A 56,657-nucleotide genomic window follows, 5' to 3' on the forward strand; every position below is an offset into this window, starting at 1 on the left:
AACCGAGGTTTCATCGGGCTGAGCGGCTCGTAACTCGACGCATTGAATCTGGTAGGGGGTCGCAGCAGCGGTCAATTGCTCGACTGCGGCGCGAGCGGCAGCGGGGTCGCCCTGCTTCAGGGGCTCGGTCTGGGCCAATAGCTGAAGATTTGTCTCGACCGCCTGCACCCCGCTGACCAACTCATCGGCCTTGCGAGCAGCGCTGCTAGAGAGATTTTGGCGAGCCGTATCGAGCAGACTCGTGCGGGCTTTGCGCAGCGTCATCGCCTGCCCAATCAGCAGAATGGGAATGCTGAGCAGCAAGATGCGCAGCATTAGGACACGACGAAACGAGCGGGGTCGATTGATCATATCGGTCGTCAGTGAATGGCAGCAGGGTGGGGAGCTGCCGGGTGGATGGGATTGGGCTGGCTAACACCCCTCGGCCAGATATGGATAAACTGAATCCCAATGTAAAAATGATACAGGGTGCTGCTGATAGTACAGAACCAGTCTAGCGAGCCTCTCTCTCAAGTCTAAATAGCGTCTGGAAAAATTAAGTCCACAATCATATAGATAAAGCTACGTTCTGTTGGCCTGACATGGTCTATATACCGGCCTGATATGACCCATACCACTGTTGTACTGGCCATGAGCGCAGATGGCAAGATTGCCGATGAGCGCCGCTCGGCCGCTCGATTTGCCTCTGATGCCGACCGATATCACCTGGAACAGCAAATTGCTCAGGCCGATGCAACGCTGTTTGGCGCGGGTACGCTGCGAGCCTATGAAACCACGCTAGCGGTTTCTCAACCCGACCTTCAATCAGCCCGGCAGCAGCGGGGTCTGCCACCTCAGCCGGTTCAAATCGTCTGCTCGATTTCCGGCGACCTCAATCGCAACTGGCGTTTCTTTCAGCAGCCGGTACCTCGCTGGCTGCTAACTGGCGCGACCGGGGCGCAGCGTTGGACCGTTGGAGCAGCGTTTGAGCGGATTCTGACCGTCCCGGTAATTGAGTCCGGGTTGGACTGGTCAACTGTCTTTAAGCAGCTTTCCACAATCGGTATCGAACGGCTGCTGGTGATGGGCGGAGCGGAGCTGGTGGCCACGCTATTGGCGGTCGATCGGATAGATGAGCTATATCTGACTGTCTGCCCCCTGCTTCTGGGCGGGCGGACGGCCCCAACCCCGGTAGACGGCTGCGGCTTTGCAGCTGAGCAGGCGCCTCGGCTAGCGCTCTGTTCTGTAAAAGCCGTGGGGCATGAGGTATTTCTGCACTATCGTCGCTGGACCGTTGGGGCTGCGCCAACGCCTGCGGCGGCCGATTAGGCTGACTGGGGCGATGGCAACTTTAGCCGTCGTCTTGGCCTCATCTTTTAAAAACTTCATCTACCCTATAAAAGGCCTATAAAAGGATCTTGCGGCAAACGCCAGCAGCAGCGGTATGGTGCAAAACTTACAGTCTCAGTATCAGTATAGGACCCAGTGGATCAGTCGTCTCTCAGAGGTCCCACAGCCTGCCTGGGACGCGATGGCGCTGCCAATGGCAACGCCGTTTTTTGAATGGGAATGGTTGCGCAACCTGGAAACGTCTGGCAGCGCCGTGGTCCGAGCGGGCTGGCTACCCCAGCACCTGACCCTGTGGCGCAACCACGAGCTGATTGCAGCGGCGCCGCTGTACCTGAAGGGGCACAGCCGCGGCGAATTTGTCTTTGACTATCAGTGGGCAGAGCTGGCGGAGCGGCTCGGCATCAGCTACTACCCCAAGCTACTGGGGATGTCGCCCTTTACCCCGGCGGAAGGCTACCGTTTTTTAATTGCCCCTGGCGAAGACGAGGCGGCCCTAAGCCAGATGATGGTCTACGAAATTGACGCCTTCTGCCAGCAGAACGGCATTTCCGGCTGCCATTTTCTGTACGTCGATCCGGCCTGGCAGTCACAAATGGAGGGCCTGGGCTTTCGCCCCTGGATGCACCACAACTATGTCTGGCAAAATCAGGACTATGGAGACTTTAACGACTACCTGGCCCGCTTCAATGCCAACCAGCGACGCAACATCAAGCGCGAGCGCAAGTCAGTGCAGAAGGCCGGGCTGCGGTTTCAGGTACATACTGGGGAAATCCTAACGGCAGACCTATGCTCACGGGTATACGACTTTTACAGCGACACCTGCGACAAGTTTGGCTGGTGGGGCAGCAAATATCTGACGCCTAAGTTTTTTCAGCAGCTCTATCCGCAGTACCGCGATCGCGTCGTCATTTTTGCCGCCTATACCGAAGCTTCCTCAAGCCCGGTGGGCCTGTCCTTCTGTTTAACTAAGAGAGACCGGCTCTATGGCCGCTACTGGGGAGCATTTGAGGACTACAATCACCTGCACTTCAACGCCTGCTACTACGAGCCGATCGACTGGGCCATCCAGCAGGGAATCCAGGTCTTTGACCCCGGTGCCGGTGGCCGTCACAAACAGCGGCGCGGCTTTCCGGCGACACCCAACCACAGCCTGCACCGCTTCTATGAGCCGACTCTAAGCCAGGTTCTAGAGCAGCACATTGAGCGGATTAACGCTGCCGAACGAGCAGAAATTGCCCTGATTAACCAGGGCTTGCCGGTCAAGGGAGACAGCTGCGCCACAGAGCCTGAACCGGGCGGCGAAAAGGGCTAGAATAGGAAACCCCAACTGTAACCTGATAAAACCGCTATGGCGATCGCACCCCATCCCGCCGTCGATGCCGCCGCGCTCACTGCCCTTGACAACCAGCTGTCTAAACGCTTCATTCAGCTCGACCCGGCCGGATATTTTTTAATCTATTTAGACCGGGAAGCGGGGCTGATCTGCGCCAAGCACTTCACCAACATCATTAATGACAAAGGCCTAGCCTGCGACCCGGTAACGGGTAAGCCCCTACCCACCCGGGGTAAGTCGGCCCGGCCAGAAACCCAGGTGTACAGTGGACGCACCGCCAAAGAGCTCTGCATCAAAATTTTTGAGAACCCAGATGGCGACTGTCCGATTAGCTACCTGGATCATGCCGCCTACCTGGGACGCGAATTCACGCGGGCAGAAATCGCCTTGGTCAACGGCTCCGACTACGTCCAGGATTGAGATGATCATCGACCCGGCCCTGCTCCCCGACCAAAGCGTTACTAACTATCCCGACCCTTTCCGGGCCGCCGTTGCGGGCCGCTCTCGCAAGCGCTTAGGAACCGCCGCCGGGCTCAAAAACTTTGGCGTCAACCTGACCACGCTCAGCCCGGGCAGCCAGTCCGCCCTGCGCCACTGGCACAGTCGTCAGGACGAATTTATCTACGTCGTCCAGGGCCAGCTGGTGCTGGTGACCGAAGCCGGCGAGCACCCCATGACCGCCGGCATGATGGCCGCCTTTCCCGCCGGCGAGGCCAACGGCCATCATTTGGTCAACCGCTCAGCTGCCCCGGCGGTCTATCTCGAAATCGGTGATCGCACTGCCCAGGACCGAGTTGACTATCCCGACCATGACCTAGTCGCGCAAAGCGGTCCCAACGGCGGCTGGCAGTTTACCCACCGCAACGGCGCCCCCTATTCATCAGACTGACCCTGGTTGACTGCAAACACCCCTAATGCCTAGCTTCGGAAAAACCCACCCACTCTCTACCCTTCCCTCTTCCCATAGCTCACCCTCGCCCCGGCCCACTTCAGCTTCTGCCGCAGCGTCCGATAGTAGGAATAAGCCTCCCGCAAAATGATAAACTTCGCCTCATGCTCAGCCATGTGGATATCAACCCGCTGGTTGGGTAAGACTGCCGCCGCCAGCACGCCGTCTGTCCAAAGCTTCGTGTTCATACTGGAGTCGGCTAGGGGCGAGACGCTGACCACACAGCCAGGCGGCAGGACGATGGGGCGGCTGGAAAGGCTAAGCGGGCAGATTGGCGTAACTGCCAGGGCATGCATGCCGGGGTGCATAATCGGGCCGTTGGCCGCGACAGTATAGCCGGTAGAGCCCGTCGGCGTGCTGATTAGCAGACCATCCCCCTGGTACTGATCGACCATTTCGCCGTCAATTGCCATCTCTAAAATTGATGTAATCATACGGTCGGGAGAGGCTGGCTTGACACACATTTCATTTAAGGCCAGGACGCGATCGCCAACTGGTGACATGTTGCCACGCCCTCCCTGATGCACCTGCGCCTGAAGCATCATCCGCTGCTGCACCGCGAATTTGTCATCCAGCAGCCGCTGCCAAACCTGTTCCAGGTCTTCAAACACTTTTGCTGATTCGGTGAGAAAGCCCAGATGCCCGCCTACGTTGACGGCTAAAACCGGCACATCGTTAGTCGCCAGGTGACGCGCCGCCGCCAAGGCCGTACCGTCTCCTCCAAGCACAACAGCCAGGTCGATGGGTCTTGTCGCCGAAGCTAAAAAGACCGGATAGGGATTATCCTGCGGGCCGCTGGGTCCCATCAGCACCCTAGCTCCCAGTGCCTCTAGCTGTCGAGCACAGCGCTCGGCCCAGGTTTGACTCAGCGCATTGTGAGCTTTGTGGACGATGATCACCTGCTTGAGCTGCACGGCTACCTCGAATCTTCTGAACAAAAAAGGGACGCAGTCCCTGCGCCCCTCTAACTAGATCAACCTAGGTCAATCGGTTGCCATATTGGCCCAAGCCAGGGGAAAAGCCTACCATTTGAGCAGATTAAACTGCTCCATATCGACCGTATCGCGGTTGCGATAAATCGACAGGACAATCGCTAGCCCAACCGCCGCTTCCGCCGCTGCGATCGTAATCACAAACACCGCAAACACCTGGCCCTTAATTCCCTGTGGGTCGAGATAGTTCGAAAAGGCCATCAGGTTGATGTTCACCGCGTTGAGCATGAGCTCAATCGACATCAGGACGCGAATCGCGTTGCGGCTGGTGACCAGGCCAAAAACGCCAATGCAAAACAGCGCTGCCGCCAGTAGTAAATAATATTCAAGCTGCATGAGGTCTTACTCCGAGATCATTCCGAATCGCTTTCGTTAACGCCAGCTGCAACTAGCTCGCGGGGTCGTTCTGGCAGCGTCAGAACCTGCTCCTCTGCGGCTGCATCTAGGTCAGGGATAAACTCGCGGCGGGCCAGAATAATCGCCCCTACCAGCGCAATCAGCAGCAGTACTGAAGCCAGCTCAAAGGGGAGGAGAAAGTCGCTGAAGAAATGCATACCGATGGCCTCGATGGCGCGATCGCCAATCGCTACCTCGCTAGAAATCGCCCAGGGTGTAGATACCACCGTCGTTCCCAGCAGCGCAAAGAGCCCTGCGCAGACCGCGCCAGTCGCCAGTTTTCCCAACAGCGCATGGGGCAAAGGCCGGAAATCTTCCTGTTTATTGACCAGCATAATCCCAAATAGAATCAGCACGTTGACCGCACCGACGTAGACCAGCACCTGGGCTGCTGCCACAAACCCCGCATTGAGCAAAATATAGAACCCGGCAATGCTGAGAAACACCAGCCCTAGCAAGAAAGCCGAGTAGACAATGCTGCTCAGTAAGACGACGCCTAAAGCGGCGGCCAGCATGAGTGCAGCCAGTATCCCAAAAGAGACCAGTTGCACGCCTTCAGCTAAATTCAAAACGAACTCTCCCTATTCAAATCAAACGGTGGACCGGCGCGGGCCGACTGAGCGAATAATAGCCCAATATCAGCCCCGATATAGCTCCAAGCTACTGCGCCTCTTCCTCGGAGTCAGTCGACTTGGTTGCCGCCGACTCTGCTTCCATCTCAGCCCGGATTTCTTCCGGTCGTTGACCCGCTCGGCGTGAACCCGCTGGCAGCCCATGGGGGTTCATCACGCCCTTAGGCAGATAGGCCAGCTCTCGCAGCGGCGTTACCATCGGGTCGTCGGTCACCTTGTAGGGCAGCCGCCCCAGCGCCACGCTGTCGTAGTTCAGGTCGTGCCGGTCGTAGCTGGCCAGCTCATATTCCTCAGTCATGGATAGGCAGTTGGTCGGGCAGTACTCAACGCAGTTGCCGCAGAAAATGCACACCCCAAAATCAATACTGTAGTGGCTGAGTTTTTTCTTTTTACTCTCTTTGTCAAATTCCCAATCGACTACCGGTAGGTTGATCGGGCAGACGCGCACACAGACCTCACAGGAAATGCATTTGTCAAATTCAAAGTGAATCCGACCGCGGTAGCGCTCTGAGGGCACTAGCTTTTCGTAGGGATACTGTACCGTCACCGGCCGCCGCTTCATATGGTCAAAGGTGACTGAAAGCCCCTGGCCAATGAACTTGGCCGCCTGACGCGTTTCCTTGGCGTAGTCAGCGACTTGTTTGAAAAAGTTCGGCATAGATCTAGATTCCTGACAGGGTGAGCAAACGAATCGTAAAGGGTAATCAGATTGGCAACGGCTAGCCGCCAAAGGCAAAGGGCAGCGTCAGCTTTAGCGCCGCAGTCGCCAGCAGATTGACCAGCGATACCGGCAGCAAAAATTTCCAGCCCAGATCGAGCAGCTGGTCAATTCGGACTCGGGGGACTGTCCAGCGCAGCAGAATCGCGATAAACACCAGCAGGTAGGCTTTGATCAGAGTCATGACAATTCCCAGACCCGCCGCAACGACTTGCAGCCAGGGCGTCGTTTCGCTAACCCCCAGCCAGCCCGCAATCGACTCAATCGGCACCGGCAGGCTCCAGCCCCCCAGGTAGAGAATCGCCACAATCAGCGCCGACAGCACCAGGTTGACGTAGGAGCCGACGTAGAATAGCCCAAACTTCATCCCGGTGTATTCGGTCTGGTAGCCCGCCACCAGCTCTTCTTCAGCTTCGGGTAGGTCAAAGGGCAAGCGCTCGCATTCGGCCAGAGCCGCAATCCAAAATATTAAAAATCCCACCGGCTGCCGCCAGATATTCCAGCCTAGAATGCCGTAGCCCGACTGCTGGCCGACAATATCGATGGTGCTGAGGCTATTGGTCATCATCACCACCGCCAGCACCGCCAGCGCCAGGGGAATTTCATAGCTAATAGACTGGGCCGCAGCCCGCAGTCCACCTAGTAGGGAATACTTGTTATTCGAGGAATAGCCTGCCATCAGCAGCCCGATCGGGGTAATGCTGGAAAGCGAAATCCATAGGAAGATGCCGATCCCGATGTCGGTGATCACCATGTTTTGGCCAAAGGGCACAATCAAAAAAGATAGAAATACGGGAATGACGACAATTGCTGGCCCCAAGGTAAAGAGCCAGGGGTCGGCCTTAGCCGGGGTAATGTCTTCTTTGAAGATCAGCTTTACGCCATCGGCAGCGGCCTGTAGCACGCCTAGCGGTCCGACATATTCCGGTCCAATTCGCTGCTGGGCTGCGGCTGAAATCTTTCGCTCTAGCCACACCGAGACAAAGATACTCACCGTGGCGGCAATCAGCATCAGCGCCATGGGGAGGGGAATCCACAAAAGCTTGGCTAGTCCTAGGGGCAGGCCCAGGTCGGTGAGGGTACTGACGAACGTATGTTGGAGGTCAATGCCGGGGTTCATGCTTACCTAGTCGCCTCGATGTCCAGAAATATTACGGATCTTTACCGATTCTAGCGCCTAATCATGCGCTGGTCGGTGCAAAGCCATCTTAGATGCTGATCGGATTATTTAGGAAATCGATTGAAAGTTAAGCGGGTGATCTGTAAATGGGGAAATTAGGGTCGCCAAAATAAAACCCCCTCAGCTAGCGCCAAGGGGGCTGGAGTTCCTGAAAATCGTCACTGGACTCTATATTGTCGGCAGTTTCAAGTCTTGGGAAGGGGGGTGAGGCCCTCCATTGCGCTCTGCCCTGGATGGCAACGGTCTCTCAACCCGACGGTTAAAGCCGGGAGCCAACCAGCTGCTTATCCCAGATTTGAGGCCGTTCGCTGACCGGAATATAGGGCTGCTCATGGGGACCTTGGTAAATCTGGGTGGGTCGGAAAATCCGATTTTCCCCAATTTGCTCTTTCCAGTGGGCCAGCCAGCCCGCCACCCGGGCGATCGCAAAAATGGGCGTAAATAAATCCGTCGGAATGCCCAGCTTGCGGTAAACCAGTCCCGAATAAAAGTCCACATTGGGATAGACGCCCTTATGCCCCAGCTTTTCGTTGATCACCTCTTCTAGCTCCAGGGCAATGTCGTAGTAGGCATCGCGGCCAAACTTGGCAAACAGCTGCTCGGCCAGCCCCTGCAAAATTTGGGCGCGCGGATCCTTGACCTTATAGACCCGATGGCCAAAGCCCATAATCCGGGCCTTGCGCTGCACACAGTCCTCAACGTAGGGGCGAACGTTTTCCACCGAGCCAATTTCTTCTAGCATGGCGATCACTTCCTCATTGGCGCCGCCATGTAGGGGGCCAGCCAGGGTGCCCACGGCCGACGCAACCACGGCGTAGGGATCGGTCAGCGTGGAGGCCGTCACCATGGCGGAAAAAGTCGAGGCGTTGATCGTGTGCTCGGCATGGAGCGTCAGACAGATATCAAAAATGCGCGCGGCCAGCATATCGGGTTCGCGCTCGTTGAGCATATAGAGAAAATTAGCCGCATAGTCGAGGTCGTCGCGGGGCTGTACCGGGTCGTTCCCTTTACGCATTAGCTTGAAAGCAGCCACCATCGTCGGGATTTTGGCCAGCAGCCGCACCACCGCATCTTGGATGTAGGTGGGGTCGTCCAGCGCCCGCTTGGAGTAAAACAGGCCCAGCGCCGCCGCGCAGGACTGTAGCGCATCCATCGGATGGCCGCTTTCAGGGAAGCATTTCATCATGTCGCGGATGCGATATTTCAGCCGCCGGTGATAGCGAATCTCGTGCTGGAAGTCGTTGAGCTCCTGCTTCGATGGTAGCCCGCCCCAAATGAGTAGATAGGCGGTTTCGAGGAAGGTACTTTTCTGGGCTAGCTCATCAATCCGAATGCCGCGATATTCGAGGATGCCCTGGTGCCCATCGACGTAGCTAATGCTGGACTGAGTTGCCGGAATCCCCTCTAGCCCGGGGCGATATTCGCAGGCTGTCATACTTTGCTACTCCCATTGTTTCGATTCACGATCTGGCCCTGGGGGCTAGGTAAGCTGGCTCAGCAGCCGGGCGTCCCTGCTAGATCTGAGAGCATTATCTAACGTTTTAAGCCAGGCTGGCGTTCGTCCAGAGCAAAACCGGTGGCAAAACCCAGCCCAAAGCTCACAGCACAAACCGCGGCGGGGCTAGCCAGAATAGCTGGCTATTGGCGATCGCGCTTTCCCCTACCGGCAGCTGCAGCCCGATAATACCCGCTTTTTTCAATACCCAGCGCTCGTTTGTCTCACCGTTTACCAGCCGCTCACCCCAGCTGCTGAGGTCGGGCTCATGCCCGACTAAGGCCAGCGACCTGAGGTCATCGGGCTGCACCGCCAGCCAGTCGAGCCAGGTCTGAAGCTGGCCGCCGGGCACTAGCGGTTCAAAGCGTTCGGCCCGATTCGCGAGCCCTGCTGCCTGCAAGATTTCGGCGGTCTGCCGGGCGCGGACGAGAGGGCTGGTCAGCATCCGGTCGAACCGGAGGCCCCACTGTTTGAGCCGCTGCGCGATCGCGACGGTTTTCACCCGTCCCCGCTGGGTGAGCGGCCGCTGGGTATCGTCGGCATAGGTGCCGCGCTCGGCAGCGATGCCGTGGCGAATCAGGTAAACCTCAGTCGGTGTTGATGACGCCATTTTCGGGGTTGATCAGCCGCAGCAGCTTTTGTTTAATTTGGATGTCAAAGACTTCCCACTTCTGGCGGTTGTAGTCGCTGTTTTCGTAGAAGCCCGAGAGGAATCCCACCGGAATTTCGAACCCGCCCGCCGTCAGGCGACCGCCGCCAAAGAAACGGCCCTGGCTGTCCTGGCCGAACGCCTCTTTGATAAATTCATCTGGGTCGAGGGTAATTTTATTCGTGCGCAGAGAGCCTACGACCAGCTCAATTTCTTCATCCTCATCGTGGACAATCCCGTAGATCACCGCCGTATGGATATTTTCTTCGGTCAGTAAAAAGTCGGCGGCCTGAGGAATGGCGTCTCGGTCTTCATAACGGATATAGCCTACGCCGGCCATTGAAACATTATTCTGCATTTTGCGGTTGCGCAGCGATCGCTCAATCACGTCCATCACCCGCTTGGAGCGGGACGCTTGCAGCACGGCGCTCAGCAGCTGCGCGTCATAGTACTGACTGAGGTAGGCGGCCGCCAGAAACTCAGACTCGGCCGCCTGCATCAGGTGGCCTGTATCTGAACGCAGGCCGTGCATCAGCGCCGTCGCGCATTTCACATGCCGCCCGTTGCTGCGGTCGAGCTGGAGGATGTCGGCCTGGAGATACTCTGTCAGAATCGTCGCCGTGGCCCTCACCTCAGGCCGGATGTCGGCCAGCTCGGCTTTCAGGTTGCCCTGTAGGGCGTGGTGGTCAACCACAAACACCAGTGGCAGCTGAGCTGCCCGCACCAGGTCAGTTAGATGGCTGGTAGTGCCCTGATTATCGACGAGGACATAGCCCTGATACTGGGACAGATCTGGCGCATCGCTGCTCTGCTGTGGCCAGCGCTTGGCCGGTAAGCTTGTGAGCTTGACCAAGGCCACGTTCTCCTGATGGCTGAGCATCCCAGAATAGTAGATATCGCACTGGATGTCGTAGCCATCGGCCATCAGCTGATAGGCCCAGGCCGAAGATAGGGCATCGGGGTCGGGGAAATCCTGGAGCAAAATCAGGTGGCGATTGCCCGCCTGGGCCTTGAGCAGCTGTCTAAACTTTTCAGCTGGTTTAGTCCCGCCTGTTTTGACCGGTTGAGCATCTTCGGCTGGGGCAGGCGCTAGTTCCTCAGCCTTCATGGGTGAGGCAGCCTGCGACTGTTCCTTTGAGTCCTTTGAGTCCTTTGAGTAACTATGGGACTGTTCCTTAGCGTAACTATGGGAATCCTTGCGGACAGCGTCTTGAGTAGGCATGGGCAGAGCCTGTTGTCTAGACACCTAGCTGAGATCACTCTGCTGATTTTCTAGAGTCAGGGGGTGTGAGGTCTATCTTGATTATGCGTAGGGGCAGCCAGAATTGCTACTCGCAATAGCCGAACTCTATCGATAGGCAGCCGCAGGACGGCGCCCTGACTGGATTTAATTCAGCCCAATGACGTATTTGCGCCACTCCTGATGCACCCCACCGCGAACATGGCGGGCAATCTCGAAATAGAGACTGCTGTGGGGTTTGCGGGGCGGATTGCGCAGGGGCATACTGGCCTCTTTGGGCGTGCGGCTGCCTTTTTTGACATTGCAGCGAACACAGGCGGTGACGATATTTTCCCAAGAATCGCCGCCGCCGCGCGATCGCGGTACGACATGATCCAGCGTTAGCCCTTCGCTACCGGTGCCGCAGTACTGGCAGGTGTGATTGTCGCGATGCAGCAGATTGCGCCGGGTTAGCGGAATTTCTTTATAGGGAACTCGTACATAGTGGCGCAGGCGAATCACCGTCGGGAAAGGGAAGTCGGCATAAATGACCCGACCATTATGTTCGACCTGCTCAGCCTTTCCCTTGATCACTAAGACCACCGCCCGCCGCCAGCTGGTAATGTTTAGTGGCTCGTAGGAGGCGTTGAGGACCAAAACCTTGCTCATGCAGCTACCCACATCTTCCACCGATAGTAGCACAGTCGCCTGCACTGCTGGCTTTTGACAGCTATATTGCTGCCAGATTGGGCTAGAATCGGCCCGAAACGGTGTAGCGGGATTAAGGAGAACGACGACCATGCTGAGCTGGGAGCATACGCCAGACCTTTTGCCCATGCGCGGCTGCCGGGCCTGGATTGAAATTAATCTGACCGCTCTGGCCCACAATGTGCAGCAGTTCAAGACGCGACTCTCCCCTCAAACCGACCTGATGGCAGTGGTCAAGGCCGATGCCTACGGCCATGGTGCAGTGACCGTGGCGCAGACGGCCCTCCAGGCCGGGGCCACCTGGCTGGGCGTGGCGACCGTCCCCGAGGGGATAGAGCTACGTCAGGCGGGAATCGCCGCGCCGATTTTAGTCATGGGTGCCGTCAACCACCCCGAGGAGGTGCGGGCGATCGCGCTTTGGCAGCTCCAGCCTACCCTGGTCACCCCCAAGCAGGCCCTGGTCTTCGCTGAAACCCTAGCGACAGCAGCGCCGACGGTGCCCTTACCGGTTCACCTAAAGCTCGACACCGGCATGGCGCGGCTGGGCTTTGACTGGCAGCGGGCCGGTGAATTCATCAGCCTGGTGCGGCGACTGCCTCAGCTTGACCCGGTCAGCCTCTATTCCCATCTAGCGACCGCTGATAGCCCCGAGCCGGCAGTCATGCGGCTTCAGCAGCAGCGATTTGAACAGGCGATCGCCGATCTCAGGGCTCAGGGCCTCTGCCCGCCGCGGCTGCATCTGGCCAACTCTGCTGGGACGCTGGCCGCCCCTGACCTGCACTACGATTTGGTGCGGGTGGGGATCGGTCTCTACGGCTTCTATCCGGCTCCCCATCTCCGCGCCGCTGTGGATTTACAGCCGGTGATGGAGGTGAAAGCGCGGGTAACTCACCTAAACGCGATCGCGGCGGGGACCGGCGTCAGCTACGGCCATCAGTTCATCGCCCCGCAGCCACTCAACCTTGCCGTCGTTGGGGTGGGCTATGCCGACGGCGTGCCGCGCATCCTGTCGAACCGGATGGCGGTACTGGTACGGGGGCAGCGGCTGCCGCAGGTGGGCGCGATCACGATGGATCAGATGATGATTGACGTCACTAGTCTGCCCGACCTGCAGGTGGGCGAGCCGGTGACCCTGCTGGGCCAGTCAGGCCCAGACCAAATTAGCGCCGAAGATTGGGCCGCCCTATCGGGAACCATTTCCTGGGAAATTCTCTGCGGGTTCAAACACCGGCTGCCGCGGATTACCGTTGAGACAGCAGTGCGTCTATCCACTACCGATCCGGCCGCTGGCCTGAGAAAATAACCCCAAAAAATAGATACCCAGCTCGGTAGAGCTTTAACCCAGTTCTTGCTATGATGATCATCCCATTGGAAAATTCCAATGGTTTTCCCTTGGAGAGGTGGCTGAGTGGTTGAAAGCGGCTCCCTGCTAAGGAGTTATGGGGTGTAAACCTCATCGAGGGTTCGAATCCCTCCCTCTCCGTTGATTTCGGTCCGTTTCAATCAGGCTTCTTCAGCTCCCGGTTCTTATAGATTGCGAACGGCCCACAGCAGCCGCTCCGGTGTCGCATTGTGGTGCAGAAAGGAAAACAGGTGCTGAAACCGCAGCCGACCGTCGGTATCTAGCACAAACTGAGCCGGTAGGGGCGCTCCCAGCGCCTGTCCGGTGCCGTACTGCCGGAAAACTGTGCAGGCCGAGTCGCTTAGCAGCGGCATTGATAGCCCCAGGTCGCGCTGCACTGCCTGGCTCTGTCGCCTATCTGTACTGGTAATCAGCAGCAGTTCTGCTCCAGCCCCGATGAACTGATCGTAGGCCCGATTGAGGCTGACAAGGTGGGGCAGGCAAAGAGGGCAGTACTGCTTCTCGGTAAAAATCCGGGTGAAAGCAACGACGACCGGTCGCTGGCCGCGATAGCAAGACAGCTGTAGGCTATCCTCAGCGCCGACGCGGGGCAGCGTGAAGTCCGGCGCCAGCCGATTTAGCCCCAGGACAGGGGTAGCGGGAATCGGCAGCAGATTTTTCGCAAATCGGCGATTGATCAACCCTCGAAAATCAGTCGAACTCAGCTGCATATTCATTCCGGCTCTGGAGCACAGAGCGCTAGCATCGCCTCTATTTTATATTTTCAGCATTTTCAGCGACGTCAGGCTGCCGGACCGGGCGTCAGGGCCGTCGCGATCGCGCCGATGAGCTCGGCTTGATCAGCGCGGGGCTCGACCAGGCGGGAATCCAGCGGACATTCAGCCAGCATAGCCTGCTGCTGGCGCAGCTCGTCGGGTTTGGCAGCACCAATCAGCACCAGCGGCACCAGCTGGCGTGAGCGGTAGACGCTGATCGAGGCGATCGCGAGCTCAAACGGGCCGGGTTCAAAGTGGGGATTCAGCGCCTTGTCGTATTCAAACTTGCTCAGCATCACTTGGAGGGAGTGAATCTGGGCCGGGTCCAGCGGCGGCGCGTTGGGCACCGATCGGGCGCGAAAGGTAGGGACGGTCTCTTGAAACGGCACATTGATGCTGAGCCACTGCTCCGCCTGCGTGTCAAAGGAATAGATATAGGCCGGACTGTCCCAGCCCGGATCGTTGCGCAGGATGAACTTGTACCGCTGGCCGTCGCCCCGGACCCGCAGCCGCAGCCCCTGCCAGTCGGAAAAAATGAAGGGGGGTTCAAAGTTGCGCGTCCGCACCGAGGTAAAGCCGCCCGAGTTGTCGGTCGAGACCCGTCCGGTAAACACAGCGGCGCGATCGCGCCAGACCAGGCGGCTCTGGCTGACGCCGCCCATGACCACATCGTCGAGGCTGCCCCAGGCGTCAGACGGGTTACTTTCACTAAAGTCAAATACCGGCTGCTGGACAACCCCCGCATTTTCTCCCAGGGCATCGGCCAGGCGACTCACTAAGCTGGAAAGCGCCTCGGGGCTGAAATCGGCGCTGTTCACAATCAGGCCGTCTGCGGATAGCAGCGGCTCCAGCGGCAGGTCGGCAGTCGCCGCCGGGTCGATCGCGCGTGATCGCAGGCCGATATCTTGGGCTGCCAGCTGTTTTTCTAGGTTGCGGCTGAGGGCTGTGGCCGACTCAGGGGCTAAAAACAGAGCTTGCTTAGGCATCGGCGGAATCATGGCACCGCTGGGGTTAGTTGACTGGCCCAGCAGCTGCTGAACCCAGCGAAAGCTTCCTATAAATGGAATCTCCCCATAGTAGTTGAGGGTTTCCAAGAAGCGCCCCAGGTTCCATGAAGAACGACTCTCTGATGTCATCGTACTGCTCCTAACTAGGCTGCTTTCGACTGGCCAATCCATTTTGTGGCCCAGGTTATCCAATCCCAGTTTACAAAGCCTATGAAAATATTAGCTAGTTTTCAGCTTGATACCCGGCATGGCCGATTCAGCCTTTCTAGGCTCAAACCGGCCGGCCGGGAATCCGGACGCCTCAGGGCTCTGCTCCCTATAGACTTGATGAAAGAAGTTTGCCTATCTCTAAAGTTTCGCTGAAGCTAGCCCCGGTTGGCTACTGACTCCAAGCCTCCGTGGCTACGCTGAACTTGGGTTGTGAATTTGCCGATATTTCGCCGATTTTGGCACCCGGTTTCCTAAGTTGACTGAAGTCTCATCTCTAAAGTTTCCTCGCTTCCCCGCCATCGTTTCTACGTTCAAATAGCCTGCCCTCTATGCGTATTCTAATCTACTCGTATAACTACCATCCCGAGCCCATTGGCATTGCCCCACTGATGACCGAACTGGCTGAGGGATTAGCCGCCAGGGGCCATGAGGTGCGGGTGATTACGGCCATGCCCAACTATCCCGAACGGCAGATCTATCCTGAATATCGCGGCCAGCTCTACAGGACGGAAGTTCGCAACCGGGTCAAAATTCAGCGATGCTACGTCGCGATCCGTCCAAATCCAGGGCTGCTCACGCGCATTCTCTTAGACGGCAGCTTTTCAGCTTTGAGCTTCATCCAGGCGCTGGGCGGCTGGCGTCCGGACGTGATCCTCTCTACCAGCCCCTCACTGCCAGCCTGCGTACCGGTGGCCCTGCTGAAGCTGATCTACGGCTGTCCCACCGTGCTCAGCCTGCAAGATATCTTACCCGAAGCCGCAGTGCAGACAGGGCTGCTCACCAGCCGTCTGGCCATCCGGGCCTTTGAGCTGCTCGAAAAATTTGCCTACGCCAGCGCGACTAAAATTGCCGTTATCACCGATTCGTTTGGCAATAATCTGATCGGCAAGGGGGTGCCTAAGCGCAAGCTGCAATGCATTTCAAACTGGGTCGATGTCAACTTTATCCGCCCCCTGCCGAGGCAGGGTAATGAGTTCCGTCGCGACCTCCAGCTTGAAGATAAGTTTGTCGTCCTCTACTCGGGCAACATTGCCCGCACCCAGGGCGTTCGCACCATCATTCGCGCTGCTAAGCAGCTTCAGCAGTTTCCTCAGATTCACTTTGTGATTGCTGGCGAAGAAAGCCAGCTGACCGAGCTGGCTCAGCTGGCTCTGGAACTGGGCGTCGAAAATGTCACCCTGCGCCCCTTTGCGCCCCGACATAAGCTACCCAAGCTGCTCGCAGCAGCCGATGTTTCGCTGATCATGCAAAAGCGCAACGTGGTGGGCTTTAACATGCCTTCAAAAACTCAGGTGCTAATGGCCAGCGGTCGCCCGATCATTGCCTCCGTACCCAGCTATGGATCGGCTGCTGACGCGATTGTTCAGAGCCAGGGCGGCCTCGTCGTAGAGCCTGAAAGCCCTACTGAGCTGGCCAAAGCAATTGTTCAGCTCTACCAGAACCCGGTACAGGCCGAGGCATTTGGCCAGGCAGGTCGGCAGTTTGCCCTTGAGAACTATTCCTTTGAGCAGGCCTTGAATGCCTATGAAGCGCTGCTCAAGCAGGTCGTCGCTCCCGCTGGCGAACCTCAAAAAAATTCGGTTTCACCCATCGCAGGCGTGAGCCCAGAGCTCGGAGAGGCGCCGGGACTGTATCGGTAGTCGCTGCTGCCTAAGGAGACTGAGTTGGAGACTGAGACCGGGGCGAGGTTTGGGCAGCCTGAAGCTGCTCTAGCAGCTGACCCAGCTGCTTCTGAGCCTGACCATAGGCCGTCCAATCGCCCGCTTGCAGAGCAGTCTGACCCTGCTGATAGGCTTCCAGGGCGGCGGCGACCGTCTCTGCCTGTTCAGGGGTGATTGGCCGGCTGGGAGTCGCTGAACCTGCGGTAGAATCACCCGATGATTCTGCTGCGGCCGACTCGACTGGCGCACTTTCTGAAGCACCGCTGAAAATAGCCTGGAGCGCTTCTGGTAACGCCTGCCGCATCACAATCGTATTTTCGTAGGCGACAATCACCCGCTTCAGCTCGGGCAGAGCGCCCTGATCGGCCTTCAGGTAAACCGGCTCAAAATAGAGCAGCGACTGCTCCACCGGAATCACCAGCAGGTCTCCTCGAATCACGCTAGAGCCCTGCTGATTCCAAAGGGTGAGCTGCTGAGAGATTTCGGGATTCTGGTCGATCCGGGCCTCGATCTGCTTGGGGCCATAGACTAGCTCCTGCTTGGGAAATTCATACAGCACTAGGCTGCCGTAGTTTTCGCCATCGCAGCGGGCCGCCATCCAGGCCACCATGTTGTCTTTAGTCGATGGGGTAAAGGGCAGAATTTGCAGGAATTCTTCTCCATCGGCGTTGGGTAGGCGCATGATCACATAGTAGGGTTCCATCCGCTGGAGCTGGTCATCTTCCCCGACCTGGAGAGGAAACTGCCAGAGGTCTTCCTGGTTGTAAAAGACGTCAGGATCTTCCATGTGGTAAGCCCGGTAGAGCTGGGCCTGGATCTGGAAGAGGTTGAGCGGATAGCGATAGTGGGCCCGCAGGTCTGCCGACGCCACTTCGGCGGGCTGAAACAGAGAAGGAAAAATCTTCTGGTAGGTCGCCAGAATCGGATCGGCGGCATCGACTACGTAGAACTGAAGCGTTCCATCATAGGCATCGACCACGACCTTGACGGCGTCGCGAATGTAGTTGGTATCGCTGCGGGCAATCCGCTCAATTTCGCGGTTTTGCAACAGCTCCGCCGCGTCGGGGGTGCTGCTGATCGGTTCGGAGTAGGGGTAGCGATCGCTAATGGTATAGCCATCGACAATCCACTTCATCCGACCGTCGATCAGCGAGAGGTAGGGATCGCTGTCGAGGGAAAGGAAGGGAGCAATCTGCTGCACCCGCTGGCGGACGTTGCGGTAGTAGTGAATCCGCGACTGGGGGGTGAAATAGTTGGAGATCAAAATCTTCAGGCTGCCCTGGTCAGCGGCATAGGCCAGCCGTCGCCAGAACGACCCCATTGGCACGCCGCCTTCGCCGTCGTAGTTATTCAGCGCGTTTTGGTCGCCCTGGGGATAGTCAAACTCCTGGGTGGTAGTGCCAGTAAAAATATAGTGATCGGTTTCTTCGCCATAGTAGAGGCGGGGCTGGTCTACCGAGAGGTCAACGGTCGAGGCGGGAGGAATATCCTGAATAAAAAATTCGGGTAGCCCTTCAACCGTTACCTGGTTGACTGGGCTCATGGCCAGGCCGTAGCCATGGGTGTATTTCAGCCGCTGGTTCACCCAGGTTTGGGCCTGGTCGGGCACGGCATTGTAGTCAAGCTCGCGGGGGGCCAGCATCACCTGCCGGTAGTCGCCATTGAGGGTGTAGCGATCGATATCGACGTCGTGGAAGCGGTAATACAGCCGCAGGCTCTGGAGCTCTTGATAGGTGCTTAGCAGCGTCGCATAGTCCCACAGCCGAATGTTCTCTACGGTGGCGGCGTTCTGGTCAATGGCGGGGCGGTCGAGCTGGCCTTCCACAGCAAAGGGTTCCTGCTGGATTTGCGTCAGGCTGTAGGCCTGGCGGGTGAGCTCAATATTGTGCTGGATGAAGGGCCGCTCCTTATCCAGCTCGTTGGGCTCGACTACAAACTTTTGCTGCGCCCAGGGATAGAGCCCGTTCACCAGCAGAAAGATCACGGCGTAGACGGCAATCCCTGCAACCGGTAGGGAAAAACCGCTGCGCCAGAGGGAAGCCACAAACAGCCCCCCCACCACTAAGGTAATGACGCCCATAATCCCGTAGGCATGCATCCGAGCGTTGACGTCGGTATAGCCCGCCCCAAACACGACGCCGGTGGGCGAGTAGAGCAGGTCGTAGCGGGCCAGCCAGAACCCGGCAGCGATCGCGACGGCCAGCAGCGCCAGCAAAACGCACAGGTGGGCCTTGACCTCACCGGTCAGAAAATATTTCCACCCCCGCTCGGGCCGCACTTCGCCCCGGATGGCGTAGATCGCGATCGCTAAGATAATGCTCCAGACAATCAGCTCCGAGGCCGCCTGCTGGAGCCCCTGGTAAAACGGCAGCCGGAAGACATAAAAGCCAATATCCTGCCCGTAGATTGGCTCGCTGACGCCGAATTCGCTGGGGTTGAGAAACTTGAGGATCGTTTCCCAGGCGGCTGCCGCACCCAGCGCCCAGCTGAGCGAGAGCAGCAGGATCAGGATCAGGGCGGCGTAGCGGGTCAGGGCCGGAATGTAGGGAGCCCATTCGCTATTGGCCGGGCGGTAGTAGTCGCGATCGCGGGTTTGCCACAGGGCCAGCCGATAGTTGCCCCACAGGACCAGCGCCGAGAGGACAAACGCACCCAGCGCCGTCACCAGCTGCCAGGTGACCCGGATCCGAAAGACATCGCTGTAGCCCACCGCCTCAAACCACCAGGACTCGGTCAGAAGATGGAGCAGCGAGCCGGAGAACACCAGTAGCGCTAGGACAGCCAGCAGGCCGAAAACGAAATAAGGGCGAATTTTGAAATTTGCAGCCACGGCGTTAAAGAAATGTTGATAACTCCATTCTAGCCACGGCAGGTCTAGCCCATCCAAACGGGCGTGAGCGAAATATAAAGTAGGCTTATGAAGCGAGAGAAAAGCCGTACCAGCCCAGCATCCGCCTACTCCTGAGTTTCAGGGAGCTGATTGACGCAGCCCTCAGCGTCGTAATCCACGTCGATTTTGACCTGATAGGGCACCGGGCCATCTGACTCAGGAAAACTGTAATTGCGGGCAGCCGTCAGAGCCTGGCTGTTGAGAATGTCATAGCCTGTGCTTCCTAGCATACTCACCTCCTGAGGCCTGCCTTCGGGACCGACCAGGACGCCGACTAAACCGTCTGTCGGAGGCGTATCGAGGCAGACGCTAAGGACATTCGCATCGAGCCCGAGATCGGCTTCACCAGGCTGCAGCTCAGCCGAGCCGACTTTCTCTCGGGCGGCAGTGAGCCACGTCTCAGCGGCGGCACTGACGTCGGCCTCGGCGGTTCCTGCCGGGTCATATTGATAGGCTGCCAGCAGGCTACGGCTGCGCGACCCCGAATCGCCTTCGGCCGGCGCTGCAGCAGCAGTTAATTCGTCGCCGGTTTGCTCCGGTGCTGTCTCGCCCAATGCCGTCTCGTCCGGTGTCGTCTCACCTGGAGCTGCCGTCGCGGCATCGGTACCGGTGAGGGCATCGGCCAGCGCCGTCCGCGATTCGCTAGAGGCCGACCCATTCTGAGGTGCGGCGAGGAGCTCGTCTAATGTCCGAGTCTCACCGCTGGGCAGCTCAGGCAGTGAGCCCGGCTCTGCTGCTGTCGCGTCGGCGCTGGTCTCTGGCGCTGCTTGGGTCTCTGGCGCTGTTTGAGCGGGCGGCTGTCCCGGTGGGTTAGGAATCGCCCCAATCCGAACTCCAGCGGGCGGACGGCTGACCTGAGGAGCGTTGCGAACGCTAAACCGGGTAATGGAAGGCGGAGCGCTGAACGGAGAACGAGAAACAGCAGGTGGCTGGGGTAAAAAGGTCGAAGGTGCCTGTTGTAACCCTGGCGAAGCAGGGTTGGGAAAGCTGCCAAAGCTGCCCGGAGTCGGCAGGGTTAAAGCAGATGGGGGCTTAAAGCCGCCCGGCGGATTGTTGAGACGGTCGAGCCCTAAAGGAAAGGGAGTTTGGGAGAAGTTGGGCAGGCGACTTTGCTCGGCGGGCGTCAGCTGCACTAGGGGCACGTTTCTCGGCTCCGCCGCTGTCGCGTCTCCGTCTACCCAGGCGGCAAAGGAAACGTCTGAGTATCGTGGGCCAAAGGCAAAGAATAGGCCATGCACGCCAACGGACGCCAGCACCGCGATCGAATAGGGATTGAGCAGCGACTGAGGGAAAAATCGGGTTTTGGGAGCAGTTGAAGCCATAGGGTTAGGGGCTAATTCGCCTTGGGAGAGGGCGCGATCGCGCATTCCTTAAGGTCTACGATGGGGAACGCGAATAATCAGCAGCGAAAAATAGGGCAGCTTTAAATCGGGCCAATCCTTTAGACCAGCATAGATCATCTGGTCGGGCCTTGTGGCATGTTTGACCACATAGCTATGCTCTAACAGCTGCTGCTGCTGGAGCATAGACCAGACCTGAGCATAGACCGAGCTCACCTTGAGCAAAACCACGGCTTCGGCCCAGGCCAGGGCCGCTTCCAGCGTCGCCATCTGATACAGGGCTGGCAACACCGCCAGCCGCTGCGATCGCACCGTCAGTGGAATGCCTAACGCCGCTGCTGCTGCTAGGGGGGAGCAAATGCCTGGAACGGCTTCAACCTGCGCTTCGGGATGCTGCTGGAGCAGGCTCTGGGCCAGGTAGGTAAAGGTGCTGTAAAAGCTGATATCGCCCTCCGAGGCGAAGACCACATCCCCGTTCTGCATCGCCTGCCAAACCTGGTCGGCGGCAGTTTTCCAAGCAGCCTTCAGAATAGCCTCGTCCTGAACGTAGGGAAAGGTCAGCGGTAGCTGCTGCTGGTGGGGCTGGAGCCAGGTCGAGATCGCGCTTTGGGCGACCCCAGGCTCTCCCCTAAGCCCGGCGGGGAAAGCCACGATGGGGGCCGCTTGGAGGCGGCGTAGCGCTTTGACCGTAATCAGCTCAGGGTCGCCAGGACCGACCCCGATGCCGCAGAGCCTGCCGGGTCGATGCTGGGATAAGCTGGCCTCTAGGCTAGCCTCTAAGGCAGGTGATTTCAAGGGTCTATCTGGGGGTCAGCCGCCACCGCCGATGGATTTTGCGATGGATTTTGGTCCGCGCCATTTTGGTCTGAGCCCTGTCCGGTTTCATTCGGTTCGCTGCCGTCGGCGTCTGTTCCCGCTTCAGCTGGGGAGTCTACCGCTGCTGCCGTTGCCGCTGCCGCGCCGGCCATTGTTTTCACAGTCGTACTGGCCGCAGTTTCGGCGGTTGCCGCCGCTTTGTCTGCTTTAGTCAGCGGTTCTACCGCCAGCCGCGAAGGCGACCGGCCGCCCGAGAGCCGCTTCAGCAGCTGCGGGGTAGGGTCGTGTAGCAGATAGGTGAGGCGGTCGCCCGCCCGCCAGTCGCTGTTGACCAGCGCCAGGTCCAGCTTTTCATCCCGCTGGAGGGCCAGGGGAATCATATCGCCGTTGCGAATGAGCTTGTTTAAGCGATCTCGCTGGGCTTCGAGCTGAGACTGGGTGAGCTGAATTTCACCACGTTCATAGCGATTATCTTTGATATAGCTGTTCCAGGTCTTGACCGACAGCCGCGGCAGCAGCAGCGCATCGCGGCTGGTGGGCTTATTATTGGTATCGGTCTCCCGGGGCAGCACCGCAAATACCCGAGGCGGTTGAAACTCCGCCGCCGCCCGGTCGGCCACGACTGAGTTGACTTCGCCGTTATTCGTAATCGCGAGAAAAGTGCCGATGGAACTGAGCCCAGCGTCTTCCAGCACATTGGCATCGAGGGCGCTGCTGATGTAGACCCGAAAGCCCTCCGCCTCGGCGCTGCGGCAGGCTTCTTCGTCCGTATCGATGATCACCACCGACTCGCCCCGGTCTTTAAACAGCCGGCCAATCATCAGACCCAGGGGATTGCAGCCGACAATCACCACGCCGGTGGCGCTATCCGACGTCAGCCCCAGCAGCTGCGCCAGCCAGCGGGCCGTCAGCCCCTGGATCAGCACGGTCATCATAATCGTCAGAAAGACCAGCGCCTTAATCGAATCGCCACCGGTGATCCCCCGCTCGGTCAGCAGGATAGCAAACAGGGACGCCACCGATGCCGAGACAATTCCCCGGGGCGAAATCCAGCTGAGAAAGGTTTTTTGCTTCCAGGTCAGGTCGCTATCCCAGGTGCAGAGCCAGACGTTCAGCGGTCGGATTAGCAGCATCAGGGCCAGCACCGTCAGCAGCGAACCGCGACCCAGCTCAAACACACTGGCAATGGAGAGGTCGGCGGCCAGCAGCACAAACAGCACTGAGACCGAAAAAATCGTCAGCTGTCCCTTAAATCGTCGCAGCAGTCGTTCGTCAGGAATCGATAGCGATCGCACCACAATCCCCGCCGTCACCGCCGCCATCAGTCCGGACTCGCCCCGGACGCTCTGAGCCAGTCCAAACAGTCCCCAAAGGCCCGCCAGCACGACTAGGTTACGCAGTTCCTCCGATAAAAACTGAGCTCGTTTGAGAAAGAAGCCCAGCAGGACACCGCCCAGTCCACCAATGGCAGCCCCGACGCTGAGCCGCAGCAGCAGCCCCGGCACAATAAACGTCAGCCCCGTATCGCCGCTGAGGATAATGTCGAGCACCACTACCGCCAGAATTGCGCCCACCGGATCGATGAGGACGCCCTCACCTTCCAGCAGCGTGCCCACCTTGCGCTCGACCTTTACCTGCCGCAGCAGCGGCGTCACGACGGTTGGCCCAGTGACCACCACCAGCGACGCGTAGAGAAAGGCAATTGGCCAGGGAAACTCGCCCAGCCAGTGCGCCGCCATGCCGCCACCCAGCAGCGTAATAAAGGTGCCCAGGGTAATCAGATTGCGCAGGCTGCCCGAAACTTTACCCACTTCCCGCAGCTCCAAGCTCAGGCCTCCTTCAAATAGAATTAGGGCGACGCAGAGCGAGACAATCACTTCCAGGCCAACGCCCAGCATTTTGGGATTGAGCAAACCGATGCCGTCTGGCCCGAGGGAAACGCCAAATATTAGCAGCAGAATAATGCTGGGCAGCTTCAGATAGGCCGCCAGTACCTGGGCTGAGATGCCAGCTAGTACCGTCAGCACGATTTGCAAAGTAAGGTCGAAGGAGGTGTTCATAGGCGATGCGGCTACGGCAGAACCGCTGCGCTCGCTCCTTTGAACTGGCGCAAGACCAGCCACTGCCGTTCCGGGGCTAGGGATCGGGCTGTGGATAAGGTTGAACAAACCATGCAAAGACTCAGCAAATCGTAGATATCTTCAGACTAGTTCGCCATAGGCGAGGACTGGGTCAGGCGTTTTACTCAAGCTACGGCTCTGAGCTGATAGTAGACGGGCTGATAGTCGATGGTTCCCGATGACCCCGTTTAGACCACGTTTTCAAAGCATAGCATTCTCGGCAAACGGGGCTAATCTTGACCAGATTGCTCACCACAGGGGTACGGGGCTGCGTTCAATCGTAATCCTGGCTATTGAAATAACCTCTACCTATGGGCTGTGACTGCTGGCCAATAGGCTCAAATTATTGGCCATCGTATCAAAGCGCAATCTCGGCTACGGTCTCAGGTGTCAGCTGGCAAGCGGCTTGAAAGGTGAGGTCGAGCGGCTGATCGAGCCGATCGCAGCGCATACAAAAAGTACAGGTTTTGCACAGCCCTTTAGACCGAGCCACTTTAGGAAACGGCTCGGCCTGGAGCCGCAGCTGATCCAGCTGCTCAGTCAGCTGCGTCAGATCCTGCTCGGTTTGGCGATGGCGCCGCCGGTCGTAGCTAAAGCGGTGAGAGGACGGCGACAGCTCACGGGTTTGGGAGTCGCGCTGACGGACAAACCAGTAGGTCATCGAGATCTGCTCTGGCGGCAGCTGGGTCGTTTCGGCCAGTACATAGAGATAGAGGCGCAGCTGCCAGTCCTGCTGAAGTCGAGATCGCGGCGGCGGCGTTAGGTGCGTCTTCCAGTCGATAATTTCAGCTCGCTCAGGTGACAGAATAAGCCGGTCATAGATTGCGGTTAAAAGATAGTGTTTAAAAACCAGCGTGCGCCGATGCTCGCTCTGACGAAAAACGCCTTCAGCAGGCGGGGTAAATAGGTCCGGCGCGGCCTGCTGCAAGGTAGAGAAGCTTGCCCTGAGTTCCGGGTCAGCAGTGACCAAGGGCTCGACCGGCAGACCGAGCTCCTGCTGCTGCATTAGCTGGTGAAACTGACTGCCCCAGTCCGTTCGAGCCTGCTGCTCTGGACCTATGGGCACGGTTAGGCCGTCCTGATAGATATATTGATATTTGCGAGCGCAGGCTTCGAACAGCGTCAGTTGTCCCTGGGAGAGCGGCAGCAGCGGCGGCATGGGGTTTGGGGTCGAGGGTTCGATAGTTTAGATGGAGCTGGGGATCGCTAGGGATTAGAGCAGGGATTCAGCTATTTGGTCAGCACAAATAGGCTGCCCTGGTTGCCCCGGCCAATGCGCAGATCGGCGTCGAGGTAGGTAATGTCGAGCCAGCCCTGCTGGCGGTCGGCATTAATGCCAAAATCAATGCCCTGAAGCCAGCTCAACCTGTCTTGAGCCGTCAGGCGGGCAATAAACTGGCCGGGGGAGCGGTAGTCTAGCAGTCGCTGTAGCCCAAAAACGGCCCGGCTAAAGCGTACATTGACGCGCCGCGCCGAGACCGGCTCAAATCTAGCGGCAACGGCGACCAGTGCCTCACAGTAGGGCAGGCTGCTGACCTCCGCCAGATTGTAGATGGCCGACTCTGCGGTCCGCACGCACTGATAGATATTACCTAATTTGACCAGAGGAAAGCCGTCGAGCCCGAGCAGATCCTGGCTGGTAGTGTAGAGCAGCCGCCAGTCGCCGTCTAACAGCTCGGGTTCCTCTAGCGGACGGGAATGGGGATTGCGGTCTTCGAGTTTGGCGATCGCGCTGGCAATGGCCAGCCGGTCGGTTTCTGAAGCTAGTAGGCCGCGATTTTTGCCCGCGATCGCGGCCTTGAGTTCAGCTTTACCTAACATAGCGATCCGGGATAGCGCCTAGTCCTATTCTGCGCTATCTGGCGACGCCCATGACGCCTGCAACGAGAGCCGCAGGAAATATTTGATAAAGCTTTTTGAAGCAGCAATTGACAGTTTTTGTAAAAAAAGCTACCAAAAGCGGGACACCTACATCCCATCCAGGTGGTATCTTTTACAAGGCTGTCTGCTGGCTTGATCCCGGCTTGCTGTTCAACGATCAGAATATTCTGACTCAGAAAGCCAAAAAATGTACGGTATTGGCTGGCTGACAGCTGAAGATATAGGTTAGGTGGCCTCCAGCCAGGTCTAACCTACTTGCTCAATCCATTTCTGAAATTCTATGACCGACTACAATCCTTCCGTCCGCCAGATTCCCCGCGATCAGCCCGCGTCACCCATTCCCCTACAGCAGGATTCTTCTATCCTGACCTGGCTGGAGAGTACGGGGCGCATGTCACCCCGCGAAGTCGTTGAAACCCCTGCTGAAGAAGAGGCCGATAGCGAAGAGCTTGCCGATCTCGTGACTGGCAACAGCAAAGATGATTTTGAGGAAGATGATCTCTCCCTGGACGACGACTAGGCTGGCCAGCTCAGAAACGGGCGATGCGTCAACTATTTTCAGCGATTTGGGAATAATCCTGGACAATTTGACAAAACGTCGTAGAATTTGGGCAAATCTTTCCAACCGTAGGTTTTAAGCGGTTAGCAATGGCTCTCTCGACCCCGGAGAATCAGAGCAGCACGAAATGGGGTATGTGTGGTGTGTGAAGGACTCTCTCTGTGGACGCTAGATTTTTTTCGACTAAGCAAGCTGGGCTCTCGGGTGCGGGCCTCTCCTCTATTTTAGCGGTTGCGCTGATTGCCGCCGCCGTTTGTTTGGATTGGGTTGCCGGGCGAAGTCTGGCCCTGCTGCCCTCACTGTCTCCAGGCATTGCGATGCCGATGATTACCGCTGCCAGCATATCGGCAATTTTGGGCATTGTTGCCCTTCCCCTGCTGCGCGCCCTCAAAACCGGCCAGTTTGTTCGGCCCGACGGCCCTCAGGCCCATTTAATCAAGGCTGGCACGCCAACCATGGGCGGCATTTTCTTTATCCCAGCCGCGATCGCGGTCGCTCTGCTCTGGGCTGGCCCCACCCCCAACGTGCTGGCCGTCTCTGCGCTGACCCTGGCCTACGCCGGGATTGGCTGGCTAGACGACTGGCAGGTGCTGCGCCGCCGTTCCAACCGGGGCATTTCACCAAAGCTGAAGCTGGGTTTGCAGATTGGGCTGGCGATTGCGTTTTGCAGCTGGGCCTTGCTGACGCAGCCGATAAGCATCACCACCATAGCGCTGCCGCTGGGCCTGACGCTGACGCCGGGGCTGCTGTTCTGGCCACTGGCCGGATTTGTATTAGTGGCCGAAAGCAATGCTACGAATTTGACCGACGGGGTAGACGGCTTGATGGCTGGGACGGGCGCGATCGCGCTGCTAGGTCTGGCTGCGATTGTCGCACCGGTAAACCCCGACCTAATGATTTTCTGCGCGGCGCTGAGCGGGGCCTGCCTGGGCTTTCTGGTGCACAATCGCAATCCGGCCAAGGTATTTATGGGTGACACGGGTTCCCTGGCGTTGGGTGGCGCACTGGCCGCGGTTGGCATTCTCAGCGGCAGCCTGTTTGGCCTGCTGATTGTGACGCTGCTGTTCTTCGCGGAGACGCTGTCCGTCATCCTCCAGGTCGGCTACTATAAAGCCACGAAGGGACCCGACGGCGTGGGCAAGCGGCTGTTTAAGATGGCCCCCATTCACCACCACTTTGAGCTTTCCGGTTGGACTGAAATTCAAGTTGTCAGCGTGTTTTACCTGATCAGCGCGGTTTTAGTGACCGCCGCGTTCGGCCTGCTGGCCTAGCTGTCTATTCCTTAAAAAAGGGAGAGAACGTTAGCGTTCTCTCCCTTTTTTGTATTGTACTAATTTTTGGATTGTACTAACGGGCCTGACGGGATTCGAACCCGCAACTTCCGCCGTGACAGGGCGGTGCTCTAACCAGTTGAACTACAGGCCCTCGTAAAGGCGATCTCTATTGTGCTGAGTCCAGTGAGTTTTGTCAAACAGGATTTATTCCGATCGCGCTAGATTTTCCCAGAAGGGCATCGAAAATTGGACTAGCCAGTCTTTGATCCGATAGGTAGCGCGGCAGTCGTCTTCGTTGTAGCGCAGAATTGTATTCAGGTAGGCGCGATCGCCCGTCGTTAGCCAGTCGTCATACCAGCAGATCGACTGCGCTCCGTTGGCGTCTTCATCCCGCCATTCAAACCCCAGCCAGCGGGCAATCGGCTTCAGGGCGTAGCTTTCCACCGGCAGGCTAACGGCTTCGGTAATGCGCTGGTGAATATCGACAAAGCGATGCAGCAGCGACTCAATATCAACGCCCGCGCTGCCGTACTGGTGGCTCAGTCGCTTCACCGTATGGGCTTCGTAGGGGCAGAAGTGGTAGATCGGCGCCTGGGGATGCTGGGATACAAGGTTCAGAAACGCCAGCCAGGCCGACTGTTCAGCGTCGGGAGCTTCAGCCACCAGCGCATGGAAGGTCTCGGTTTGAGCGGCGTAATCGACAACCAGAACGCCGTGCAGATAGATCAGGTCTTTATCCGGGGCCGCTTCGATGTCGAAGTAAAGCTCGACGCTAGCGCTAGGCAGGTCGCTGGGTCGCAGGGGAAAGTCATGCTCTGGATGGCGAGGGGGACGCGCGATCGCGCTTTCCTGCAGGGTTGCCTGGGCCTGACCCGCCAGCTTCTGGGCTACGGGCATTTCTATCGTCAGCAGCTGCATTAGCTCAGTCGGCGGCGTCTGCGCTAGGGACTCGACCGTGGTGATGCCAGCCCGCTGGAGGTGGGGATAGCGCGACAGCGTCACCCCCGGCAGGAGGGACAGGTGCTGCTGCTGCTGGGCTTGGGCATAGCAGTGACTAAACCACTCGCAGAGGTCGCAGCGGCTGCGAGCGATAAAAATTTCGGGCGGCTGGTCGGCTTGCAGCGTCGCCAGGCAGCCATCGAGCGCCGCTTGCAGCCGGGGCACCTGCCGCTGTAGGTCAATTGCATAGGCATTGCCTTCCCGCAGCACCAGCCAGCTGGTCTCCGGCCACAGGCCCTGAGTTTCGGCCAGCAGGTAGGCATAAAAGGTGGCGACGGTCTGATATTCGGCTTTGGGCTTTTTCCCCAGCTTGATGCTGAGCGGCACGTAGCACCAGTCGCCCAGCCAGGACTGGCCCGGCTGCTTGAACAGTAAATCGGGCTGGCTAACATAGCGCACCCCGTCTGGGCCGGGAGCCATCAGCACACCCCGATGAATATAGTTAGCGCCCTGCTGCATTAACGCTTGCGTGGCTGCCGCCCCGGCCTGCCAATCTCGGGCCGGATAAATCGGCCGTTCTAGCGGCTGATAGGGAGCCAGCACCGCTCGGCGATGCTCGATGCTGTCCTGCTTAATTTTGCTCAGATAGTCGCTGGGCGGGTCGCGGCGGCTGCGATCGCCATGCTGGTCCAGATAGGGGCGGCGCTGACAGCGCTGATAGCGAAACAGCATTTCATCGCTTAGCCAGACCAGGGAGGGCGCGATTGCAGCCTTCACCTCAGCCGTTACCCCATTTATCGCGAGGCGAGGCGGAGCAGGCGTGCTAGCCGAGGTCGCTGGGCGGCTAGAAACCATGCTTTATCGGCGCATAGCAGCAGGATTCAGGCATGGGCGAGTAAAAGCTTGAGAAATTCGCAGCTACAGCTGCTTCTATCTTCTACCCTAGCGCATTTGTACCCGGCACGGCTAACGTGTCAACAGCCCGCCGCTCAGCCGTCGCAGGGCTCGCTGCACCACCGCCGAGTAGGGCAGCTCGCCGCAGAGTACCTGAGCCATCAGGGCCGTTCCCTTAGGACTTTTGATTCCTACCCGATAGCCCAGACCGGGCGCGGCATAGAAGGCCTTGGCCAGCCGCCCCGCCCAGCGCAGGTCGCTGCCCAGCTCTGCGGCCATGGTTTGGGTATAGCCTTCCAGGGCATTGGGGTCGCCCGCGATCGCGCCGTCAATCGCCGCCGCCGCCTTCAGTCCACTAAAGATCGAGGGACGAATGCCCTCCGCCGTAAACGGATCGACGACGCTCGCCGCCTCGCCCACCAGGAGCGCATTCTGGCTGTGCAGCACCTGGTCGCCGTTCCACAGGCAGAGCGGATGACCATGCTGCTGAGTCATGCTGACATCTACCTGAAACTGGGCAGCATAGTCGGCCATCGGCTGCACCAGGTCGCGCGACTTCCGCTTGGATAAGCGAAATACACCGCTGCCGATGGAGTAGCCGTCGGCTTTGGGAAAATTCCAAACGTAGCCGTTCTTCAGCAGGCCAAATTCAAAATGGGCAATATGTCCCTCCATCACCGGCAGCCGTGGCTCGGTCTCCACCGCCCCCCCCTGGGTCATCACCCGGTTGCGAAACCCCAGCCACCGGGCCACCGGGCCCCGCGCCCCGTCCGCCGCAATCAGGTAGCGCCCCTGCACCGGCTCGCGACTGGTCTGCACCTGCCAGCGATCGCGCTCAAACGCAATCCCCGTCGCCTTGGTCTCATCCTGCAAGGTCGTCCCCTGCCGCTGCGCCTGCTTCACCAGATAGTGGTCAAACTCGTCTCGCCGCACCATCCAGATCGGCTCAGCTGTCCCCAAATCGGTTTCGACGATATCCTGCATCTTGTAGCTATAGCGAACCCGCGTCACCTTCTGCGAAATCACCGGCTCAAAGTCAAAGTCAAACCACTGCGCCACCTGGGGCGACACCCCACCGCCGCAGGGCTTATAGCGAGGCAAGGCGGCCTTTTCTAACAGCAGCACCGATCGGCCCCGGCGGCTCAGATGGTAGGCAGCCGTCGCCCCCGCAGGGCCAGCGCCGACGATGATACAGTCGAACATGTTAGGAGTGGGGGAGTGATCGAGTGGGGGAGTGGGGGAGTAAAGCGTCACTTGATTTTAAGCTATGGCAGTCCCCTGCTCGAAATAAAACTCCGACCCTATTTTCCCCAATACCTAAGGCGACGCTTCACGAACACCCCATCACCCCATCACCCCATGATCCCCTGGAGCCGCGCCTTCCGCTATCGCCAAACCGCCTGGCTGCTCGCTAGCGCTGGCATCGGCTATCTGCTGCTGCTAATCGGAACGGCTTTTCATCCGGCCTCGGTCACCCTGGGCGGGCTGATTGCAGCGGCGATGGTAGCGGCCTGGTTCCGGCAGTTTCGGGAAGCTGTGCCGTCAGCAGGAAACTTGCTCGATCAGGATGTGTTTCGGCGGTGGCTGGGCGCGGCCCGCCATACCCAGATAATGGACCCTGCCGCACGCCGCGAGTTCCAGCGGCTGGCCCTGTCCTGCCATGAATCGGCCCGCCAAATTGCGGCCCAGGAACCGGCGCTGTATCCCGAGCTGACTGAAGTACTGCATACCGTGGTGGCTTTAACCGAGCAGCCTTCCCAGGCGAAGCGTGATCGCTTAGTCGCCACCCATCAGCAGCTCCAGCAGCTCCGCGACCAGGTTCTACTTGCGCCGGGCCGCGCAGTTGAACCTGAGGCTAGCCTAACCGCTCAGTTGCAGACGCTGATTCAGCTGAATAGAACAGTGCAATGAGAAAGGCAGCGCCAAGCTAATGTTAGGGTGTAAGCATGATGACTCAGGCTTCTCGCGGTTTACAGAGAGCGTTTAACCATGACGGCTGCCGTTCAGTATCCCTTCTTAACCCCTCAAGCGTATTTGGATTGGGAACCCCTTCAAGAGATTCGCTACGAGTATATTGATGGCGAGGTCTTTGCCATGACGGGGGGCACTCTGCCTCACAGCGAGATTGCCGTTAACCTGACAGCGCTGCTCAAAAATCATCTCAGGGGTAAGGGCTGTCGAGTTTTGGGGTCTGACGCCAAAGTTGGAATCACAGAAAATGGCCCCTTCCTCTATGCCGATGGCAGCGTTACCTGTGATCCTCGCGATCGCGCGGCGCTTAAGTTTTGCCGTTTTCCCTGCCTGATTGCGGAGGTGCTCTCCCCCAGTACTGAAGCTTACGACCGGGGCGGCAAGTTCGCCCAGTATCGGCGGCTTGAAAGCTTGCAAGAGTACGTTTTGATCAGCAGCGATCTCGTTAGCGTTGATGTATTTCGCCTGAACGAGCAAGGCAAATGGGAATTAACACCTTACGCTCAGGATCAAGAAATCCACCTCAGCAGCGTTGATTTAGCCTTTCCCATTGAGCGGCTCTATGACGACATTGATTTAGCAGCCAGCGAATCTTCTGAGACCTCATAATTACAGGCTACGATGGCAAATGCCCAACTTTGACATAGATCAGGCAGCCCTCACGGCTAAAGGGGTTGTGAACGCTGCTGTGGGGGCTGCGTATCCAGGTGCCCTTGGGGTAAGTCCCATTTTCGTCCTCGAAGACGCCGTCTAGCACAAAGATTTCTTCGCCACCGTAGTGGGTATGGGGCGAGAACTGACTGTTGGCGGCATAGCGCACAATAGAAGTCGCCCTATCGAGATGTTTGGCGGGCAAAAAAATATTCAGTTTTTACCAGGGTAATGAGCTGCTCAATTTCACGATGAAGCTTCTGAGCACCTCCCCGAACCCGTGAAAGCAGCAATCCCCCCTGTAGCGCGGCAAAGATCAGTGCCGCTAGGGCAGTTACCTCGCCAACAAAACGGAAGTCACCGGTTTGACGGCCTTCCATGAGAATAGTCGATATGCGCTCTTCGCTGTTCTGACTGAACTCCCGCACCTGCTCGACGGCAGGATGATTTAAGCTGGCAAGCTCAGCCCCAATCATGCCGCACAGGCAGGCTTTGTCCTGGTTGCCGCTGCTGAGGGTCGCTTCAAACAGCCTACAGTAGCGCCGCAGCTAGATAGGGCAAGGTACGGTCAGTATGATTGCGAAGTACGACGGGCTGTCTTTTGACGGTAGGGCCGACCTTTGCTCAAGATAAAGTGCTGATGTGCAGTGTCGATTTTGAGTAGGTAAAAAAACGATGGTTCAGCGTTTTTGCAAAATGATACTGGCGAGTAGCCTGCTGGTTGTCGGATTCGGCTTACCTGGATTGGCTGACGTGACAGAGCATGGTGAAGCCCATGAGACGTCCGTAGATATGACTCCTGACGGCCATGGGGAAGGACATATGGAGGAGCACCACCACGAGACCTTAGAAATTCCCGAGGGCATTGCCGTTCCGTCCATTGATCTGACTGTCACGCCCGACCCGGTGCGGGGCTGGAACTTACATGCGGCGGTGACCAACTTCGATTTTGCCCCCGAAGCAATCAACCAGAATAGCGATCCCTCTGAAGGTCATGCCCATCTCTATATTGACGGTGAAATGGTGCGGCGGATCTATGGCCCCTGGTCTCATCTGCTGAACCTGGAGCCCGGCGAGCACGAGATCCGGGTAACCCTGAACGCTAACGGGCATGAGGAACTGACCTACCGGGGCGAAGTGATTGCCGATAGCGTCATAATTGAAGTCCCTGAACCCGAAGACCCCGCTCAATAGACCCCATGCCCAGCTTTGTCGATTTAGGGCTAATCGCCGCGCTCGGATTTCTCGGCAGCTTTGGCCACTGCGTCGGCATGTGCGGCCCGATTACGGCTGCCTTTGCCCTATCGCAGTCGGCGGAAAGCCGGGATTGGCGATCGCAGCTCTGGTTCCACACGCTGCTCAACCTAGGCCGCATCCTCAGCTATGCTCTGGTCGGCGCGGGGATTGGGGCGCTGGGCACGGTTTTATTCGCAGGCGGACAGATGGCGGGCGTTGGCAGCCTGCTGCGGCGGGCAGTGGCGATTCTCACCGGCAGCCTGCTGATCTGGTTTGGCCTCACCCAGGCTAGGCCGGGTCTGCTGCCCAGTATTCCTTTGCTCAACCCGATGCAGCAGCAGTCGCTGCACGCAGGGCTGAACCGGCGGATGCAGCGGCTCTCTAAGCAGCCCCACCGCTGGACACCGGCGCTGCTGGGGCTGCTGTGGGGGCTGATCCCCTGCGGCTTTCTCTACGCGGCTCAGCTCCGGGCGGCAGAGACCCAGCACTGGGCTGGCGGTGCCGTCACGATGCTGGCCTTTGGCTTAGGTACGCTGCCGGCGATGCTGGGGGTCGGCGTTTCGATGGCCTGGCTCAGCCGCGATCGCAGAAGTCAGCTATTTCGGCTGGGCGGCTGGGTGACGGTGATTATCGGGTCTCTCATTCTGCTGCGCACCGGCGATACGATGACCGACTATAGCGGCCATGCGGCGCTGGGCTGTCTGCTGCTGGCGCTGCTGGCCCGGCCCCTGAGCCGACTGTGGGCGGCGCCGCTGCGCTATCGGCGGGTGTTGGGGGTGGGGGCCTTTGGGCTGAGCTGGGTGCATGTGTTTCATATGGTGGAGCATACCTGGAGCTGGCAGCTAGGCGCGATCGCGTTTATGCTGCCGACGCATCAGTGGGGCATCTGGCTGGGTGCCGTTTCCCTAGCGCTGATCACGCCCGCCGCCCTAACCAGCTTCGACTGGGCGCAGCGCCGGCTGGGCAAACAATGGCGACGCCTGCACCGGCTGAGCGTTCCCGCAGCCATCCTAGCTGCCGCCCATACCCTGCTGATCGGCTCCCACTATTGGGGCAGCCTGTCCCGCTCGTGGACCCATCAGGTACAGTCCCTTAGCCTAATTGCTCTCGTGCTGGGAATGCTCGCCGCCCGCTCTGGCCCGCTCTGGCGCTGGCTATCTCTGGAGAAATTCTATGTACCCCCATCATCGACGAAGGCCCCGCAGGCTGCTGGCGATCGCGACAGCTGCCACCGCCCTGCTCCCCATCCCGACCCTGGCTCACAAAGTGAACGTCGCCGCCGACGTGGGGGCGACGCTTCACATTGAGCCGACTGACACGCCCCGGGCAGGCAATTCGGCCCTGGCCTGGTTTGCTCTCACCCATAGAGGCGGAGAGACCATTCCGCTGGCGGACTGCAACTGTCGCTTAGCCGTTTTTGTCGATTCTCAGCCGGATACACCAGTGCTCGAACCCGAACTCAAGCCGGTCGATGCCGAGGGATACCAAGACATTCCCGGTGCAGACATCGTTTTTCCTCAGGTCGGGGCTTACGAACTGGTCCTCAGCGGCGCGCCGCAGGCCGAGGCCGACTTTGCTCCCTTTGAGCTGAGCTTTGACGTGACCGTGGCGGCAGGGCAGACCGCTGCTCCAGACCCGACCTCGCCCGAGAGTCCAGCCGAATCACCGGCATCCTCCGTCGAATCACCGGCAGCACCACCGGCGGAATCACCAACGGAACTGCCCAGCGAGTCACCCGCATCGGTTCAGCTAGAAGGGGCCGAAGCTACTTCTGAAGAAAATACGTTTTCAAGTGGCATGTGGGTCGGGGTGGCAGTAGCCGTACTCAGCGGGGTTGGGGTGGCGGCCATCCTCATCCGGGGCAAGCGCAAATAGGGCAAAACATTCTAAAGAAAGTTGACGAGCCGTCATCGGACCCGTCATTTTGTCATTTAGATGCGATCCTGAAAAGATGGCCAAACTATCCGCCTCCCAGCTGAGCAACCCGGCACCACGCCCCCCGCTCAACCTGCTACAGAACCCCACCACCTGGCTGAGCGCCTTTTGGAAATTTTCGCGACCCCATACCATCGTGGGTACCAGCCTCAGCGTCGTTGGCCTGTTTGCCATTGCCTGGGCCGGGCGCTATTCTCCCTGGACGAACCCGGGGACGCTGCTAATCTGGCGGGCGGTCACAGCCCTGCTACTCACCTGGCTCGCCTGTTTGGCTGGTAATGTCTTTATCGTTGGCTTGAACCAGGTCGAGGACGTCGAGATTGATCGGATCAATAAGCCCCATCTGCCGATTGCCTCAGGCGAATTTTCGCGGCCGCAGGCGATTCGTTTGGTGGTGCTCTGCGGCGTCGCGGCGATGGTGCTAGCGGTGCTGTCTCACAGTCTCTATTTGATGGCGACGATCTGGGTGAGCCTGGCGATTGGCAGCGCTTATTCGGTGCCGCCGATTCGCCTTAAGCGCTTCCCTTTTTGGGCGTCGGTCTGCATCCTGACCGTGCGCGGAGCGATTGTAAATTTGGGCATTTATCTGCACGCGGCCAGCCAGATTGGGCTAAAGCCGACGGTGCCTGCCCGGGTGTGGGCGCTAACGCTGTTTATTCTGGTGTTTAGCTTCGCGATCGCGATTTTCAAAGACATCCCCGATATCGAAGGCGATCGCCGCTACAACATTACGACGCTAACCCTTCAGCTAGGGCAGGTTCAGGTCTTTAACCTCGCTCGCTGGGTGCTGACCGCCTGCTACGGGGGTATGATGGTCGCGGCTCCTTTTTTACCGGGAGTGCATCAACCCTTGTTACTGGGGACCCATGCGATCGCCCTAGCCGGCTTTTGGTATCGCAGCCGACAGGTTGAACTTAGCCCCTCTAAGCATGAAGATGCAGAGAATGAAGTTACCGTAAGGAAATCCGTTTCCTATGCAAATTTTTACCAGTTCATCTGGCTGCTGTTCTTCGCAGAGTATATTATTTTTTCAGCTGCCTGCCTGATGACCGGATTTGTCTAACTGTTCGATCGGTCACAGGCAGTTTAAGTGCTGGAAACAATCGTTTCTAAATCTCTATTTTTTGCGCCAGGCTCAGAACGCTAACGCTGAACGACTGCCGACATGCCAAAGCTGCCGAAATCCGTAGCCTGCGTCCTACTTTTACTGATCCTAATCATTCCTTTTGTCCTGCTTGAACTCCGGGGGATAGAAGCCTATCCCGCTGTGCTCCTGCCGTCAGGCGATCGGGTAGTCACCACTTCAGATGGGATAGTTACTTTTGGCATGACCGAGCTCGTTGCGGTCCACAGCGATGGCCAGGAGGAAATCATCGACCCCCAAGCATTTTTTGGCAATATACCGATCGACTACTGGCAACCGATTGCTCGCCGTGGATTTGGCCTTGATCCTGAAGTGATAACAAGCTTCTCATTGGGAGTATGGACGCTTAGCGCAAAATTCTCTCCCCAGGCAAACGCCCAGCAGCAGCAGCAGCTTCAGGCGTGGATGAACCAGCGCTTAGAATTCCTGAACCTTAAAGATATTGAAACAGTCAGAGTCCGCTACCCGAAGGTATTTTTTGACATCGATAGCCAGACTGAGGTCAGCCGAGAAGTAACCCGCTATTTTGATTATGAACTGGATTGACAATGCCATTGGTACGCTTGAGAAAAAGATAGAGCTGGCAACTCGAACAGATATTGAGTCGCTCTGCTTTTTTCGAATTGTTTTTGGCCTGTTCACAATTCTATTCTTTTGGCCGAGCTATCGCTGGATTGGCGATGTACCCGATGCTTTTTTTAATCCACCCATCTTTAGCGTGGCCGCGCTGTTTTCAGGCTTTCCCTCTCCAGTGCTTTTTCTAGCAATAGACATTGGCATTTTCGTCACTATAATCACGCTTACGATTGGGCTATTTACAAGAATATCGACCATTGCTTTGCTGTTGCTGATACTGCTAGGGAACAGCTTTCAATATTCTTTTGGCAAGATCGATCACGGCATATTGCTGTACCTTTGTGTACTGCTCGTCATGAGCTTCAAGGACTGGGGCCGGTTTCTATCTGTGGATAGCCTGATCCGGCGGAATGGGACCGCTCGGTTTGAGCAGGCTAGACAGAACGCTCCGAAAACGCCTGCCCGGCTTACTGTACTGGGAATTTTAGTCGCCTTCGGGTTTTTCACGGCGGGGTATGGGAAGGCGCTTAACTGGGTTGACTTCGATCTATCTACCAGCGGAGTCCTGTTCTGGCTGTATGGTGGCTACTTCACCCTCGGACGCGGTGAGCTGCTAGCGCCGTTGGCGATTCAGCTTGAAGCCCCCTTATTTTGGGAGATAGCAGACCTGTCAGCCGTCTTGTTTGAAATGGGATTCCTGTTTATGATTTTTTGGCGTCGCTCTTGGTTTGTCTGGCTAACGATAGCCTGCTGCTTCCATTTAATTAACTGCCTCCTGTTTAATATTCCTTTTATCGTTCAGGCGATCGCATACCTTGCTTTCATTCCCTGGAGCGGCTTCGCAATCGTCAATCGGGTCTGCTTCCGATATCCCAAGACGCTGCTGCTGGGGCTGTTTGGGTTTTGCTCTCTGGCCGCCGCGATTAAACTTTCATTTTCCAACGCGAGTGGCGGCATTTTGTTTGCCATCACCAACCAGCTGTTTGGCTCATCAGCCGAGCTGCAGGTCACCAGCTTATTTTGGCTATCGCTAGTCGGCTTATTTGCGATCGCGTTTCGGCATCTCTTTGTAGACGAGCAGGCCCGGCCTCAACTGCCAATTACAGCCAGACTTCAGGACTGACGGGGCTGAAGAACGGTCCAGAGTCCTAACAGAATCAGGGCAACACTCACGACCATCCAGGGAGTAATCGGCTCGCGGAAAAACAGCCAGGCCAGCAGCGCCACCCAGAACGGTACGCCGCTGTAGACAATGCTGGTCGATTTGGTCGGGCCAATCCGCTGGGTGCTGAGGACAAACAGCAGGTAGCCCAGCCCCGATGCGCCAATGCCCATGTAGAGAATTCCCAGGCTAGCGGCCAGCGATGGCTGGGGCAGGCCCGACCGCCAGAGCTCCGGCAGGGTCAGAACCAGCAGCTGTAGGATGCCAAATAGTGCGGCGTAGTAGCTCAGGGCCAGGCCGCTGTAGGTCATGCCCAAATGGCGCAGCAGGATGGAGTAGATCGCCCAGCAGCCGACGGCGCAGAGCATCAGCAGGTCGCCCAGGCTGAACTGGAGCTGAAGCAGGCGGGCCAGCTGACCATCGGTGAGCAGAATCAGGACGCCGAGAATCGCGATCGCGCCCCCCAAATAGTTCCGCCCGCTCAGCCGCTCTCGCAAAAAAACCGCCGCCAGGAAGCCGGTCACCACCGGGTTAAAGGCATTGATGATGGCCGTATTCGCCACTACCGTGTGGCGCAGGCTGAGAAAGAAAAAGAAGTGGTAGCCGACCACCCCAAAAGTGCCCAGCAGAAACAGCAGCCCGCCCTCCTGCCAGGAACCGATGGCGAACCGTCCCTGCTTGAAGCCTAAGCGCGATCGCTGCCACAGCAGCCCCTGCAAAAAAGCGGCGGCAATCAGGTAGCGTAGCAGCGTCGTCATCAGCGGCCCCAGCTCTACCGTGGTATATTTTCCCGCCACGAAGCTGCCCGCAAACAGTAAACTGGTGAGCATGGCAAGCAGACCCTGTCCCCAGCTTTTATGACCCTGCGACCGTTCCACCTGGCTTTCCCCGTTCGCGACTTACCAACGACAGAGCAATTCTACGGTACGGTGATGGGCTGTCGGCTGGGTCGCCGCACCGACACCTGGATCGACTTTGACCTGTTTGGCCATCAGATTACGGCCCACCTTAGCCCGGAGACCTGCCAGCCGGTGGAGACTAACGCCGTCGATGGCCACGGTGTCCCCGTGCGGCACTGCGGCGTAATTTTGACCATGAGCGACTGGCAGCAGCTGGCAGACCGGCTGGTCGCGCATCAAACCCAATTCGTGATCGAGCCCTACGTTCGCTTTAAGGGAGAACCCGGCGAGCAGGCCACCATGTTTTTCTTTGACCCTAGCGGCAATGCGCTTGAGTTCAAGGCGTTTCAAGACGACAAGTCCATTTTTGCGACAGAATAAATGACGCCAGTAGCGCTAGCGATTTTTGATATTGACGGCGTGGTCCGCGACGTGGGGGGGTCCTATCGACGCGCGATCGCGGATACCGTTGAGTACTTTACCCTGGGGTCCTGGCGTCCTTCCCTGGCCGATATCGACCAGCTGAAGGCAGAAGGCACCTGGAATAACGACTGGAAAGCCTCCCAAGAGCTTATCTACCGGTATGCCAATCGCTACGGTCAGCCAATTGACCCCAATCTGAGCTACGAGCAGATTGTTGACTTCTTTCAAAAACGCTATCGCGGTCCCGACCCCGACGATCCGGCCCAGTGGACGGGCTACATCACTCAGGAACCGCTGCTGCTTAGCTCGGCCTATTTGCAAAGCCTCAGCCAGAGCGGTATGCCCTGGGGCTTCTTTAGCGGGGCCACCCGAGGTTCGGCGGAGTACGTGCTGAAAAATCGGCTGGGACTGACTGACCCGGTTTTAGTAGCGATGGAAGATGCGCCCAGCAAACCCGACCCGACCGGGCTGATCAGCACCGTGCGGCAGATCGAGCAGCGCCATCCCGAGGCCCTGGGGCAGCCGGTGATCTACGCGGGCGATACGGTGGGCGACTTACAAACCGTCGCCGCCGCCGCCGTCAAATTTCCGTCCCGCCAGTGGATCGGCGTCGGCATTTTGCCGCCCCACGCCCAGGCCGATGCTGACTATCAGGCTGCCTATGCCCAGAAGCTGAGGGATGCCGGTGCGGCGATAGTGATTCCGCAGGTGCAGGACTTGACTCCCGAACGAATCAGGTCACTGCTGGGCTGAAGCGACTACAGGCGAGGGCGGGTGCGGCTAAGGCAGGCGGTCCAGAGGTGCTCTAAAAAAGTCGGGGCTGTGGTTGCGAGCGCTGCCCTTATAGTTTCAGTAGCCCAAACAAATCCTCTACCCGATACTCCATAGCCATGAACATCGGCAGCGGCAAAACCGCCTCCGGCTCATCCACAATCTCCACCTCCTGCCCTGCTCGATACACAAACACGGCCCGATCCTCCGGGTCCATCAGCCATCCCATCTCTGCCCCATTCCTCAGACAGCGGAGAATATTCTTCGTCACCCGCGTTGGACGCTGCCCTGGCGAGAGAATCTCGATCGTCCAGTCTGGCGCCAGGGGAAATACGTTAGCAATTTCGCCATCGCTATCGGTCGGAATCCGCGACCAGATAAACACAGCGATATCAGGAACAATCGATATCCCATCAAAGGTGCAGCGCAGCTCAGGAAAAGCGCAGGCTACTTTTTCTGGCCTAACAACCGAATTGATGACGGTTGCAAAGTCCAACTGCAGTCTGCTGTGCTTTCCCTGAGGCATCGGTTTCTGAATAATTCGACCATCTACATATTCGCTAGCTGGCTCCGTCTCTGGCAGGCTCAGAAAAGTCTCTAGCGGTACCGGCCTTACAGGTGTTTGAACCATATTTCACCTCTCGTTTTGGGAATTTTTGCCGCACCGCCTCCAGAAGCGGGACTGGCCTAGTGCTTAGTTGCTTGGTTAGCTATGTCACCGCCAATAACATGAACGTCCACCCAATCTGCTCCGATAGTCTGCCCTGTGGATCTATCATACTGGGTTCTCTCACGGCACTATCCGGTTCAGCAGCTCATCCCGGTACGCTATGGCCGGTTGCCCATAGAGGTTCGCTAGAGCCTGAATCAAAAGTATGGGTCATTTTTCGATTTGTCCTTATCATCTTCAGCGTGCGTCATTACATACTGGATGTAAATCCGCTGAGAAGCCTACGCTATGACAACAACTAGCCGATAACGATTGCCCTTGCAGCGCACTCACGGCTGGGCTGATCTGTCGGCGCTTGGGAGAGCGTTCTCGGTTCCTAGCAGCCTGTCCCAAAAGGTAAAGTAGAGGCCGTAATGTACCGTATAGCGGCGGTGGTGCAGCAGATGGTGGGAAGGCCCAATCAGCCATTTGCCCAGCCACTGGCCGAACGCCGTCTGCGAGAACACTCGAAAGCCCAGGTGATGAACCACCGCGCCCGCCGTCATGGTCAGCGCCACCGCCGCCAGGACTGAAAAGTGTAGCGGCATCAGAAAGACCAGGCCAACCAAAAATAGCCCTTGCAGTAGCGCCTCTGGCGGGTCAAAGGCAAACGCCGTCCAGGGCGTGGGAACTGTGGACTGGTGATGCCCGCGATGCATCCATTTGAATAGCTTGGGCCGGTGAATTAGGCGGTGGGTAAAGTAAAAGTAGGTATCCTGAAGCAGCAGCGCTGTGACAAAACTGGTTCCCAGGTAAACCAGCCCGTGGCGGTAGGCATCGGTATACAGCCGAGTCGTGCCCTGGCGATAGGCCAGAAGCATCGCCGCTGCACAGAACGCAAAGATTACCGCCGACAGCACCGAAAGCCGAATATCGCTGCTCATAGCCGGACTCAGCGGCAGCTTCAGCCGCCAGCCGCGCGGCCCGCCGGCCGTGGCAAACCGCTGCATAAACAGCCAGTGGGTGCCCTCGGCGACGGCAAAATACTGGGCGAGGATAATGGTCAGGAAGACCAGAGCATAAAAGATTAAGGTTTCTAAAATTGGCAATTCTTTCAGTTAACCACGGCTAAATCTCTATCAAATTCCTATCATGGGGCCAGAGCCCATCGCCAGCCCTGTTTAAATGACTTTACCCCCCCGTCCTAAAACGCCGCAGACGATTCGCATGGTGAACGCCCTGTTTCGCCCGGCGGAAACGCTGGAGAGCTACCAGCGGCGCTATGGCGACCTGGTCACTCTGGGCGCACCGGGCAATCGACCGCTGGTGCTGTGCAGCCATCCCGACCATATCCAGACGATTTTTAGCCGTCCTCAAGATTTTGACTCAGGCGCGAGTAATCGCATGCTCAGCATTCTGGTCGGTGACCATTCGCTACTGCTGATGGACGGCGATCGCCACCGGCGGCAGCGGCAGCTGCTAATGCCGCCCTTCCACGGCGAACGGATGCGGGCTTACGGTCAGCTGATTGGCCAGATTACCAAGCAGGTGATAGAGCAGTGGCCATGCGATCGCGCTTTCCCAATCCGCAGCTCCACCCAGTCGATTACCCTCCAGGTGATTTTGCAAGCCGTCTTTGGCGTGGCCGACAGCGAGCGCTATGAGCAGCTCCAGCAGCTGCTTTCGGCGCTGCTAGAGAGCACGAGCGACCCCGTCAGCGCGGGCGTATTTTTCTTTCCGATGCTGCGAAAGGACTGGGGAGCCTGGAGTCCCTGGGGCCGATTTCTGCGGCTGAAGCGGCAGGTCAAGCGGCTAATCTATGCCGAAATTCAAGAGCGGCGTGAGTCTGACCGCGGTGGCGACGACATTCTTTCGCTGCTGATTTCGGCCCGCGATGCCGAAGGACAGCCGATGACGGACCCGGAGCTGCACGATGAGCTGATGACGCTGCTGGTGGCCGGTCATGAAACCACGGCTTCGGCCCTGGCCTGGGCGCTGTACTGGACGGCGGCGCTGCCCGCGGTGCAGCAGCGGCTCCAGCAGGAGCTGCGCGACCGGCCCAACCCGGACGAGCTGAGCGGTCTGAGCCAGCTGCCCTACCTGAACGCGGTCTGTAAGGAAACCCTGCGAATTTACCCGATTGCCATGTTCGCTTTTGCCCGGATTGCCAAGGTGCCTTTGCAGCTCGGCGACTACCCAATCGACCCCGGCACCTGGCTGGCCCCCTGCATTTACCAAACCCATCAGCGGCCCGACCTCTACCCCAACCCCAAACAGTTCCGCCCCGAGCGCTTTCTCGAAAGGCAGTTCTCTCCCTACGAATATATTCCCTTTGGCGGCAGCGATCGCGTCTGCATTGGCCTAGCTTTCGCCCAATACGAAATGAAGCTGGCGCTGGCGACGATCCTTTCCCGCTTTCATCTGACCCCGGCCCAAAAGCCGCCCGTCCGCCCCGTCCGCCGCGGCCTCACCCTGGCCCCGCCGAAAAACCTGAAGCTGATTGCGACGCCACTCCCCGGCTAGGCCAACCGCCTGATCGGGTTCCAGCTAGAATTGAGGGTAGGCGGGGCCCGTAAATTTGCAGGGTTCGTCTGGTTGATGTAGGCGCGATCGCAATGACTTCCGATAGTTCCCATCCTTCTGCCCCCTACGACGTGGTCATTGTCGGCGCGGGCATCTGCGGCACAGCGCTGCTGTACAGCCTGAGCCGCTACACCAATGTGCAAAAAATTGCCCTGCTAGAAAAATACGAAGCGCCCGCCCTGGTGAACTCCCACGTCACCGGCAACAGTCAGACGCTGCACTTTGGCGATATCGAGACCAACTACACGCTGGACAAAGCAAAGAAAGTCAGCCGCGCGGCCAATCTGGTCAAGCACTATCTGCTTCAGGCCGACCCGCAGCACCAGATTTACACCAAGTATCACAAACTGGTGCTCGCGGTTGGCTCAGAGCAGGTCAGCCATCTGCAAGAGCGCTACCAAACCTTCAAATCGCTCTTTCCCCAGCTGCGGCTGCTCGACCGAGCTGAAATTGACCGGCTCGAACCGAGCCTGCTGGCGGGGAGAGACTCTGACGAAGCGGTGACGGCCCTCTTTACCGAAGAGGGCTACACGGTGGACTATCAGCAGCTGGCCGACTCTTTTCTAGAGAAGTCGCTCCAGGATTCTGCAGCCGAGAAGGAGATTGACGCTAAGTTCGGGGTCAACGTTCGCCAGATTCGGCGCGTCGATGGGCTCTATCAGGTGCAAACGGAGCAGGCGACCTTTGTGGCGAAGACCGTCGCCGTCATGGCGGGAGCCCACAGCCTGCTGCTGGCTAAGTCCCTGGGCTACGGTCAGGACTATGCCCTGCTCAGCGTCGCGGGCAGCTTTTACTTTGCCCCGGCCAAGCTGAATGGCAAGGTCTACACCATGCAGATGAAGAAGCTGCCCTTTGCCGCCATCCACGGCGACCCAGAGGTCCACGACGCCAGCCAGACTCGCTTTGGCCCTACAGCCAAGGTGCTGCCGATGCTAGAGCGCCATCGCTATTCCAGCATTCTGCCCTATTTCAAAACGGCAGGGCTGAGCCTGGCCGCCTTTCAAAGCTTTTTCAACATTCTGTCGGACTGGGACATTTTAAAATACATCCTGAGAAATTTTATCTACGATATTCCTGTTGTTGGCAAGCGTCTATTTATCCAGGAAGCGAGAAAGATTGTTCCTTCTCTCAAGCTCAGCGAGCTGTCCTATGCCCGGGGCTACGGTGGCATTCGGCCCCAGATTGTAAATCTCAAGACCCGTCAGCTAGAGCTGGGCGAGGCCAAAATCGTTGGAGATGACATTCTGTTCGGCATTACCCCTTCTCCGGGAGCCTCAACCTGTCTTAAGAATGCCGAAGAGGACACCGCCCGAATTATCTCTTTCTTAGGCGGCGATTACCGCTTTGATCGCGATCGCTTCCTCGCCGATTTAGGATGCGAATCCCTGGTTTGACCCGCCGAACAGCCCCCAATGTGGAAGCGGAGCGTCTGCTCCCTTTAGCTGCTTCCATTTTATGTCCAACAAAATCACATCTAATAACCACAGCGTTGCTTCCCCTGGTCTAGGTGACTCCCCATCCGCATAATGAGGAAAACCTTAACGCCTTACCTAGCGACAGTTTTTCGCGGGCATAGAGCATCAGCACCAGTTCTTGAAATAGCTCTACCTCAGAGAGTCCAGAGGCTTGCACAAGTTCGTCTGAGATTATTATTGCCATCGCTCAACTAGCCAACGCCATGCACTTTGAGTATATCGAGTTTAAGCAGGCTTTCGGAGGGTGCATTGCTTCTGAGCAAACGCACCCTACTCCTGCAGCCCGTCCCTAAACCGATGCATACTCTGTGTATGGCCTGATCTCAGGAGCCTGAAAGCCCAGCACAATCTCCGCTTTGCCCACGCCGCGCTCTATCAGGGCTTGAGCTATTCCTATCTCCGTCATGTTTTGTTCAATCCAAATCTTTCCGCCTTTGATAGCGAGATGCAAAACGCAACCATGCACTCGCCTGTGGCCATCCCAGCCGACGTTCATCACCTGGTAGTGATCCTGCTTTTCATCAAAAACGGTGTAGCAATCAATCTCCCCATTAGAAACGGGTATTACCGCATAGTCAGATAGCAAGGTTTGAATGATGTCTCGGTAAGTCTCTATGGAAGCCACTGCACAATTACCTCTTTAATCGGTTCATAGACAATTTGCTTGATCTGATAGCGCTCTATCGACATCTGAGCGAACTCTCGTCTAAAGAAAGCTTCGTAGGCAACGACTGGCACGGCTAGATAAAGGGTGCGAGCTGGGTTCACCCACTTCTAAGGCCAGCCGATAATTCAGGAACTGCCCCAGCGCAGCATGATAGTCAGTTATCGGAGAATCGCTTAGGAAAGACTTCACTTCGACGGCTATCTTTTCGGTTCCCCGCTCAGCGGCTAGAAGTTGCTCCGCACCCAAGTCTATCTCGAACTTCGTACCACCCACATCTAAGCGTAGCGGGTCATCGGTAACGCGCCATTGCTCTTTCTCTAGCGCTGCTTTGACCGCGCTATGGAATCGGTCTTTTGCTGCCATCGCTTGTTCCGCCGCCTATTTTCCAAACTGCGATGCTACCATCTCAAAAAGTAGGCTGCCGATTGCTCCAACGAAACTACCAAAATGCTTATCAGATGGGGAACATAGTAGCGAACCTACGTTTTTTTGAACTCGTAATGTGATTTTTATTGCACCCCTTATAAGTGACTTTATTTTAGGGTAGGGTTGACGCCAACGGCATCGGCTGGTTCTAAGCGCTACCGCGTACGCTGCGCGAACGACCCCACGCGAGAAAAACTCCGAATTCAGCCTCCACAATACCGAGTATAACTTCCAAGCCACCCCAGACTCCATCGCCTACAAACGCTACGACCTGCCCACCACCATCGTCGTCTTTTCCTACGACCAGCCCAGAGTCCCTGCTGCTAGCGAGTTCAAAGTCGAGTTCCCAGACTTTGCGGTGCTGAGCTTCAGCTACCGGGTAATTCAGCTCAACCAGCTATACTGGCCCGACTTCCTCAGCTAGACCAACCCAGTCGCTACTGCCCTGATGGCCAAGATACAGATTGCCCCGGCAGACTGTCCTAGAGTCGCTGAAGGATAGGGAGGAAGCGAGACGGATGTGGTCGGCTAGGTTCGCGACATCAATGCTACATTCGCTCCAGGACTTCTATCCCCAAAAGTGACAGGCCGAGCTTGAGGGTACGGGCGGTCAGGTCACAGAGAATTAGCCGCGAGGTGCGCTGGGGTTCTGCGGCTTGCAGTACGTCGCAGCGATCGTAGAACTGGTTGTACTTTTGGCTGAGTTCAAACAGATACTGGCAGAGCCGGTTAGGCAGCAGCTCTTGCTCGACGGCCGCCAGGGTTTCATCGAACTGGAGGAGGTGTTTTGCGATCGCAAACTCAGCCTCATCCGCCAATATCACCGGCGCATCAGTTCCCAGCTGGGAAAAGTCAATCCCGCCCTTGCGGCTGATGCCCTGCACCCGCACGTAGGCATACAGCATATAGGGAGCCGTATTCCCCTGTAGGGCCAGCATTTTGTCAAAGCTAAAGATATAGTCGCTAGTCCGATTCTGGCTCAGATCGGCGTACTTGACCGCGCCGATTCCGACCTTTTCGGCTACCTGCTGAATAAACTCGGGCGTCTCGCTGCGGCCCTCTGCCTGAATTCGCTGTTCCACATCCTGACGCGCCCGCTTCACCGCTTCGTCGAGCAAATCTCTCAGCCGAACCGTCTCCCCCGAGCGCGTTTTGAACTTTTTACCATCTTCACCTTGAACTAACCCAAAGGGAACATGAACGACCTCTACCGTATCCGGCAGCCAGCCCGCCCGCCGCGCCACCTGAAAGATCTGCATAAAGTGATTGGCCTGACCTGCATCGGTGACGTAGATAATCCGGTCGGCTTCATCACGCTGAATCCGGTAGCGAATCGCAGCTAAATCTGTTGTCGCATAGTTGTAGCCGCCGTTGGATTTTTGAATAATCAGCGGCTGTGGATTACCTTCTTTATTGGTGAAGCCGGTCAGAAAAACAACTTCAGCGCCCTGGTCGGTTTCCAGGAGTTCTAGCGACTTGAGATCTTTGACCACATCGGGCAGCAGTGGATTATAGAAAGACTCTCCTCGCTCGGTAATCTGAATATTCAGCCGGTCATAGATCTTCTGAAACTCTCGCCGAGACTGCTCGCAGAGAATCTGCCAGGCCCGCAGCGCTTCCTCACCACCCGACTGAAGCTCCACCACCGCCTCTCGGGAAGCAGCCTTGAACGCCTCGTCCTGATCAAACCGCTGCTTAGCTTCCTTATAGAACGCGACCAGATCGCCCAGGTCTACTGCCTCAGACGAAGTCAGCGCTTCTGGGCAAACCTGGCGCAGGTGGGTAATCAGCATGCCAAACTGGGTGCCCCAGTCGCCCACATGGTTAAGCCGCAGCACGTCATGACCCAAAAACGCCAGCGTCCGGGCCAGGCTATCGCCGATGATGGTAGAGCGCAGATGGCCCACGTGCATTTCTTTGGCGATGTTGGGGCTGGAAAAATCAACGATCACTTTCTGCGGCTGCTTGACAGCTTCAACGGCAAGGCGATCGCTCTTTTGCATCGTCTTCAGCTGCGCTGTCAGATAGTCGGTCTTCAGCTTTAGGTTGATGAAGCCCGGCCCGGCAATTTCCGGCGGTTCGCAGAGGCCGCTAACGTCCAAATGCTCAACGATCTGAACCGCAATCTCCCGCGGCTTCTGCCTTAGCGGTTTGGCTAGAGACATCGCCACGTTGGCCTGATAGTCGCCAAACTTAGGATTTTGAGTCGGCACCAAAATCGGGTCAGTCTGGGCTAACTCAGAACCAAAAGCAGCGATTAAAGCAGCTTGTAGGCGGGAGGTGAGGTCTATCAGGGTCGATTTCATCGGGTTTTTCTGGCGATGCTAGCGGGCTGTCCGGTTGAGTCTTACCCCATGATACTTTCTGACACCGGGATGCCGGATCAGCTAAACCATAATAGGACTGTCAATCGCTTAAATCCCTTGCGCAAACCCACTTCCGAAGACCTCCAGGCCGCCTACGGCCAGCCCATGGCCGACATTATCGGCCCCAACCTAAAAATCCTCTTTTGCGGCATCAACCCCAGCATCTACAGTGCGGCGGTGTGCCATCACTTTGCCCGCCCCGGCAACCGCTTTTGGAAAACCCTCTACGGCGCGGGCCTGACGCCCCGGCTGCTGACCCCGGCTGAGGATCGCGAACTGCTCAAGTTTGGCTACGGCCTGACCAATATCGCCGCCCCAGCCACGGCGCGAGCAGACGAGCTGAGCCAGGAAGATCTGCGCCAGGGTTATCTGACCCTGGCCCAAAAAATTCAGCAATACCGGCCCAAATGTCTCGCCGTTCTGGGCATTAGCGCCTACCGCACTGCGTTTAAGCAGCCCCGCGCTAGGGTTGGACCGCAGGAGCCGCTGCACGGTACCCTAGTCTGGGCCTTGCCCAATCCTAGCGGCCTCAACGCCCACTATCAGCTCGACGGGCTCCAGCGAGTTTACAGGGAGCTGCTCGATGCTGTGGGCGACAAGGGCTGAGGATGCCTATGTGCGTAGGTTGAATAGAATTTAAGCATCCTGGCTGCCCTCATCCCCCAGCCCCTTCTCCCCAGGGAGAAGGGGGGCCAGAGATCAAAGTCCTTCTCCCCTTGGGAGAAGGATTTAGGTTGAGGGCTGCCGGGGTAACGCTTGATTTCCCAACTTATGTATACACGGTAGCTCCCCGGGGAGAGGGATTCAGGGTGAGGGCCAAATATCTGGCTAAGCTCCCACAGCCTGTGCAAAATAGTCCGCTTCGCTCAGCAGCGTCTGCGGATCCTCGACCCGATCGACAAAAACGCGCCCTTCCAAATGGTCGTACTCATGCTGAAAAATCCGAGCCACAAAGTCAGTCAGCACCTGACGCTGCGGCTTTCCCCACCGATCCTGATAGGTCACCTCAATTTCTCGATAGCGGCGCACCTGGCCGCGCCGATCTGGAACGCTCAGGCAGCCTTCCCAGGCTTCTATAGCTTCGTCAGAATGGGCAATAATCTGTGGATTGAGCATGGCAGTCGGAGCCATGCTGGGGGCGTGAGGATAGCGCAGATTGGGCCGAGAGGCGACGATAAATAGCCGTAAGGATTCGCCGACCTGGGGCGCTGCAATGCCGACGCCGTTAGCCGCTTGGGCAGTTTCGATCAGGTCGTCGATCAGCAGCTGAATGCGAGGATCGGCGAAGTCTGCGACGGGCTGGGCGTGCGATCGCAGCTGCGGGTCCCCCAGTTGAATAATTGAGCGTTCGGTCATAACCCAGACTTGCGCAACGGCTGAATTTGTTTAAGTTTAAAGCACGAATAGCAGGATGCGGCGACATGAGCAGCGCTGACGGGCAATGGCAGTTTTGGATTGACCGGGGTGGCACCTTTACCGACGTGGTAGCAAAGCGGCCCGACGGTGAGATTGTGGTGCATAAGCTGCTGTCAGAGAATCCCGAGCAGTATTCAGACGCGCCGGTTCAGGGCATTCGGGACTGTCTGGGTCTGGGGCCAGACGACCCAATCCCCGCCGAGCAAATTGCCGGAATCAAAATGGGCACCACCGTCGCCACCAATGCGCTGCTGGAGCATCAGGGCGATCGCACTTTGCTGATCATCACCCAGGGCTTTGGCGACGCGCTCAAGATTGGCTATCAAAACCGGCCCAATATCTTTGCCCGCCAGATTGTGCTACCGCAGATGCTCTATGAGCAGGTCGTTGAGATTGAGGAGCGGATTAGTGCGCAGGGCAAAATCCTGACGCCGCTCCAGACAGAAATGGCCCGGAGTCAGCTACAGGACGCCTATGATGCCGGGATTCGCAGCTGCGCGATCGCGCTGATGCACGGCTATCGCTATCCCGACCACGAGCAGGCTCTAGCCGAACTGGCTGAGCAGATTGGCTTCACCCAGGTCTCCGTCTCCCATCAGGTGAGCCCGCTGATGAAGCTGGTCAGCCGGGGCGATACCACCGTCGTTGACGCCTACCTTTCGCCAATTTTGCGGCGCTATGTTGATCAGGTCTCCAGTCAAATCTCGGGTTCAGAGCCCGCAGAGGGGGACTCTGGCCCAGCGCTGATGTTTATGCAGTCCAACGGCGGCCTCAGCGATGCCCGGTTTTTTCAGGGGAAGGACAGCATTCTGTCGGGACCAGCGGGCGGCATTGTCGGCGCGGTCAAGACCAGCCAGCTAGCCGGATTTGAGAAAATCATCAGCTTTGACATGGGCGGCACCTCTACGGACGTTGCCCACTATGCCGGGGAATACGAGCGCACCTTTGAAGCAGAAGTGGCCGGGGTACGGCTGCGGACGCCGATGATGGCGATCAACACCGTCGCGGCGGGCGGCGGCTCGATTGTGCAGTACGACGGTTCGCGCTATCGGGTGGGGCCAGCCTCCGCTGGGGCCAATCCGGGACCGGCCAGCTACGGGCGGGGCGGCCCGCTGACGGTGACGGACTGCAATGTGCAGGTGGGCAAGCTCCAGCCCGATTTCTTTCCCCGAGTCTTTGGGGAAAACGCCGATGCGCCCCTGGATCGGCAGGTCGTCGCCGAAAAGTTTAAGCAGCTCACCGCCGAGATTGGCGATGGCCGCAGCGCCGCTGCCGTGGCCTCAGGATTTCTCAGCATCGCGGTCGAAAAGATGGCCAGCGCGATTAAGAAAATCTCGCTGCAGCGGGGCTACGACGTCTCGAAGTATGCCCTCTGCTGCTTTGGCGGGGCGGGCGGTCAGCACGCCTGCCTGATCGCCGCAGCGCTGGGCATGAAACAAATTTTGATCCATCCCTACGCGGGAGTGCTCTCGGCCTATGGAATTGGCCTAGCCGAGCTGCGGGTGCTGCGGGAAGGGTCGGTAGAAGCTCCGCTAACGGCTGAGCTAGACCTGTCGCCGCGCTTCTCTGAGCTAATCGCAGACGCAGAGACCGAACTTAGCCAGCAGTCAGTTCAGCCCACCGAAGTTGAGACCCGACAGCGGGTTCACCTGAAGTATGACGGCACCGACTCGACCCTGCTGGTTAACTTTGATTCCCTAGCAGGAATGCGTCAGCAGTTCGAGGCCCGCCATCAGCAGCGCTATGGCTTCGTCGTCGAAGATAAAGATCTGATTGTTGAAGCCATTTCGATTGAGCTGGTGGCCCAGACCGAAAAAGCAGATGAGCCCCAGCTCGAAAAACAGGCTCAGATGTGCGACCCGGTCGCCCAGGTGCAGGTCTATACCGCCGATGCCTGGCACGAGGCTCCCGTCTATCAGCGGCAGGACCTCGGCCCAGGGAATCAGGTTTCAGGCCCCGCCCTGATTGTAGAAGCAACCGGGACGAACGTGATCGAGCCGGACTGGCGGGCTGAGGTCAGCGATCGCAACCACCTCATCCTCACCTACCAGGCCCCTAAAAAGTCCTCAGACAGTACCGACATCAGCACCGAAACCGCCGACCCGGTAATGCTGGAGATCTTTAACAATCTGTTTCGCTCGATTGCCGAACAGATGGGAACCACGCTGCAAAACACCAGCTACTCGGTGAATATTAAGGAACGGCTCGATTTCTCCTGTGCGATCTTTGACCAGCAGGGCCAGCTGGTGGCAAATGCGCCCCATATTCCGGTGCATCTGGGGTCGATGAGTGAGAGTGTGCGATCGCTGATGGACAGCCACGGCGAATCTCTCCAGCCGGGCGATGTGTATGTATTGAACAATCCCTACCATGGGGGAACGCATTTGCCCGACGTGACGGTGATTACGCCCGTATTCGATACTGACAAAGGTCGGATTATCTTCTATCTCGCCTCTCGGGGACACCATGCGGATATTGGCGGCATCACGCCGGGCTCGATGCCCTCTGATAGTACTTCCGTAGAGCAGGAGGGGGTACTGCTAGACAACTTCAAGGTCGTGGAGGCCGGGCGGTTTCGGGAAGCGGAGCTGCGGCAGGTGCTGACGGCAGGTCAATATCCGGTGCGCAACCCGACCCAGAATATTGCCGACTTGCAGGCGCAGATTGCCGCCAATGAGAAGGGGGTACAGGAGCTGCGGCGGATGATTGAGCAGTTTGGGCTGGATACGGTGCAGGCCTATATGGGCTATGTGCAAGACAATGCCGAAGCAGCGGTGCGGCGGGCCATCGATCGGCTTAGCGACGGTCAGTTTACCTATGAGATGGACAGCGGCGATCGCGTCCAGGTGGCGATTCGGATTAATGGGCGCGATCGCAGTGCCACAATTGATTTTTCCGGCACCTCGCCCCAGCTCGACAACAACTTTAACGCTCCGGCAGCTATCTGCAAAGCGGCAGTGCTCTACGTATTTAGAACCCTGGTCGAAGACGACATTCCCCTCAATGCGGGCTGCCTGAAGCCGCTGGAAATCATCATTCCCGAGGGCTGTTTACTCAATCCTAAATATCCCGCCGCCGTCGTCGCAGGTAATGTAGAAACCTCCCAAACCATCGTCGATGCGCTCTACGGGGCGCTGGGCGTCCTTGCTGCCTCTCAGGGCACGATGAACAACTTCACCTTTGGCAACCAGCGCTACCAGTACTACGAAACCATCTGCGGCGGCTCTGGGGCAGGACCTGATTTCGACGGTACAGACGCCGTGCAGACCCACATGACTAACTCTCGTCTGACTGATCCAGAAGTCTTGGAATGGCGCTTTCCCGTCATCCTAGAAAGCTTCTCTATCCGCCCCAACAGCGGCGGCCACGGCCAACATCGCGGCGGCCACGGCGTCATCCGGCGACTGCGCTTTGAGGAGCCGATGACGGCAGCCATCCTCTCTAGCCATCGGCGTGTCCCTCCCTTTGGCCTAGCCGGTGGTAAGCCAGGCACCGTTGGCCAAAACTGGATTCAGCGTCAGGATGGCAGCCGCGAGGAGCTAGAAAGTACGGCTACGGTGGATATGGCCGTCGGCGACGCCTTCATCATCGAAACCCCCGGCGGTGGCGGCTTTGGCATAAGATAAGATGCCTAACATTTACTTGCTGGGTAAGGTATACATTGCCTCCTGAGGTACAGGAGTCACGGCTATCTACCAACCTCACTGTCTTTAAGGATGCTGTCTTGACAACTTTAAGGGTCATAGCATAATGCGTATCAACCTTGGGCGTATTGTAAGCCGAGATGACACAGCTGCTGGGCGTGCATTTACTCTCATCATTCAGGTTCTCATTATTCTCTCGCTCGTTTCGTTCTCACTCGAAACGTTACCAAGCCTCTCATCTCGCTGGTAGCGGGTACTGCAAGCCTTTGAAGTATTCACTGTTGCCGCTTTTACGGTTGAATAAATTCTTCGAGTTATTTTTGTGGTGGGCAGTAGCAACTTTGACAACTGTTGGCTATGGCGACGTTTATCCCGTTACGGCAGGCGGAAAAATTTTCACGACTCTAATTTTGTTTATTGGGCTTGGGATTGTTGCAGTACCAGCTGGTCTCATTTCCTCTGCTCTATCAGAGGTATGGCGCGAAGAAGCAGAATTAGGTGCAAATTTACTTGAAAACGTTCAGACGTAAGCAGCTTGTGATCGCGCGTTCCTTTAATCCGAATACACTGGTCTAATCATGCGCCGGGATTCTATCTTCTACCAGCTGTTTCAGCAGTCGCCAGAGCTACTATTTGAGCTGTTGGACAATCCGCCGCCCAATGCTCAGGACTATCGCTTTGACGCCGTCGCGGTCAAGGAACCGACGTTTGAAATCGACGGCGTCTTTCTGCCCCCAGAGACGACCGGATTAGTATACTTTTGCGAAGTCCAGTTTCAAAAAGACGAGCAGCTCTACGAGCGACTGTTTGGCGAATCGTTTCTGTACTTCTACCGCAATCGAGACCGCTTTAGCGACTGGCAAGCCGTCGTCATCTATCCCTCCCGTTCGACTGAGCAAGGAAATTCGCTGCCCTACCAGGACCTACTAGCGGGCAGTCGCGTTCATCGAATATACCTGGATGAGCTGGGTGAAATAGACCAGCTGCCCTTGGGAGTCGCCCTGATGGTGCTGACCACAGTTCAGGAAAGTCAGGCCGCAGAGGCAGCCCGCGAACTGCTGGCCCGTTCACAGGAAGAGCTACAGCCAGAAGCGAGTCGTGCCATCATAGAAAGGATAACGACGATTGTGGCTTACAGATTTACAAACTTGAGTCGGCAGGAGGTTGAAGCCATGCTAGGAGTAACCCTACAAGAAACGCGGTTTTATCAGGAGGCCAAAGCAGAGGGTGAGCAAATTGGGGAGCAGCGCGGACGGCAGGAGGAGGCGCGATCGCTGGTTCTGCGGCTTCTATCTCGGCAGGTAGGTCAACTACCGGAGCAGGCGCGATCGCGGGTTAACAGCTTGTCCCTTACCCAGCTAGAAGCTCTAGGCGAGGCGCTGCTAGAGTTCTCAAGCCTGTCTGACCTAGAGACCTGGCTTTCAGTTCAGGAATGACTATAGAGCCTAAGCAGGGTGGCGCAATTAATTGTGGATGTCATTCTATATAGCCCAAGGGACATGTAGGCGCACAGCTCCACAGGAGCAGCGAAGCTGAGGAATCTCTACTCGGTCACGACACCGCCCCGCACTCAAGTGACAGGGCTAAGCTAGCAAAACCCACTCAAGGGCTTGAAGCTATAGGCCTCTTATTGGCCTCTGTCCTGGCCAATGAACCTTCTATCGCCAGTTCCTTCAGTGGACTTGTCTCAGTCACCACTGAGTCTCAACTCAGCGAGGGGCGGCGGGGCTCAGCCAGCCCTGTCCTAGACCGAGCCCAATACCGGGATGTTATTTTAGTGCTGCTCCCTTATCTGGTTCAGCTTTAGAGCGCTGCCGACGCTGGCGGAGCAAGCGGCCACCACCGACGACCCCACCTATGGCTAAAATGCCCAGGGTAGAGGCAGGCTCTGGTACCGACTGTATGTCATCATCAGGCACGTCCTGTTCCTCATCGTCAGGCACTTCCTGCTCGTCATCGTCAGGCACTTCCTGTTCCTCATCATCAGGCATATCCTGTTCCTCATCGTCAGGTTCTAACGCAGTGGGTGTGAGGAGAAAGCCATGTCTCGCATTGTCTATTGTCCCGACTCCGGTAATTTGCCCGAGGTCGTTAATGCCAAAAGCATTGCCTAGCAAAAAGCCAGAGCTGGGATCAATCAGATCGTTCAGGTCTTGCATACCGTTGAGATCTTCATACAAAAAGGCTCTGAACGCACCGCTGCTGGTTTGGGAACTGCCCACGACCTGGCCCAGATTGTTGATACCCCTGGCACGGCTGCTGTCGCCGCCTAAGGTGCCGAGGTCATCGGTAGCCGGGTTAATCGGCTGGTTGGGCTGCGTCCGAAACGCGCGGATCGCACCGCTGCTGGTTTGGGAGAAGCCTACGACCTGACCCGCTTCGTTGATATCCCTGGCTAGGCTGTCGTCGCCGCCTAAGGTGCCGAGGTCATCGGTAGCGGGGTTAATCGGCTGGTTGGGCTGCGTCCGAAAGGCGTGGGACTGACTGTCGGTGCCGGTGCCGGATCTGCCTACGACCTGGCCCGCTTCGTTGATGCCATAGGCTGCGCTAGAGCTGCCGCCCAGGGTGCCGAGGTCATCGGTAGCGGGGTTAATCGGCTGGTTGGGCTGCGTCCGAAACGCGTGGAATTGACCAGTGCTGTTTTGGGATCCGCCTACGACCTGGCCCAGGTTGTTGATGCCAAAGGCTTCGCTAGAACCGAAGGGTCCGCCCAGGTCACCCAGGTCATCGGTAGAGCGGTTAATCGGCTGGTTGGGCTGCGTCCGAAACCCGTGAATTGCACCGGTACTGGTGTCATTGAAGTGGCCCACGACCTGGCCCGCTTCGTTGATGTCCCAGGTTTCGCCGAAGCCGCCGCTCAGGGTGCCGAGGTCATCGGTAGCGGGGTTAATTGGCTGGTTGGGCTGCGTCCGAAACCCGTGAATTGCACCGGTGCTGATGGGGGAGTCGCCCACGACCTGGCCCAGGTTGTTGATGCCTCTGGGTATGCTGTAGCCGCCGCCTAGGGTACCCAGGTCTAGGACGCTAAATCTGAAAGTTGCCGCGGTTACCGGCTGGGAGGTGGCCAACCCGACGGTCGAGATAGCGGTTAACGCTAGCCCCAGCTGACATAGTTTTGTTGTCATAATTATTAACGCTTGATTGATTTCCTGCAATAACAACTTACGGTTAAAACGGCTTACATAAATCAGCAAGGTATCAAAGTTTACTCAAGCTTTATCCGTCGGCAAACATTAAGTGAAGCGCTGAAATCGTTTCTGGCTAACGCTTACCGCTGCTGACTATAGCTGACCGTTTGCGCTCATAGGTAAATGTACTGTCGAACCTGAGAAGAAAGGAATCCCAACCCCGATA

The 56,657-nt window shown here is 57.7% G+C and carries 52 protein-coding genes, 2 tRNA genes and 3 pseudogenes (1 of these 57 cut by a window edge); 25 read left to right on the plus strand and 32 right to left on the minus strand.

The window, feature by feature from the left end; translation table 11 throughout:
- Positions 1 to 351, minus strand: the 5' portion of a protein-coding gene (locus IQ241_RS05205; protein WP_193905357.1) for an ATP-binding protein. Its footprint begins 1,656 nt before the window's first position; the window shows 351 of its 2,007 coding nt (coding positions 1-351); it begins with the start codon at positions 349 to 351; its stop codon lies beyond the left edge, outside the window.
- Between the two features lie 252 nt (positions 352 to 603).
- Between IQ241_RS05205 and IQ241_RS05210 the strand changes: the two genes are divergently transcribed.
- From IQ241_RS05210 to IQ241_RS05225, 4 genes are all read left to right on the plus strand, one after another.
- A complete protein-coding gene (locus tag IQ241_RS05210; RefSeq protein WP_193905358.1) occupies positions 604 to 1,308 on the plus strand; it encodes a RibD family protein in 705 nt (234 codons plus the stop codon).
- 115 nt (positions 1,309 to 1,423) lie between these two features.
- Positions 1,424 to 2,641, plus strand: a complete 1,218-nt coding sequence (locus IQ241_RS05215) for a GNAT family N-acetyltransferase (RefSeq protein ID WP_193905359.1) — start codon at positions 1,424 to 1,426, stop codon at positions 2,639 to 2,641.
- 36 nt (positions 2,642 to 2,677) lie between these two features.
- Entirely contained in the window at positions 2,678 to 3,082 is a 405-nt protein-coding gene (locus tag IQ241_RS05220; protein ID WP_193905360.1) for a DUF4346 domain-containing protein, read from the plus strand.
- Between the two features lies 1 nt (position 3,083).
- Positions 3,084 to 3,551 carry a cupin domain-containing protein gene (locus IQ241_RS05225; protein WP_193905361.1) on the plus strand — a complete coding sequence of 156 codons (468 nt, stop codon included), beginning with the start codon at positions 3,084 to 3,086 and terminating at the stop codon, positions 3,549 to 3,551.
- A gap of 56 nt (positions 3,552 to 3,607) precedes the next feature.
- Here IQ241_RS05225 and IQ241_RS05230 read toward each other — a convergent pair whose 3' ends face one another.
- The 9 genes from IQ241_RS05230 to IQ241_RS05270 all read right to left on the minus strand — a co-directional run bounded on the left by IQ241_RS05230 (position 3,608) and on the right by IQ241_RS05270 (position 11,561).
- Complete coding sequence (locus IQ241_RS05230; protein ID WP_193905362.1) at positions 3,608 to 4,525, minus strand: NAD(+) kinase; 918 nt, start codon at positions 4,523 to 4,525, stop codon at positions 3,608 to 3,610.
- 108 nt (positions 4,526 to 4,633) lie between these two features.
- Positions 4,634 to 4,939 (minus strand): NADH-quinone oxidoreductase subunit NuoK, encoded by a 306-nt coding sequence (nuoK, locus tag IQ241_RS05235; RefSeq protein WP_193905363.1) that lies wholly within the window; start codon positions 4,937 to 4,939, stop codon positions 4,634 to 4,636.
- Between the two features lie 17 nt (positions 4,940 to 4,956).
- Positions 4,957 to 5,568, minus strand: coding sequence for an NADH-quinone oxidoreductase subunit J (locus IQ241_RS05240; RefSeq protein WP_193905364.1), 612 nt, complete (start codon positions 5,566 to 5,568; stop codon positions 4,957 to 4,959).
- Between the two features lie 91 nt (positions 5,569 to 5,659).
- Entirely contained in the window at positions 5,660 to 6,289 is a 630-nt protein-coding gene (ndhI, locus tag IQ241_RS05245) for an NAD(P)H-quinone oxidoreductase subunit I (protein ID WP_193905365.1), read from the minus strand.
- A gap of 61 nt (positions 6,290 to 6,350) precedes the next feature.
- On the minus strand, positions 6,351 to 7,469 hold the full coding sequence (gene nuoH / locus IQ241_RS05250) for an NADH-quinone oxidoreductase subunit NuoH (RefSeq protein ID WP_193905366.1): 1,119 nt from the start codon (positions 7,467 to 7,469) through the stop codon (positions 6,351 to 6,353).
- A gap of 319 nt (positions 7,470 to 7,788) precedes the next feature.
- Positions 7,789 to 8,964, minus strand: coding sequence for a citrate synthase (locus IQ241_RS05255; RefSeq protein ID WP_193905367.1), 1,176 nt, complete (start codon positions 8,962 to 8,964; stop codon positions 7,789 to 7,791).
- A 163-nt stretch (positions 8,965 to 9,127) separates the two neighbouring features.
- Positions 9,128 to 9,634 carry a phosphohistidine phosphatase SixA gene (gene sixA, locus IQ241_RS05260; RefSeq protein ID WP_193905368.1) on the minus strand — a complete coding sequence of 169 codons (507 nt, stop codon included), beginning with the start codon at positions 9,632 to 9,634 and terminating at the stop codon, positions 9,128 to 9,130.
- Positions 9,612 to 10,781 carry a DHH family phosphoesterase gene (locus tag IQ241_RS05265; RefSeq protein ID WP_193905369.1) on the minus strand — a complete coding sequence of 390 codons (1,170 nt, stop codon included), beginning with the start codon at positions 10,779 to 10,781 and terminating at the stop codon, positions 9,612 to 9,614. The genes sixA and IQ241_RS05265 overlap by 23 nt, the downstream gene beginning before the upstream one ends.
- 279 nt (positions 10,782 to 11,060) lie before the next feature.
- Entirely contained in the window at positions 11,061 to 11,561 is a 501-nt protein-coding gene (locus IQ241_RS05270; protein ID WP_193905410.1) for an HNH endonuclease, read from the minus strand.
- A gap of 130 nt (positions 11,562 to 11,691) precedes the next feature.
- On the opposite strand from IQ241_RS05270, the gene alr reads away from it, so the two are divergent.
- Entirely contained in the window at positions 11,692 to 12,903 is a 1,212-nt protein-coding gene (gene alr, locus IQ241_RS05275; protein WP_193905370.1) for an alanine racemase, read from the plus strand.
- Positions 12,904 to 12,994: 91 nt separating this feature from the next.
- Positions 12,995 to 13,083: transfer RNA gene (locus IQ241_RS05280), tRNA-Ser, on the plus strand.
- Between the two features lie 44 nt (positions 13,084 to 13,127).
- Here IQ241_RS05280 and IQ241_RS05285 read toward each other — a convergent pair.
- Together IQ241_RS05285 and IQ241_RS05290 are read right to left on the minus strand one after the other, a co-directional pair.
- Entirely contained in the window at positions 13,128 to 13,673 is a 546-nt protein-coding gene (locus IQ241_RS05285) for a peroxiredoxin family protein (protein ID WP_193905411.1), read from the minus strand.
- Positions 13,674 to 13,744: 71 nt separating this feature from the next.
- Entirely contained in the window at positions 13,745 to 14,854 is a 1,110-nt protein-coding gene (locus IQ241_RS05290; RefSeq protein WP_193905371.1) for a CIA30 family protein, read from the minus strand.
- A gap of 410 nt (positions 14,855 to 15,264) precedes the next feature.
- Between IQ241_RS05290 and IQ241_RS05295 the strand changes: the two genes are divergently transcribed.
- Positions 15,265 to 16,575, plus strand: coding sequence for a glycosyltransferase family 4 protein (locus IQ241_RS05295; RefSeq protein ID WP_193905372.1), 1,311 nt, complete (start codon positions 15,265 to 15,267; stop codon positions 16,573 to 16,575).
- Positions 16,576 to 16,585: 10 nt separating this feature from the next.
- Here IQ241_RS05295 and IQ241_RS05300 read toward each other — a convergent pair whose 3' ends face one another.
- From IQ241_RS05300 to IQ241_RS05325, 6 genes are all read right to left on the minus strand, one after another.
- Positions 16,586 to 19,426, minus strand: coding sequence for a UPF0182 family membrane protein (locus tag IQ241_RS05300; RefSeq protein WP_322743582.1), 2,841 nt, complete (start codon positions 19,424 to 19,426; stop codon positions 16,586 to 16,588).
- A gap of 125 nt (positions 19,427 to 19,551) precedes the next feature.
- Positions 19,552 to 20,808 carry an energy transducer TonB family protein gene (locus IQ241_RS05305; RefSeq protein WP_193905373.1) on the minus strand — a complete coding sequence of 419 codons (1,257 nt, stop codon included), beginning with the start codon at positions 20,806 to 20,808 and terminating at the stop codon, positions 19,552 to 19,554.
- Between the two features lie 48 nt (positions 20,809 to 20,856).
- A complete protein-coding gene (locus IQ241_RS05310) occupies positions 20,857 to 21,621 on the minus strand; it encodes a precorrin-2 C(20)-methyltransferase (RefSeq protein ID WP_193905374.1) in 765 nt (254 codons plus the stop codon).
- The gene (locus IQ241_RS05315; protein ID WP_193905375.1) at positions 21,618 to 23,702 is read right to left on the minus strand and encodes a cation:proton antiporter; all 2,085 of its coding nucleotides are present in this window, start codon (positions 23,700 to 23,702) and stop codon (positions 21,618 to 21,620) included. The genes IQ241_RS05310 and IQ241_RS05315 overlap by 4 nt, the downstream gene beginning before the upstream one ends.
- Before the next feature lie 418 nt (positions 23,703 to 24,120).
- Positions 24,121 to 24,921, minus strand: a complete 801-nt coding sequence (locus tag IQ241_RS05320) for a PD-(D/E)XK nuclease family protein (RefSeq protein WP_193905376.1) — start codon at positions 24,919 to 24,921, stop codon at positions 24,121 to 24,123.
- A gap of 71 nt (positions 24,922 to 24,992) precedes the next feature.
- On the minus strand, positions 24,993 to 25,583 hold the full coding sequence (locus IQ241_RS05325) for a PAP/fibrillin family protein (RefSeq protein WP_193905377.1): 591 nt from the start codon (positions 25,581 to 25,583) through the stop codon (positions 24,993 to 24,995).
- 340 nt (positions 25,584 to 25,923) lie between these two features.
- Here IQ241_RS05325 and IQ241_RS05330 point away from each other — a divergent pair, with 340 nt between their 5' ends.
- On the plus strand, positions 25,924 to 26,163 hold the full coding sequence (locus IQ241_RS05330; protein WP_193905378.1) for a DUF3134 domain-containing protein: 240 nt from the start codon (positions 25,924 to 25,926) through the stop codon (positions 26,161 to 26,163).
- Positions 26,164 to 26,363: 200 nt separating this feature from the next.
- Complete coding sequence (mraY, locus tag IQ241_RS05335; protein WP_193905379.1) at positions 26,364 to 27,473, plus strand: phospho-N-acetylmuramoyl-pentapeptide-transferase; 1,110 nt, start codon at positions 26,364 to 26,366, stop codon at positions 27,471 to 27,473.
- A gap of 80 nt (positions 27,474 to 27,553) precedes the next feature.
- Here the strand turns inward: mraY and IQ241_RS05340 are convergent.
- From IQ241_RS05340 to IQ241_RS05350, 3 genes are all read right to left on the minus strand, one after another.
- Positions 27,554 to 27,627: transfer RNA gene (locus tag IQ241_RS05340), tRNA-Asp, on the minus strand.
- A gap of 53 nt (positions 27,628 to 27,680) precedes the next feature.
- Entirely contained in the window at positions 27,681 to 29,270 is a 1,590-nt protein-coding gene (locus IQ241_RS05345; protein WP_193905380.1) for a TM0106 family RecB-like putative nuclease, read from the minus strand.
- A 111-nt stretch (positions 29,271 to 29,381) separates the two neighbouring features.
- Positions 29,382 to 30,512, minus strand: coding sequence for a geranylgeranyl reductase family protein (locus IQ241_RS05350; RefSeq protein WP_193905381.1), 1,131 nt, complete (start codon positions 30,510 to 30,512; stop codon positions 29,382 to 29,384).
- 156 nt (positions 30,513 to 30,668) lie between these two features.
- Here IQ241_RS05350 and IQ241_RS05355 point away from each other — a divergent pair, with 156 nt between their 5' ends.
- Entirely contained in the window at positions 30,669 to 31,220 is a 552-nt protein-coding gene (locus IQ241_RS05355; protein WP_193905382.1) for a hypothetical protein, read from the plus strand.
- Positions 31,221 to 31,298: 78 nt separating this feature from the next.
- A complete protein-coding gene (locus tag IQ241_RS05360; RefSeq protein WP_193905383.1) occupies positions 31,299 to 31,889 on the plus strand; it encodes a Uma2 family endonuclease in 591 nt (196 codons plus the stop codon).
- Positions 31,890 to 31,896: 7 nt separating this feature from the next.
- On the opposite strand, the pseudogene IQ241_RS05365 reads toward IQ241_RS05360, so the two are convergent.
- Together IQ241_RS05365 and IQ241_RS05370 are read right to left on the minus strand one after the other, a co-directional pair.
- Positions 31,897 to 32,109 (minus strand): annotated as a pseudogene (locus IQ241_RS05365) (cupin domain-containing protein); the annotation flags it as partial.
- Positions 32,110 to 32,113: 4 nt separating this feature from the next.
- Positions 32,114 to 32,479, minus strand: a complete 366-nt coding sequence (locus IQ241_RS05370; RefSeq protein ID WP_193905414.1) for a TetR family transcriptional regulator C-terminal domain-containing protein — start codon at positions 32,477 to 32,479, stop codon at positions 32,114 to 32,116.
- A gap of 127 nt (positions 32,480 to 32,606) precedes the next feature.
- On the opposite strand from IQ241_RS05370, the gene IQ241_RS05375 reads away from it, so the two are divergent.
- The 6 genes from IQ241_RS05375 to IQ241_RS05400 all read left to right on the plus strand — a co-directional run bounded on the left by IQ241_RS05375 (position 32,607) and on the right by IQ241_RS05400 (position 37,945).
- Positions 32,607 to 33,125, plus strand: coding sequence for a hypothetical protein (locus IQ241_RS05375; RefSeq protein WP_193905384.1), 519 nt, complete (start codon positions 32,607 to 32,609; stop codon positions 33,123 to 33,125).
- A gap of 5 nt (positions 33,126 to 33,130) precedes the next feature.
- A complete protein-coding gene (locus IQ241_RS05380; protein WP_193905385.1) occupies positions 33,131 to 34,474 on the plus strand; it encodes an urease accessory protein UreH domain-containing protein in 1,344 nt (447 codons plus the stop codon).
- A complete protein-coding gene (locus IQ241_RS05385) occupies positions 34,434 to 35,042 on the plus strand; it encodes a hypothetical protein (RefSeq protein WP_193905386.1) in 609 nt (202 codons plus the stop codon). The genes IQ241_RS05380 and IQ241_RS05385 overlap by 41 nt, the downstream gene beginning before the upstream one ends.
- A 76-nt stretch (positions 35,043 to 35,118) precedes the next feature.
- Positions 35,119 to 36,165 (plus strand): homogentisate phytyltransferase, encoded by a 1,047-nt coding sequence (locus IQ241_RS05390; protein ID WP_193905387.1) that lies wholly within the window; start codon positions 35,119 to 35,121, stop codon positions 36,163 to 36,165.
- A 102-nt stretch (positions 36,166 to 36,267) separates the two neighbouring features.
- On the plus strand, positions 36,268 to 36,792 hold the full coding sequence (locus tag IQ241_RS05395) for a hypothetical protein (RefSeq protein WP_193905388.1): 525 nt from the start codon (positions 36,268 to 36,270) through the stop codon (positions 36,790 to 36,792).
- The gene (locus IQ241_RS05400; RefSeq protein ID WP_193905389.1) at positions 36,779 to 37,945 is read left to right on the plus strand and encodes an HTTM domain-containing protein; all 1,167 of its coding nucleotides are present in this window, start codon (positions 36,779 to 36,781) and stop codon (positions 37,943 to 37,945) included. The genes IQ241_RS05395 and IQ241_RS05400 overlap by 14 nt, the downstream gene beginning before the upstream one ends.
- Here the strand turns inward: IQ241_RS05400 and IQ241_RS05405 are convergent.
- Complete coding sequence (locus tag IQ241_RS05405; protein ID WP_193905390.1) at positions 37,936 to 38,814, minus strand: DMT family transporter; 879 nt, start codon at positions 38,812 to 38,814, stop codon at positions 37,936 to 37,938. The genes IQ241_RS05400 and IQ241_RS05405 overlap by 10 nt on opposite strands.
- 27 nt (positions 38,815 to 38,841) lie before the next feature.
- Between IQ241_RS05405 and IQ241_RS05410 the strand changes: the two genes are divergently transcribed.
- Together IQ241_RS05410 and IQ241_RS05415 are read left to right on the plus strand one after the other, a co-directional pair.
- Positions 38,842 to 39,264: a VOC family protein gene (locus tag IQ241_RS05410; protein ID WP_193905391.1), complete on the plus strand. Its 423-nt coding sequence runs from the start codon at positions 38,842 to 38,844 to the stop codon at positions 39,262 to 39,264.
- A complete protein-coding gene (locus IQ241_RS05415; RefSeq protein WP_193905392.1) occupies positions 39,265 to 40,059 on the plus strand; it encodes a TIGR01548 family HAD-type hydrolase in 795 nt (264 codons plus the stop codon).
- Positions 40,060 to 40,147: 88 nt separating this feature from the next.
- Here the strand turns inward: IQ241_RS05415 and IQ241_RS05420 are convergent, their stop codons facing one another.
- Together IQ241_RS05420 and IQ241_RS05425 are read right to left on the minus strand one after the other, a co-directional pair.
- The gene (locus tag IQ241_RS05420) at positions 40,148 to 40,708 is read right to left on the minus strand and encodes a Uma2 family endonuclease (protein ID WP_193905393.1); all 561 of its coding nucleotides are present in this window, start codon (positions 40,706 to 40,708) and stop codon (positions 40,148 to 40,150) included.
- A 368-nt stretch (positions 40,709 to 41,076) separates the two neighbouring features.
- Positions 41,077 to 41,835 carry a sterol desaturase family protein gene (locus IQ241_RS05425; protein WP_228021405.1) on the minus strand — a complete coding sequence of 253 codons (759 nt, stop codon included), beginning with the start codon at positions 41,833 to 41,835 and terminating at the stop codon, positions 41,077 to 41,079.
- Between the two features lie 76 nt (positions 41,836 to 41,911).
- Here IQ241_RS05425 and IQ241_RS05430 point away from each other — a divergent pair, with 76 nt between their 5' ends.
- Positions 41,912 to 43,249 (plus strand): cytochrome P450, encoded by a 1,338-nt coding sequence (locus tag IQ241_RS05430; protein WP_193905394.1) that lies wholly within the window; start codon positions 41,912 to 41,914, stop codon positions 43,247 to 43,249.
- Between the two features lie 92 nt (positions 43,250 to 43,341).
- Entirely contained in the window at positions 43,342 to 44,703 is a 1,362-nt protein-coding gene (locus tag IQ241_RS05435; protein WP_193905395.1) for an FAD-dependent oxidoreductase, read from the plus strand.
- A 109-nt stretch (positions 44,704 to 44,812) separates the two neighbouring features.
- Here the strand turns inward: IQ241_RS05435 and IQ241_RS26355 are convergent, their stop codons facing one another.
- The 4 genes and pseudogenes from IQ241_RS26355 to argS form a co-directional block, all read right to left on the minus strand.
- Positions 44,813 to 44,968, minus strand: a complete 156-nt coding sequence (locus IQ241_RS26355) for a UPF0175 family protein (protein WP_390622418.1) — start codon at positions 44,966 to 44,968, stop codon at positions 44,813 to 44,815.
- A 105-nt stretch (positions 44,969 to 45,073) separates the two neighbouring features.
- The gene (locus IQ241_RS05440) at positions 45,074 to 45,409 is read right to left on the minus strand and encodes a XisI protein (RefSeq protein ID WP_193905396.1); all 336 of its coding nucleotides are present in this window, start codon (positions 45,407 to 45,409) and stop codon (positions 45,074 to 45,076) included.
- Positions 45,397 to 45,814 (minus strand): annotated as a pseudogene (locus IQ241_RS05445) (XisH family protein). Before IQ241_RS05445 ends, IQ241_RS05440 begins: the two are co-directional and overlap by 13 nt.
- Before the next feature lie 611 nt (positions 45,815 to 46,425).
- Positions 46,426 to 48,183 carry an arginine--tRNA ligase gene (gene argS / locus IQ241_RS05450; protein WP_193905397.1) on the minus strand — a complete coding sequence of 586 codons (1,758 nt, stop codon included), beginning with the start codon at positions 48,181 to 48,183 and terminating at the stop codon, positions 46,426 to 46,428.
- Positions 48,184 to 48,252: 69 nt separating this feature from the next.
- Here argS and mug point away from each other — a divergent pair, with 69 nt between their 5' ends.
- Positions 48,253 to 48,849 carry a G/U mismatch-specific DNA glycosylase gene (mug, locus tag IQ241_RS05455; protein ID WP_193905416.1) on the plus strand — a complete coding sequence of 199 codons (597 nt, stop codon included), beginning with the start codon at positions 48,253 to 48,255 and terminating at the stop codon, positions 48,847 to 48,849.
- A 222-nt stretch (positions 48,850 to 49,071) separates the two neighbouring features.
- Here the strand turns inward: mug and def are convergent, their stop codons facing one another.
- Positions 49,072 to 49,599 (minus strand): peptide deformylase, encoded by a 528-nt coding sequence (def, locus tag IQ241_RS05460; RefSeq protein ID WP_193905398.1) that lies wholly within the window; start codon positions 49,597 to 49,599, stop codon positions 49,072 to 49,074.
- A gap of 65 nt (positions 49,600 to 49,664) precedes the next feature.
- Here def and IQ241_RS05465 point away from each other — a divergent pair, with 65 nt between their 5' ends.
- The 3 genes and pseudogenes from IQ241_RS05465 to IQ241_RS05475 all read left to right on the plus strand — a co-directional run bounded on the left by IQ241_RS05465 (position 49,665) and on the right by IQ241_RS05475 (position 54,739).
- Positions 49,665 to 53,285, plus strand: a complete 3,621-nt coding sequence (locus IQ241_RS05465) for a hydantoinase B/oxoprolinase family protein (RefSeq protein WP_193905399.1) — start codon at positions 49,665 to 49,667, stop codon at positions 53,283 to 53,285.
- Positions 53,286 to 53,605: 320 nt separating this feature from the next.
- Positions 53,606 to 53,833: pseudogene (locus IQ241_RS26360) on the plus strand (potassium channel family protein); the annotation flags it as partial.
- Between the two features lie 48 nt (positions 53,834 to 53,881).
- The gene (locus tag IQ241_RS05475) at positions 53,882 to 54,739 is read left to right on the plus strand and encodes an Rpn family recombination-promoting nuclease/putative transposase (protein ID WP_193905400.1); all 858 of its coding nucleotides are present in this window, start codon (positions 53,882 to 53,884) and stop codon (positions 54,737 to 54,739) included.
- Between the two features lie 333 nt (positions 54,740 to 55,072).
- Here IQ241_RS05475 and IQ241_RS05480 read toward each other — a convergent pair whose 3' ends face one another.
- On the minus strand, positions 55,073 to 56,428 hold the full coding sequence (locus tag IQ241_RS05480; protein WP_193905401.1) for a PEP-CTERM sorting domain-containing protein: 1,356 nt from the start codon (positions 56,426 to 56,428) through the stop codon (positions 55,073 to 55,075).
- Between the last annotated feature and the right edge of the window lie 229 nt (positions 56,429 to 56,657).

It is taken from the genome of Vasconcelosia minhoensis LEGE 07310 (assembly GCF_015207255.1).
In the GTDB taxonomy this organism is placed as follows: Bacteria; Cyanobacteriota; Cyanobacteriia; order Phormidesmidales; family Phormidesmidaceae; genus Vasconcelosia; species Vasconcelosia minhoensis.

Bases quoted from the DNA above. Each gene is read 5' to 3' on its own strand.
- IQ241_RS05210 (WP_193905358.1), top strand. From the start codon at position 604: ATGACCCATACCACTGTTGTACTGGCCATGAGCGCAGATGGCAAGATT.
- IQ241_RS05215 (WP_193905359.1), top strand. From the start codon at position 1,424: ATGGTGCAAAACTTACAGTCTCAGTATCAGTATAGGACCCAGTGGATC.
- IQ241_RS05220 (WP_193905360.1), top strand. From the start codon at position 2,678: ATGGCGATCGCACCCCATCCCGCCGTCGATGCCGCCGCGCTCACTGCC.
- IQ241_RS05225 (WP_193905361.1), top strand. From the start codon at position 3,084: ATGATCATCGACCCGGCCCTGCTCCCCGACCAAAGCGTTACTAACTAT.
- nuoK (WP_193905363.1), bottom strand. From the start codon at position 4,939: ATGCAGCTTGAATATTATTTACTACTGGCGGCAGCGCTGTTTTGCATT.
- ndhI (WP_193905365.1), bottom strand. From the start codon at position 6,289: ATGCCGAACTTTTTCAAACAAGTCGCTGACTACGCCAAGGAAACGCGT.
- nuoH (WP_193905366.1), bottom strand. From the start codon at position 7,469: ATGAACCCCGGCATTGACCTCCAACATACGTTCGTCAGTACCCTCACC.
- IQ241_RS05255 (WP_193905367.1), bottom strand. From the start codon at position 8,964: ATGACAGCCTGCGAATATCGCCCCGGGCTAGAGGGGATTCCGGCAACT.
- sixA (WP_193905368.1), bottom strand. From the start codon at position 9,634: ATGGCGTCATCAACACCGACTGAGGTTTACCTGATTCGCCACGGCATC.
- IQ241_RS05265 (WP_193905369.1), bottom strand. From the start codon at position 10,781: ATGAAGGCTGAGGAACTAGCGCCTGCCCCAGCCGAAGATGCTCAACCG.
- IQ241_RS05270 (WP_193905410.1), bottom strand. From the start codon at position 11,561: ATGAGCAAGGTTTTGGTCCTCAACGCCTCCTACGAGCCACTAAACATT.
- alr (WP_193905370.1), top strand. From the start codon at position 11,692: ATGCTGAGCTGGGAGCATACGCCAGACCTTTTGCCCATGCGCGGCTGC.
- IQ241_RS05285 (WP_193905411.1), bottom strand. From the start codon at position 13,673: ATGCAGCTGAGTTCGACTGATTTTCGAGGGTTGATCAATCGCCGATTT.
- IQ241_RS05290 (WP_193905371.1), bottom strand. From the start codon at position 14,854: ATGACATCAGAGAGTCGTTCTTCATGGAACCTGGGGCGCTTCTTGGAA.
- IQ241_RS05295 (WP_193905372.1), top strand. From the start codon at position 15,265: ATGCGTATTCTAATCTACTCGTATAACTACCATCCCGAGCCCATTGGC.
- IQ241_RS05305 (WP_193905373.1), bottom strand. From the start codon at position 20,808: ATGGCTTCAACTGCTCCCAAAACCCGATTTTTCCCTCAGTCGCTGCTC.
- IQ241_RS05315 (WP_193905375.1), bottom strand. From the start codon at position 23,702: ATGAACACCTCCTTCGACCTTACTTTGCAAATCGTGCTGACGGTACTA.
- IQ241_RS05320 (WP_193905376.1), bottom strand. From the start codon at position 24,921: ATGCCGCCGCTGCTGCCGCTCTCCCAGGGACAACTGACGCTGTTCGAA.
- IQ241_RS05325 (WP_193905377.1), bottom strand. From the start codon at position 25,583: ATGTTAGGTAAAGCTGAACTCAAGGCCGCGATCGCGGGCAAAAATCGC.
- IQ241_RS05330 (WP_193905378.1), top strand. From the start codon at position 25,924: ATGACCGACTACAATCCTTCCGTCCGCCAGATTCCCCGCGATCAGCCC.
- IQ241_RS05345 (WP_193905380.1), bottom strand. From the start codon at position 29,270: ATGGTTTCTAGCCGCCCAGCGACCTCGGCTAGCACGCCTGCTCCGCCT.
- IQ241_RS05350 (WP_193905381.1), bottom strand. From the start codon at position 30,512: ATGTTCGACTGTATCATCGTCGGCGCTGGCCCTGCGGGGGCGACGGCT.
- IQ241_RS05355 (WP_193905382.1), top strand. From the start codon at position 30,669: ATGATCCCCTGGAGCCGCGCCTTCCGCTATCGCCAAACCGCCTGGCTG.
- IQ241_RS05360 (WP_193905383.1), top strand. From the start codon at position 31,299: ATGACGGCTGCCGTTCAGTATCCCTTCTTAACCCCTCAAGCGTATTTG.
- IQ241_RS05375 (WP_193905384.1), top strand. From the start codon at position 32,607: ATGGTTCAGCGTTTTTGCAAAATGATACTGGCGAGTAGCCTGCTGGTT.
- IQ241_RS05380 (WP_193905385.1), top strand. From the start codon at position 33,131: ATGCCCAGCTTTGTCGATTTAGGGCTAATCGCCGCGCTCGGATTTCTC.
- IQ241_RS05390 (WP_193905387.1), top strand. From the start codon at position 35,119: ATGGCCAAACTATCCGCCTCCCAGCTGAGCAACCCGGCACCACGCCCC.
- IQ241_RS05395 (WP_193905388.1), top strand. From the start codon at position 36,268: ATGCCAAAGCTGCCGAAATCCGTAGCCTGCGTCCTACTTTTACTGATC.
- IQ241_RS05400 (WP_193905389.1), top strand. From the start codon at position 36,779: ATGAACTGGATTGACAATGCCATTGGTACGCTTGAGAAAAAGATAGAG.
- IQ241_RS05405 (WP_193905390.1), bottom strand. From the start codon at position 38,814: ATGCTCACCAGTTTACTGTTTGCGGGCAGCTTCGTGGCGGGAAAATAT.
- IQ241_RS05410 (WP_193905391.1), top strand. From the start codon at position 38,842: ATGACCCTGCGACCGTTCCACCTGGCTTTCCCCGTTCGCGACTTACCA.
- IQ241_RS05415 (WP_193905392.1), top strand. From the start codon at position 39,265: ATGACGCCAGTAGCGCTAGCGATTTTTGATATTGACGGCGTGGTCCGC.
- IQ241_RS05420 (WP_193905393.1), bottom strand. From the start codon at position 40,708: ATGGTTCAAACACCTGTAAGGCCGGTACCGCTAGAGACTTTTCTGAGC.
- IQ241_RS05430 (WP_193905394.1), top strand. From the start codon at position 41,912: ATGACTTTACCCCCCCGTCCTAAAACGCCGCAGACGATTCGCATGGTG.
- IQ241_RS05435 (WP_193905395.1), top strand. From the start codon at position 43,342: ATGACTTCCGATAGTTCCCATCCTTCTGCCCCCTACGACGTGGTCATT.
- IQ241_RS26355 (WP_390622418.1), bottom strand. From the start codon at position 44,968: ATGGCAATAATAATCTCAGACGAACTTGTGCAAGCCTCTGGACTCTCT.
- argS (WP_193905397.1), bottom strand. From the start codon at position 48,183: ATGAAATCGACCCTGATAGACCTCACCTCCCGCCTACAAGCTGCTTTA.
- mug (WP_193905416.1), top strand. From the start codon at position 48,253: ATGCCGGATCAGCTAAACCATAATAGGACTGTCAATCGCTTAAATCCC.
- def (WP_193905398.1), bottom strand. From the start codon at position 49,599: ATGACCGAACGCTCAATTATTCAACTGGGGGACCCGCAGCTGCGATCG.
- IQ241_RS05465 (WP_193905399.1), top strand. From the start codon at position 49,665: ATGAGCAGCGCTGACGGGCAATGGCAGTTTTGGATTGACCGGGGTGGC.
- IQ241_RS05475 (WP_193905400.1), top strand. From the start codon at position 53,882: ATGCGCCGGGATTCTATCTTCTACCAGCTGTTTCAGCAGTCGCCAGAG.
- IQ241_RS05480 (WP_193905401.1), bottom strand. From the start codon at position 56,428: ATGACAACAAAACTATGTCAGCTGGGGCTAGCGTTAACCGCTATCTCG.